This window comes from Mesorhizobium sp. B2-4-14, from assembly GCF_006442155.1.
Lineage (GTDB): Bacteria > Pseudomonadota > Alphaproteobacteria > Rhizobiales > Rhizobiaceae > Mesorhizobium.
In genome coordinates this window covers 1-54,373 of the sequence record NZ_VFVA01000032.1, presented here as the reverse complement: position 1 = coordinate 54,373, position 54,373 = coordinate 1, and the positions used below count along the sequence as shown (strand labels likewise).

Sequence of the window (54,373 nt, the reverse complement as noted above, 5' to 3'; positions counted from 1 at the left end):
CTGCCAGATCTTCTGATCTGGCAGCTGACCGCAAAGTGGAATCCGGTCTTCGGATCGTTCCGAAGACAGAGACCTGAAACAAGAGAAGTGACGAGGACAACAAAATGTCTCGTATTGGAAAGAAACCCGTTTCGCTGCCGCAGGGCGTGACCGCGACCGTCAACGGCCAGACCGTGACGGCGAAGGGCCCCAAGGGCGAGCTGAAGTTCGTGGTGAACGACGAAGTCCTGGTCAAGATGGAAGGCAGCGAGATCGCTGTCCAGCCGCGCGACCAGACCAAGACGGCCCGCTCCAAGTGGGGCATGTCGCGCACGCAGATCGTCAACATCCTGCATGGCGTCAAGGACGGCTTCGAAAAGAAGCTCGAGATCACCGGCGTCGGCTATCGCGCCGCCATGCAGGGCAAGAACCTGCAACTCGCCCTTGGCTTCAGCCACGACGTCGTCTATGAGACGCCGGCTGGTGTCACGATCGCCGTGCCGAAGCCGACGGAAATCACCGTGACCGGCATCGACAAGCAGCAGGTCGGCCAGGTCGCCGCGGAGATCCGCGAGTACCGTGGTCCCGAGCCTTACAAGGGCAAGGGTGTCCGCTACGCTGGCGAGAAGATCGTCCGCAAGGAAGGCAAGAAGAAGTAGTGGGCTTGGCCCCCGAAAAGTTGCAGACTTTTCGGAAAAGACCAAGCCAAAGAAGTGTAACGCCGCGGGGAGCGGTCGCGGGAGGCGGTTTCGCCTACCGCATATGGCGGCCCCCGATTTTTGAAGGCAAGGAAGACCATTATGGGTAGCAAGGAAGCCACACAGCGCCGCGCACAGCGCGTGCGCCGTCAGATCAGGAAAGTCGCCGGCGAGCGTCCGCGTCTGTCGGTTCACCGCACCTCGAAGAATATCTACGTGCAGGTCATCGACGACGCCAAGGGCCACACCATCGCCGCTGCCTCGACGCTGGAGAAGGATCTCAAGGGTTCGCTCAAGACCGGGGCCGATACCGCTGCCGCCGCCGCGATCGGCAAGCTGATCGCCGAGCGCGCCACCAAGGCCGGCGTCAAGGAAGTCGTCTTCGACCGTGGCCCGTATATCTATCACGGTCGCGTCAAGGCGCTGGCCGAAGCTGCTCGCGAAGGGGGCCTGAGCTTCTGAGAATGACTTTCACCGTCGGCGACCCAAAGCGGCACCGGCAATCAGCAACCCGTGCTTCCGGAAAAGAACAAGGAACAGGATATGGCACAGGAACGTAGGGAAGGCGGCCGCGGCCGCGAGCGTGAGCGCGAAGAGCGTGACGACGGCATGGTGGACAAGCTGGTCCACATCAACCGCGTCGCCAAGGTCGTCAAGGGTGGCCGCCGCTTCGGCTTCGCCGCACTCGTCGTCGTCGGCGACCAGAAGGGCCGCGTCGGCTTCGGTCATGGCAAGGCGCGCGAAGTGCCGGAAGCGATCCGCAAGGCAACCGAGTCGGCAAAGCGCGACATGATCTTCGTGCCGCTGCGCTCGGGCCGCACGCTGCACCACGACGTCGAGGGACGTTGGGGCGCCGGACGCGTGCTGTTGCGCGCCGCCAAGCAGGGTACCGGCATCATCGCCGGCGGCCCGATGCGCGCCGTCTTTGAGACGCTCGGCATGCATGACGTGGTCGCCAAGTCGATGGGTTCGTCGAACCCGTACAACATGGTTCGCGCCACCTTCGACGCGCTGAAGAGCCAGATGCATCCCAAGGATGTGGCTGCCGCGCGCGGCATCAAGTATTCGACCCTTCAGGCCCGCCGCGGCACCGCCGTCGCGGCTGAAGAATAGTCGATCTGACCAGGGATTTTGACCATGGCCAAGAAAGCAACCAAGACCATCACCGTTGAGCAGATCGGTTCGCCGATCCGCCGTCCGAAGGAACAGCGCGCGACGCTGGTCGGCCTCGGCCTCAACAAGATGCACAAGCAGCGCACGCTGGAAGATACGCCTTCCGTGCGCGGCATGATCGCTGCCGTTCATCATCTCGTCCGCGTTGTGGACGAGGGCTGACCCAAAGCGCAGGAGAAGTAAGATGAAACTCAACGATCTGCGTGACAAGGACGGCGCGACGCATTCCAAGAAGCGTCTCGGCCGGGGCATCGGTTCCGGCTCGGGTAAGACCGCCGGTCGCGGCGTCAAGGGCCAGAAGGCGCGCTCCGGCGTCGCCGTCAACGGCTTCGAGGGTGGCCAGATGCCGCTCTATCGGCGCCTGCCGAAGCGTGGCTTCAACAACATCTTCGCCAAGAGCTTCGTTGTCGTTTCGCTGGCCCGCATCCAGGAAGCCGTCGATGCCAAGAAGCTTGATGCCAAGGCAACCGTGACGGCCGAGGCGCTTGTCGCCGCCGGTGTCATCCGCCGCGTCAAGGACGGCGTGCGCGTGCTGTCGGATGGCGAACTCAAAGCCAAGCTGACCTTCGACGTCGCCGGTGCCTCCAAGGCCGCGATCGAGAAGATCGAGAGGGCCGGCGGTTCGGTCAAGTTGCCCGAAAAGGCAGCTGCCGAGTAACGGCAATTTGAAGCGCGATCGGCAAGAGTGGGATTTGTTTTTACTCACGATTGCGCTTTGATCTGCTCAATTAGGCGGCCGCGTCAACGCGGCCGCTTGCATGTTTACAGCCCGGAGCTTATCTCGTGAGCTTCGGTGAAACGCGCCGCCTGACCTCACGGGCCATCAAGCGTTACCAAGCGGAGAATCAGGTATGGCTTCGGCTGCTGAACAACTAGCCTCGAATCTGAATTTCTCGGCCTTCGCCAAGGCGGAGGACCTGAAGAAACGCATCTGGTTCACCATCGGCGCGTTGCTCGTCTATCGCCTCGGCACCTACATTCCGCTTCCCGGTATCAATCCAGACGCTTTCGCCCATGCCTTCTCCTCGCAGAGCAAGGGCGTGCTTGGCATGTTCAACATGTTCGCCGGCGGTGCCGTGCAGCGCATGGCGATCTTTGCGCTCGGCATCATGCCCTACATCTCCGCCTCCATCATCATGCAGCTGATGACGTCGGTCATCCCGTCGCTGGAAGCGCTGAAAAAAGAAGGCGAACAGGGCCGCAAGGTCATCAACCAGTACACGCGCTACGGCACCGTGCTGCTCGCGCTGGTGCAGGCCTACGGCATTTCGGTGGGGCTTGAGAACGGCAACGGCATCGTCAGCGATCCCGGCATGTTCTTCCGCATCTCGACCGTCGTCACGCTGGTCGGCGGCACCATGTTCCTGATGTGGCTTGGTGAGCAGATCACCGCGCGCGGCATCGGCAACGGCATTTCGCTGATCATCTTCTCAGGCATCGTCGCCGGCCTGCCACATGCCATTTCCGGCACGCTGGAACTCGGCCGCACCGGCGCCCTGTCAACCGGCCTGATCCTGGCGATCATCGTTCTGGCCATCGTCGTCATCGCGCTCATCGTGTTCTTCGAGCGCGCCCAGCGCCGCCTGCTGATCCAATACCCGAAGCGTCAGGTCGGCAATCGCATGTTCCAGGGCGACACCTCGCATTTGCCGCTCAAGCTCAATACGTCGGGCGTCATTCCGCCAATCTTCGCTTCGTCGCTGCTCTTGCTGCCGGCCACCATCGCCGGCTTCTCGCAGACGACCAATATGCCGGCCTGGGCGAGCACCATCCTGGCCTCGCTTGGCCACGGCCAGCCGCTCTACATGGCATTCTATGCGGCGATGATCGTGTTCTTCGCCTTCTTCTACACTGCGATTGTCTTCAACCCGAAGGACACCGCCGACCAGCTCAAGAAGCATTCGGGCTTCATCCCGGGCTATCGTCCGGGCGAGCGCACCGCCGATTATATCGATTACGTTCTCACCCGCATCACCGTCGTCGGCGCCATCTATCTGGTGCTGGTGTGTCTGCTGCCGGAGTTCCTGATCTCGGCGACTGGCGTACCATTCTACCTTGGTGGCACATCGCTTCTGATCGTGGTCAGTGTCACGCTCGATACGGTTGCGCAGATTCAGGGTCACCTGATCGCGCACCAGTATGAAGGCCTGATCAAGAAGTCGAAGCTGCGCGGGGGGAAGAAAGCCAGATGAGGTTGATTTTGCTTGGGCCGCCGGGGGCGGGCAAGGGGACACAAGCACAAAGACTGGTAGAGAAACACGGCATACCCCAGCTTTCGACGGGAGACATGCTGCGTGCCGCCGTGCAGGCCGGTACCGAAGTCGGTAAGCGTGCCAAGGCGGTGATGGATGCCGGTGAACTGGTGTCCGACGCCATCGTCAACGCCATCGTTGCCGAGCGAATCGACCAGGCAGACTGCGCCAAGGGATTCATCCTCGACGGCTACCCGCGCACGCTGGTGCAAGCCGATGCGGTTGAATCGATGCTTTCGGAGCGTGGTATCGGCCTGGATACGGTCATCGAGCTGGTTGTCGACGACAGGGCCCTGGTCGGCCGCATCGTCAAGCGCGCCGAAGATGCAAAGGCCGCCGGCCAGCCGGTGCGCAAGGATGACAACCCCGCGGTGTTCGAAGAGCGTCTGCGGGAGTACTACAAGAAGACCGCCCCGCTGACGGGCTACTACTACGCCAAGGGCAAGCTCAAGACTGTCGATGGCATGGCCAGCATGGACGCGGTAACCGCCGAGATAGAAACCGTGCTCGCGGCCGCCGCGAAGGCGCGGTAAGGGAATTCAAAGATTAAGCTTGACGGGAGCGGCCCGCTGCGGTATGGCGGCCCGTCTTCCTATCAGGCGTGAACTTTGCTTGTCCGCAAGGGCAAGGCGGTTGCTTTGAACTGGAAACACCCGCAAGGGCCGGCCTCCACCGGACGCGGGGCAATTTGGACAGCGTCGGGCCTGCCTTGTTTTTGAAGGTTGGCCGGCCCATATGGAGAAGAGAAGAATATGGCTCGTATAGCCGGCGTCAACATTCCGACCAACAAGCGCGTCGTCATCGCGCTTCAGTACATTCATGGCATTGGCAAGAAGTTCGCCCAGGAGATCGTCGACAAGGTCGGCATCCCGGCCGAGCGCCGCGTCAATCAGCTGACCGACGCGGAAGTGCTGCAGATCCGCGAAACCATCGACCGCGACTATCAGGTCGAAGGCGACCTGCGCCGCGAAGTGTCGATGAACATCAAGCGGCTGATGGACCTCGGCTGCTACCGCGGCCTGCGTCACCGCCGCTCGCTGCCGGTTCGCGGCCAGCGCACGCACACCAATGCGCGTACCCGCAAGGGCCCGGCCAAGTCGATCGCCGGCAAGAAGAAGTAATCAGGGGAAGGGAATAGGGCAGTAAGGCAGTAGGGAATGGTCCGCGGATCGGGCAATCAATTTCCCTACTGCCTTACTGCCCTATTCCCCTACTCCCTTACGAAGGTGGAGCCGCTGGCATTACGGCGGTGTAGAGATCAACTGAAAGGACTATCATGGCCAAGGAAGCCGCTCGTGTTCGCCGTCGCGAACGAAAGAATATCTCGTCGGGCGTTGCCCACGTCAATTCGACCTTCAACAACACGATGATCACCATCACCGACGCGCAGGGCAATTCGATTGCCTGGTCGTCGGCCGGTGCCCAGGGCTTCAAGGGTTCGCGCAAGTCGACCCCGTTCGCGGCCCAGATGGCCGCCGAGGACGTCGCCAAGAAGGCCCAGGAGCACGGCATGCGCATGCTCGAAGTCGAGGTCTGCGGACCTGGCTCCGGTCGTGAATCGGCGCTGCGCGCCCTGCAGGCGGCCGGCTTCACCATCACGTCGATCCGTGATGTGACGCCGATCCCGCACAATGGCTGCCGCCCGCGCAAGAAGCGCCGCGTCTAACAGTATCGAACGCCGCGCGAACGCCCACAAAGCGTTCCTCCGCGGCATTCCAGGTCGCCCGCCACGATTGGATGGTGGCGGGTCAACGGAAGGAAAGCATCATGATCCAGAAAAATTGGCAGGAACTGATCAAGCCGAACAAGATCGAGTTCTCGTCGAAGAAGAAGACGCTGACCACGCTGGTCGCCGAGCCGCTCGAGCGGGGCTTCGGCCTCACCCTCGGCAACGCGCTGCGCCGCGTGCTCCTGTCTTCGCTGCGCGGTGCGGCTGTCACCGCCGTGCAGATCGACGGCGTTCTGCATGAATTCTCGTCCATCGCCGGCGTGCGCGAGGACGTGACCGACATCGTTCTCAACATCAAGGAAATCGCCATCCGCATGGAAGGCGATGGCCCCAAGCGCATGGTCGTGCGCAAGCAGGGACCGGGTGCGGTTCTCGCCGGCGACATCCAGACGGTTGGCGATGTCGAGATCCTCAACCCCGATCACGTCATCTGCACGCTGGACGAAGGCGCTGAGATCCGCATGGAGTTCACCGTCGACACCGGCAAGGGCTACGTGCCGGCCGAGCGCAACCGCGCCGAGGACGCGCCGATCGGCCTGATCCCGGTCGACAGCCTCTATTCGCCGGTCAAGAAGGTCTCCTACAAGGTCGAGAACACCCGCGAGGGCCAGGTTCTCGATTATGACAAGCTGACCATGACCATCGAGACCGACGGTTCGATCTCGGGCGAGGATGCGGTGGCCTTCGCCGCCCGCATCCTGCAGGACCAGTTGGGCCTGTTCGTCAACTTCGACGAGCCGCAGAAGGAAGTCGCGGCGGAAGCCGTCACCGAACTCGCTTTCAACCCGGCGCTGCTCAAGAAGGTCGACGAACTCGAGCTTTCGGTGCGTTCGGCCAACTGCCTGAAGAACGACAACATCGTCTACATCGGCGATCTGATCCAGAAGACCGAAGCCGAGATGCTGCGCACCCCGAACTTCGGCCGCAAGTCGCTGAACGAGATCAAGGAAGTCTTGGCGGCGATGGGCCTGCACCTCGGCATGGAAGTGCCGGACTGGCCGCCGGAAAACATAGAAGACCTCGCCAAGCGTTACGAAGATCAATATTGAGCATGAATTCCAAGGATCGGCGGCGTAAGCCGCTCGATCCGACGGTCATGCGGAAAACCATCAGAGGCCGTGGCCTCTTGAACAACTGAAGAAGGAAAAGAGCTATGCGCCACGGTTTCAAAGGCCGCCGCTTCGCCCGCAGCATCAGCCACCGCAAGTCGATGTTTGCCAATCTCGCCGTGTCGCTGCTCGAACACGAGCAGATCGTCACCACCCTGCCGAAGGCGAAGGACCTGCGTCCGATCGTCGAGAAGCTGGTGACGCTCGGCAAGCGCGGCGACTTGCACGCCCGCCGCCAGGTGATCGCCCAGATCGGTAATGAAGGCGTCGTCAAGCGCCTGTTCGACATCATCGCCCCGCGCTACGCCACCCGCAACGGCGGCTACCTGCGCATCATGAAGGCGGGCTTCCGTCACGGCGACAATGCCGCGATGGCCGTCATCGAATTCGTCGATCGCGACACCTCGGCCAAGGGCGCCGGCGACCGCGCCCGCATCGAGGCCGAAGGCACCAATGAGGAAGCCGCGGCCGCATAAGGCTTCGGATTTTCTGAAAACAGCTTAGGGGCCTGCGGGCCCCTTTTTGTTGTCGACGTGGTTATCTGTTGCCAACCAGATCGAGGTAGTTGCGGTCGTCTATCGGTCTCCAATCGATCGCGCCCGATATCTGCTCAAGTGCAGGATGCGGGTAGGAGTAGATGCTGTCGATCTTTGTTCGATGATCGATATCGCCTACCAATTTGGACATTGTTACGCTGTCCAGATATTTTTCGGCGTCCCGGTCTTCGATGAAATCCGCATCAACGCGGAAGTGGATTTGGATGGCACCGGCGCAGATGTTCAGTTCGATATCGCGCAGCGACGCCGTGTAGAAGAGCGTAGCGTTTTCAGGCGCCCACAGGCCCGCCCGCAGGAAGTCCGATGGCTTCGTGTATCCATTGAAATTATCAAGTAAAAGCACAAGCCGATCGGTGAAGACCTCGAAATCACCTGCGAGGTAACCAGCTTCTTCGATCTGAAGCCACTTCATCTTATGGGGCGCCTCTTCGTCGAACGAGATTTCGAGCTTTCCGAAAGTCCAATAGTCCGAATCGGCATGTGCCGGAATACCCAGCAATTCGGCAACCTCGTTCATTTTCAGGCTTGGCGAGATCGGACCCAACCTGCCGGTTCTCAAAAAGTCACGGAATGAAGCAAGCTCTTTTTTCATGAAGTAGAGACCGTATCCGATTGCAGGCGGAGCTGTAGCCAGTTATTGCCGAAAATAATTCGATTTCATCGCCTTAGCCTTTCATTCTGCACAATCGTCGAGACAATGGCAGGCGACCTGGAGGATTCTGAATGCACCTCAAACGATTGTTCCTTGTGATGCTCTGCGCCTTCATGGTGTTCGCAGCCGCACCGGCAGTCCGGCAGGCTCTCGCTGAAGACGCCGCGAAGCCCGCCGATCCGGGCCTGTCGGACGTGCTGACCGATCTGCTGCACGGCGTTGAAGGTGAGAATGCCACCTCAGGACCGGACAAGCGCGTGCCTTTCGGCCGCGACGAGGTGCAACTTTCGTTCGCGCCGCTGGTCAAGCAGACGGCGCCGGCCGTAGTCAATGTCTATGCCTCGCAGACGGCCAAGGTGACATCGCCCTTCGAAGGCGATCCGTTCTTCGAGGAGTTTTTCGGCCGCGCGCAGCCGCGTGCGCAGTCCTCGCTGGGTTCGGGCGTACTGGTCGATCCGAGCGGTGTCATCGTCACCAATTTTCATGTCATCAAGGATGCCGACGAGGTCAAGGTGGCGACCGCCGACGGGCGCGAATTCACCAGCAAGGTGATGCTAAAGGACGAGACGCTCGATCTCGCCGTGCTCAAGATCGAAGCTGACAAGCCGTTCCCGGTCATCGCCATCGGCGATTCCGACGCGCTCGAAGTCGGCGATCTGGTGCTGGCCATCGGCAATCCCTTCGGTGTCGGCCAGACGACCACCAGCGGCATCGTTTCCGCGCTTGCCCGCAGCCATATCGGCGTCTCGGATTCGGGCTATTTCATTCAGACCGACGCCGCCATCAATCCCGGCAATTCCGGTGGCGCGCTGATCAACATGGGCGGCCAGTTGGTCGGCATCAACACCGCCATTTACAGCCGCAGCGGCGGCTCGATCGGCATCGGCTTTGCCATCCCCGCCAATATGGTGCGGGCTTTCGCCGACGCCGCGAAGGCAGGGCTCGACTTCTTCGAACGTCCTTATATCGGCGCCGAGTTCGAAGCGGTGACGCCGCAGATCGCCGAATCGCTCGGTATGGAGAAGCCGACCGGGGCGTTGGTGTCTTCGGTCGACGCTACGGGCCCGGCGGGCAAGGCGGGGTTGAAGCCGGGCGATGTCGTGCTGCAGGTCAATGGCAAGCCGGTCGAGAGCATCGAAGCCCTCGACTACCGCATGGCGACGCTGTCGATCGGCACCAAGGCGAATTTCGCGATCCTGACCAAGGGCAAGCAGGCGGCAATGGACATCGCCTTGGAGCGCGCACGGGAAGGGGCGAAAGCATCCGAAGTGACGCTGCACGGCCGCAGCCCGTTCTCGGGCGCCAAGGTCGCGGAACTGTCGCCGCGGCTGGCCCAGAAGCTTGGCCTGCGCACGGATCTCAAGGGCGTGACGGTGATCGACATCAACCGCGATTCGCCGGCCGCGGATTTCGGCTTCCAGCCGGGCGATATCGTGCGCGAGGTCAATGGCACCACAATCGACACCGCCGCGACGCTGGCGCAGGCTGCCCAGCAGGATACGCGCTGGTGGCGCTTTACCGTCGAGCGCGGCGGGCAGATACTGCGCCAGGTGTTACGCTACTGAGTTCGGCCCGCGAGGGTCATGCTGCAACTTGAAGACATGCCCCAACCTGAAGATATAGATGGCCGATCTGTTCAGCGTTGACGAACCGGAAAAGGCGCCGCCCGGTCGGCCGCTGGCCGACAGGCTGCGGCCGAGAAACCTTGGCGAGGTCGTCGGCCAGGAGCATCTGACCGGCCCCGATGGCGCACTGACCCGGCTGATCGGCTCCGGTTCGCTCGGCTCGATGATCTTCTGGGGGCCGCCTGGCACCGGCAAGACCACGGTGGCAAGGTTGCTCGCCGGTGAGACCAGCCTTGCCTTCGAGCAGATATCGGCGGTCTTCTCAGGCGTCGCCGACCTCAAGAAAGTGTTCGAGGCGGCCAAGCTGCGGCGCGCCAACGGCCGCCAGACCCTGCTTTTCGTCGATGAGATCCATCGTTTCAACCGCGCCCAGCAGGATTCCTTTCTCCCCGTCATGGAGGATGGGACGGTCGTCCTGGTGGGCGCCACGACCGAAAACCCCTCTTTTGAACTCAACGCGGCCCTCTTATCCCGCGCGCGGGTCATGGTCTTCCATTCGCTCGGCGAGGAGAGCATCGCCAAGCTGATGACGCGGGCGGAAGAGACGGAGGGCAGGGCGCTTCCGCTCGATGACGAGGCGCGGGCGATGCTGATCCGGATGAGCGATGGCGACGGACGCGCATCGCTGACCCTCGCCGAGGAAGTCTGGCGTGCCGCCAAGCCTGGCGAGGTGTTCGATCCCGAAGGGTTGCAGCGCATCGTCCAGCGCCGCGCGCCGATCTACGACAAGGGCCAGGACGGCCACTACAATCTGATCTCGGCGCTGCACAAGTCGGTGCGCGGTTCGGATCCGGATGCCGCGCTCTACTATCTCGCCCGCATGTTCGATGCCGGCGAGGATCCGCTCTATCTCGGCCGCCGTCTGGTCCGCATGGCGATGGAGGACATTGGCCTTGCCGATCCGCAGGCGCTGGTCGTCGCCAACGCTGCCAAGGACGCGTATGATTATCTTGGCTCCCCGGAGGGCGAACTCGCCTTTGCCGAGGCCACCGTCTATCTCGCCACCGCACCGAAATCCAACGCCGTCTACACCGCCTTCAAGGCGGCCACGCAGGCAGCCAAGCAGCATGGCTCGCTGCTGCCGCCGAAGCACATCCTCAACGCGCCGACCAAGCTGATGAAAGAGGAAGATTACGGCGCGGGCTATCGCTACGACCATGACGAGCCGGACGCCTTTTCGGGGCAGGACTATTTTCCGGAGAAGATGGGCCGCCAGACCTTCTATGATCCGCCGGAGCGTGGTTTCGAGCGCGATATCCGGAAGCGGCTCGACTACTGGGCGAAGCTGCGCAAGGAACGGGAATAGCCGTCTTGCGTGGCCCGGTGGTCGTCACGCTTCGGGACGAAGCTTCGCCCTGGGGCGTTTCAACTTCGGTCGTTCTTCATGCTCTCTTTGCCGCGACAGTGGCATTGATGCCGCTGCCGAAGCGGCCGAACCGGCTGGAGGAAGAGCGGGTGTCGGTCGACATCCTGACGCCTGAACAATTCGAGACATCGACCAGACCGCCGCCCGTACCAGCTGTTCCGGCGACGCCGAAGCCGCGGACAGCAGCGCCACCGCCTGCTTCGAACCCGTCCAAACCTCAACCGCCCAGCGCGCCGGCCATGATCCGGCCAACAGAAATGCTGTCGGGCAAGACGCTCGCCGATCCGCGCAGCCGGCAGGCGCGCGCCGATCTTGCGACCTTCGCTTCCGACGAGCGCATGGTGCAATTGTGCGATATCGAGGCCATGGACCAGATTCGCCGATGGCGAGCGGACTTTCAGCCAGACCGTGTGGTGCCCTATGCGACGGCGGAGGAAAAGATCACAGACACCACGATCGCCGCGAATGGCGCGGCTTTCCGCAGCCGCAAAAACTGGTACAACCTGAAATTCAAATGCCAGCTCGCACAAGACGGTGAAAGCGTCATTGACTTTGAGTTTCTGGTCGGCGATCCCGTGGCCAGGGACAAATGGGACGAGCTCGGTTTGCCGGCGGTGCATTGACCTGATTCCAGCAAGCTCCACAAGGCAGCCACCAGGCCACGATGCCGTGACCGTTGTGTGGTCACCCAAAAAACCTTATCAAGGCGCACGACCGGGCGGTGGTCGTTGCCAAGATTTTGGCATCTCGCAACAGGATCGCGCTTCGCGCGTGGAAAAATGACAAAAACCCTTCGCAAGTCCCTTCGCAAATTCGCCATCGCCATTCCGCTTCTCGCCCTTGGCTTCTATTTCATTCCCATCCTCACGACGATCTTCATCGTTTGTGGCCTGATCGACGTGCTGCGCAACGACAGGAAGGATCTTTCGCTGTTCAGCGGTTACTTCCTTGGCAACGGCCTGTTCACCTGGCTGCTCTCGCCATTCAACCTGCTGGTGGACCTGCTCTGCTACAAAAATCCGGGCGTGTGGAAGCTGGAGCAGTTTCCGGAAGACTATCAGCGCGAGGTCAATGAGGTTCTTGATATTTTCAAGGCGCGCAAGGGCGAGATCATCGCCGACATCGACGCCAATTTCGGCGCCGGCCGGCGCGGCATGTACGTCTATCAGTGGTACGGCAAGCACAGGATAGACAACGTCGCCGAGTTCAACAGGGATTTCAAATACATCAAGACCATCGCCGTTTCCGTTTTCAGCAAGCGCGAATCGACTTCCTGGCATTTCGGCCCGCTGCGGCTCAGCCTGCGCATCCTCTATAATTTGATCCCGGTGAAGTCGGAGATCTTCGTCGAATGCGGCAACGTCAAGAATTACTGGTACGACAATCCGCTGTTCATTTTCGACGACACGCTGCTGCATCGATCGGTCAATGAATATGACGGCCGCCGCTACTGTGTGTTCATGGACATCATCAGGCCGTCCCCGGTTCCCCGACTGATAGCCGGCATGCTCGCCGTCGTCTCGGTCAGCGTCGAACGCATCAATTCGATGTTCTACAAGAACTGGAAGATGATTGGCTCGACCAAGCCGAAGAAGGTCGAAACAACCTGAACTGAAAAATCCACTAGCGCAGCCGGACCGGTGCTGTTTCACCAGTCCGGTGGCTGCTGCGACGGCTCATCGCCGATGTGCTATCCCCGCGGTGAGTTCATTGTCGGCGACAACACGTCATGCTGGGCGAGATCGGCGGAACGCCGGTCCATATCAGCGCCTCGCAATATGAGGTGTGGAAACACACCGACCTCATCATCGACGTGGTAGCGGGCAGGGGTGGCATGTTCTCCCTCGACAACGGGCGCGAAAAGCGGTTTCTGACGCGCTCAACCGTCTGTGCCATTCCCGGAACGCCCTCGCGGGCCTGAAGGGATTGACGCCGCCGCCCTCGCAGGGGCAGTAGACGGCCATGTTCAATCTGCTTCTCGTTGTCATCGGCGGCGGCATCGGCGCCGGCATCCGCCATCTGACCAGTATGGGCGCGCTGCGCCTTGTGGGCCCCAACTATCCCTGGGGCACGATGGCCATCAACATCGTCGGCTCCTTCGCCATGGGCCTGTTCATCGCTATCCTGGCGCGCCGCGGCGGATCGAACGAAGTCAGGCTCTTTGTCGCCACCGGCGTCTTCGGCGGCTTCACCACCTTTTCGGCTTTCTCGCTCGATTTCGCGACGCTTTGGGAGCGGGGCGCCACGCTGCCCGCGTTTGGATATGCGCTGGCCAGCGTCATTGGCGCCATCATCGCCTTGTTTTTGGGTCTTTGGCTCGCAAGAAGCCTGCCTTAATGCTATTGGCGCGCCGAGAGCAGGCCAGGCCCCGCTCGGAAAACAGGTAAGAAAATATGGCAGGCGTTGAACAGATCACGGTGGAAGCCGGCGAGGCGGGCATGCGGATCGATCGCTGGTTCAAGACCCATTTCCCGGGCCTTGGCTTTGGCCATCTGCAGAAACTGCTGCGCTCCGGCCAGATCCGCGTCGATGGCGGCCGCGTCAAGGCGGACACCCGCGTCGAGCCTGGTCAGTTGGTGCGCGTTCCGCCGCTCGAGGTGGATAAGAAAGGCGACAGCCCGCTCACCGGCCACTCGATCCGCAACCAGGGCGATGCCGACGTGCTCGCCAAGATGCTGCTGCATGAGGACCCGAAGGTCTTTGTCTTCAACAAGCCTGCGGGTCTGGCGGTGCAGGGCGGTTCGGGCGTCACCCGCAATGTCGACGACATGCTGGAAGCCTGGCGCAACCAGAAGGGCGAGAAGCCACGGCTGGTGCACCGGCTCGACCGCGACACGTCGGGTGTGCTGGTCGTTGCCCGCACGAGACTGGCCGCGATGAAGCTCTCCGAGGCATTCCGCGCCCGTGAGACCAAGAAAACCTATTGGGCGCTGGTCAAGGGTGTGCCGCCCAAGCGCGAGGACAAGATCTCGACCTGGCTGATCAAGGAGGCGACGCCAGACGGCGACCGCGTGCGCATCGCAGCACACGGCGAAAAGGGCGCCGACCACGCCGTCTCCCACTACCGCATCATCGAGCAGGCGGCGCAGACGATGACCTGGCTGGAGATGGAACCCTATACCGGCCGTACGCATCAGCTGCGCGTCCACGCGGCCTATATCGGTTGTCCGATCATCGGCGATCCCAAATATTTCGAGGCCGACACCAATTGGGATTTTCCCGGTGGCATTCAGAACCGCCTGCACCTGCATGCGCGCCGGATTATCATTCCTCATCCGGACAAGGGTGTCATCGACGTCACCGCCCCGATGCCACCACACATGCGCCAGAGCTGGAACCTGATCGGTTTCGACGAGCAGAGCGCGGAGGATTGATTGTGAGTGGCGCTACCGACGTGCTGGACCGCCGCGACACGGTCGATCTAGCAGCCGCTGCCATCATGGTCGGCCTGACCTTTTCCTGGGGCCTGAACTACGTCGCCGCCAAGATCTCCTATGCCGGCTACGATCCCGTCTTCCTGGCGATCGCGCGCTCGGTCATTGGCGGCTTCTTCGTCTTTCTCTGGTGCCGCTGGCGCGGCATCGCGCTTTTCACCCGGGATGGCACGTTGCTCGCCGGTATCGCTGTCGGCGTGCTTTTCGGCATCGAATTCCTCTGCCTCTATGTGGGACTGGAGCACACGACCGTGGCCCGTAACACGCTGCTGGTCAATTCAATGCCGTTCTGGATGCTGGTGGGTGGGCACTTCCTGCTTGGCGAGCAGATCACCTGGCGCAAATTCCTCGGCCTGTTATTGGCCTTCGCCGGCCTTGCCACGGTCTTCTCCGATAAGCTCGGCGGCGGCGACATGCTGTTCGGTGATCTCCTGAGCCTTGGCTCCGGGTTCTTCTGGGCCTTGACCAATATCCTCATCAAACGGTCGAAACTGGTTGAAGCGAGCGCCGAGAAGCTGTTGCTCTATCAACTCGCCGGCGCGGCGATAGTCGGCATTTTGGTATTGCCTCTCGCCGGTCCGCCGGTGCGCGATCCCTCATTGTTGCCGACATTGGCGCTGCTTTTCCAGGCGATCTACATCGTCGCTTTCACCTATGTCCTATGGTTCTGGCTGCTGCGCCGCTATCCGGCCTCCGGCCTGTCCAGCTTCACTTTCCTGTCGCCGGTTTTTGGTGTCTTGTGCGGTGCCTTGATCTTGAACGAGCCGCTGACCATTCGCATTTTTCTGGCACTTGGCTTGATTGTAGCGGGCCTGATCATCGTCAACCGGCCGGCACGCAAGCTGACACCGGTGTAAGAGAGAGATTTCATGCGTGATATCCTCAACGACCTCGAAGCGGGCAAATATCTTTCCGATCCGGATCCGGTGCGTCGCGCCCAGATTCAAATGAAGACACCGCTGCCCAAGCGCTTCTACAAGACCGTTTCGGTTGCGCCGATAGAGGGAGGGTTTGCCGTCTATCTCGACGGCAAGCCGGTGCGTACGCCCGGCAAGGCGCTGTTGGTGCTGCCGACGCAGGCGGCGGCAGCGCTTGTGGCCGACGAGTTCGCCGCGCAGGACGAGACCATCAATCCGGTGACGATGCCGGTGATGCGCCTCGTCAACACCGCTTTGGACGGGGTCGCCAGTGATCCGCAGGCAGTGGTGGAAGACATACTGCGCTTTGCCTCGTCGGATCTGCTCTGCTACCGCGCCGACGCGCCGCAAGGGCTGGTCGAGCGGCAGAACGAGCAGTGGGATCCGGTCATTGACTGGGCCCGTGCGGCGCTCGGCGCCCGCTTCAACCTTGCCGAAGGAATCATCCATGTCGAGCAGCCGCGCGAGACGATCGCCGTTCTGGGCAGTCATCTTGCCCAGCGCGCGCAGCCGCTGCGGCTGGCCGCCATCCACGTCATGACCTCGCTGACCGGTTCGGCGCTGCTGGCGCTCGCCGTCGATTTCGGCGAGCTCGACGGTGAGGCGGCCTGGGCCGCCGGCCATGTCGATGAGGACTGGCAGATCGCGCATTGGGGGCAGGACGCCGAAGCGGTCGCGCGCCGCGCCGCCCGCAAACGGGACATGATGGCTGCCGTTAATCTTCTCGAAGCGCTCAAGGTCTGACCGGCCGGTTTATTGCCGCAGCGCACCTAATACCAAAGTCATAATCCCAAAGGCGCTCTGCCTTAGACCCCGGCTTTCTGTCATTTTTTCCGTGATGGCTGTCGTGAGTCCGCGTTCGCAGGAGAACCCGGACGCTGCCGCGCGGCATCGAGGACAAGGGTCTCACGGGAGGATAACTCAATGGCAATGGCATCAACCGCCGGCGGAACGAGCCGCGGCATGACACGGGAGGAGAAGAAAGTCATCTTTGCCTCTTCGCTCGGTACCGTTTTCGAATGGTATGATTTCTACCTCTATGGCTCGTTGGCGGCCTTCATCGGCTCGACCTTTTTCAGCCCGACCATTCCCGAGGCGACCCGCAACATCTTCGCGCTGCTGGCCTTTGCCGCCGGCTTCCTCGTGCGCCCGTTCGGCGCGCTCGTGTTCGGCCGCATCGGCGACCTTGTCGGCCGCAAATACACCTTCCTCGTCACCATGACGATCATGGGTCTGTCGACCTTCCTGGTTGGCCTGCTACCCGGTTATGCGACTTTGGGCATCGCGGCTCCGGTGATCCTGATCGTCCTGCGCATGCTGCAGGGCCTGGCGCTGGGCGGCGAATATGGCGGTGCGGCGACCTATGTCGCCGAGCATGCGCCCGATGATCGCCGTGGCTTTTATACGTCCTGGATCCAGACGACGGCGACGCTCGGTCTGTTCCTGTCGCTGATCGTCATCCTGATCGTGCAGGGATCACTGAGCAAGGAAAGCTATGCCGCCTGGGGCTGGCGCGTTCCCTTCATCGTCTCCTTCGTTCTGCTTGCCGTTTCGATCTGGATTCGGCTGTCTCTCTCCGAATCTCCAACCTTCCAGAAGATGAAGGACGAAGGGAAGGGCTCCAAGGCGCCGCTATCGGAAGCCTTCGGCCAGTGGAAGAACGCCAAGATCGCCCTGCTGGCGCTGCTCGGCCTTACCGCAGGCCAGGCCGTGGTCTGGTATAATGGGCAGTTCTATGCACTGTTCTTCCTGCAGAACGTGCTGAAGGTCGACGCGCAGTCGGTCAACATCATGATCGCCATTGCACTGGCGCTCGGCTCGATCTTCTTCGTCGTCTTCGGGTGGCTGTCCGACAAGATCGGCCGCAAGCCGATCATCATGGCCGGCCTCGCGCTTGCCATCGTCTGCACCTTCCCCCTGTTCAAGGCGCTGACCTGGGCCGCCAATCCGGCGCTCGCCAAAGCGCAGCAAAATACGCGGGCGACGGTGACGGCAGCACCCGGCGACTGCAAGTTCCAGTTCAATCCGGTCGGTACCGCGAAGTTCACGACGTCCTGCGACATCGCGACTTCGTTCCTGACCAAGAACTCGGTTCCCTACGACGTGGTGCCGACGGCCGCGGCCGGAACGGCTGCGTCGGTCAAGATCGGCAACGAGACGGTGACGTCCTACGATGCGGTCGCCGCCGGCGATCAGGCCAAGGCCAAGGACGCTGCCTTCGTCAAGGCCGTCAACATGTCGTTGCAGGATGGCGGCTATCCGCTGAAGCGCGCGGCAATCAAGGTTGCGGACCAGAAACTCGACGCATTCATCGCGGCCAATCCCGAGTTGAAGCTCGATGCCGCGACCATCCGAGGCGGTGAGAAGGCGACTGTTCCGACGGACAAGGCAGTCACCGACAAGCTGTTGACCAAGGACGAGGCGGCCGGCGCGCCAGAAGTCACCGTCTACAACATTCCGGGCGGCGGTGCCTTCGCCATGGTCGCTGATCCGGCGGCCGTGAACTGGCCAATGACGATCGGCATCCTGTTCATCCTGGTGGTATTCGTGACCATGGTGTACGGACCGATCGCCGCGATCCTGGTCGAGATGTTCCCGACCCGTATCCGCTACACCGGTATGTCGTTGCCCTATCATATCGGCAACGGCTGGTTCGGCGGCCTGCTGCCGGCGACCGTGTTCGCGCTCAGCGCCTACAAGGGCGACATCTACTATGGCCTCTGGTACCCCGTGGTGATCGCGGCGATGTCGCTGGTCATCGGCATGATCTTCGTCAGGGATACGCTCGGCACGGATTTGGACGCCAAGCAATAGCCGACTGGTTGAGCTTAAAAAAAGCCCGGCGCGAGCAATCGCGCCGGGCTTTTCATGTCCTAGCTAGGCCTGAAGAAAGCGAATCAGCTCTTGCGCTGGTTTTCGTCTTCAATCGCCGCTTCGTGGTACCAGCCGTCAAAATCGACGTGCGTGCCGCGCAGGGATGCGAGCTCTGCCGCGAATTTGGCCTTCGCGCCTAAATTTAAAGCAGATTTGCGTGCTGCCAGAGGGAACATCAGAATTTGTGCCGACGGACGGGAGGTAGCGACTTCCACGGGCATTCTCCTTCTTCCGCAGGAGCTTGTCGATTCAGCTTTGCTGCAAGATAGGTTCTGCGAGTCCTTTAGGCAATATGCCTATGAAAAGATCAGTATTTGCCTGCTATTTATGCATTCAAGGCCTTTGATCGATCTCGGTCCATTTGCTGAGGCGGCTCAGCAAATTCAACGCGATCTCGCAGCCATTTTGCCGCACTCGCCGACGCCCGAGTGGCACACGAATTGCTTTTTAGTGATCCGGCAGGGCCGGCTGCTGAGGGCAGGCGCAAGTCGACGCCGTTCAGTGTTCGGTTATCAAGCAAAGAGAGGCTAAAATGACGAAATACAAGCTCGAGTACATTTGGCTCGATGGTTACACCCCAGTCGCCAACCTTCGCGGCAAGACGCAGGTCAAGGAATTCGCCGAATTCCCGACGCTCGAACAGCTGCCGCTGTGGGGCTTCGATGGATCCTCGACGATGCAGGCCGAGGGCCGCAGTTCCGACTGCGTGCTGAAGCCAGTGGCGCTCTATCCGGATCCGGCTCGCACCAATGGCATTTTGGTCATGTGCGAAGTCATGATGCCCGATGGGGTGACGCCACACGAGTCCAACAGCCGTGCGACCATTCTCGACGACGATGGGGCCTGGTTCGGTTTCGAGCAGGAATATTTCTTCTACAAGGACGGCCGTCCGCTCGGCTTCCCCGACAGCGGCTATCCCGCGCCGCAGGGCCCGTACTACACCGGCGTCGGCTACAAGAACGTCGGCGACGTCGCGCGCCAGATCGTCGAGGAGCATCTCGACCTTTGCCTCGCCGCCGGCATCAACCATGAAGGCATCAACGCCGAGGTGGCCAAGGGCCAGTGGGAATTCCAGATTTTCGGCAAGGGTTCCAAGAAGGCTGCCGACCAGATCTGGATGGCTCGCTACCTGCTGCTGCGGCTGACCGAAAAGTACGGTATCGACATCGAGTTCCACTGCAAGCCGCTCGGCGATACCGACTGGAACGGCTCGGGCATGCACTGCAACTTCTCGACCAAGTACATGCGCGAAGTCGGCGGCAAGGCCTATTTCGAGGCGCTGATGGCGCAGTTCGACAAGAACCTGATGGACCACATCGCCGTCTATGGTCCCGACAACGACAAGCGCCTGACCGGCAAGCACGAGACCGCGCCGTGGAACAAGTTCAGCTATGGCGTCGCCGACCGTGGCGCCTCGATCCGCGTGCCGCACTCCTTCATCAAGAATGACTACAAGGGCTATCTGGAAGACCGTCGTCCGAACTCCCAGGGCGACCCCTACCAGATCGCCTCGCAGGTCCTGAAGACGATTTCGCAGGTTTCGACCGACGCGTCGGTTTCGGCCGCTGCCTGAATTGTTTTCGCGACGCGGGCCGTAAACGTGCCGCCTCGATAAATCGACGATAAAAAGCCTCGGTGGAACGCCGAGGCTTTTTGTCGTGGCTGCGGTTGCCGTCGCGTGGGATCATGTCGCCATTGGCGACCAGTGCGTTCAGCACGCCCTCCTCGTCGCTTGCACTACGGCCATATAAAAATCGTCCATCCCTGCCCAAGGGATGAAATCCATATGCCCATGGCTCCGCTCGGTGGCGGGCCTTGCGGAAAGCGGTGTTGGGCGCGGCATCGACAAGGCGAGGAAGATGTCGCCCGGAAAGTGTGAGCCGGTGATGCGGCCCGCGCCAGGCCGAGCGACTGCTTGACGAGAGCCGGTTTGCTCTCCCAAAACCCTCGTGACAGCAAGCCCCGCACTTTCTCGGCTCTGGCGGAACCCTCCCCCTTTTGCGACGTTCCCGACGCGAAAGGAGACTTGAGATGGCTAAGAAAAATAGAATTCCCAAGAAGGTGGCAGGCTTCAGGGTGCCGAAGGCGATGCGCAAGTCTAAAATGCTGCGGTCGCTGCTTTCGAGTCCGCTCGGCCGAGACCTCCTTGCGAACGCTATCACCGCCGGCGCGGGCGCCGCGGCGGCCGTGCTGGTGCAGGAACGGGGTGAGTTGGCAGCCGCCGGCAAGCAACTGGCGAGAAAGACCGCCGGCGCCGCCGGTATCGCCACCGAGATGGTGCAGAGCGCGGGCTCGGCGGTCATGGGGGTGCTGTCCGACGCGGCTGACGCCGTGCTGCCGAAGAACCAGCAGAGGGGCGGCCAGAAGAAGGCTGCCAGACATTAGTGCAACATGAACTCCCAGATGCCCGTTCCGGCCTGCCGAAGCCGCTGGAACGGCGGGTGCTGAGGGCCTATGCGGATACGGCCCTTCATCGTATGGGTGCCGCGGCGGTACTGCGCGCGCTCGGCGTCCTGGTGCGCAAACATCCAGGTGCGGCCTTCGATGCCGCGCGCGCGGCAATCGCCCAGGCCGGGCGCGTCGGCTACGGCGAGTTGAAGCACGCATTGTTGGGCAGGCGCGAGCAACCGTCTCCCGAGTCTCCTCGGCTGGGCAAACGCAAACTGCGCCGCTTGCGCAAGATGCTCGATGGAGAAGCTGCGGCACCGCCGCAGCGGTCGGCAGACGGGAGCGAAAAGCCGGCCGTGAACCTCGATCGCTGAATCTGCACGGCCCCGACGAACTTGCCGGATAGGCGCCACCCTCCGACGTTCTGTCCGTGCGAGAACCCCGGCCTTTACCGGGGTTCTTTTTTCTGCGCCGGCCTTGCGGAGCGAATACACCCAAAAAAAGTCAGGTTGAAAAGGGCGGCTCAAAACCGTCGTGTCGGCCCACCCTGGCTGACATGCGGTTACCGTGGCTCCGATCGGCAAGCTTGTAAATCGCTCAAAAAGCCCGCAAAACCGCGGTTATGCGGCGCCTGCCCACTGAAGGGCTCTTATATAAGCCGTTGTTCATACACCGAAATCGGCGGTTATGCCTCCGGTTGGCGGCGTTGACAGATTGCGCCGCGGCATGCGTATTCGTGGCCTTGGGGTTACGCCAAAGTGATGCTGTTCGGACGGGGCGGGGTTTCTTGAACGACGGCATTGGCGGGGGCGCCGGACGAGCGGGCATTGCAGCCTGAGGCAGTGCGCCGCTCGCTCCTGGCGTTTTCATGACGTTCAGAGCCGTTTGCGAACGCAGCTGCATCAGCTTCGTCCCGATCCTGATTTTCATCCTCCGCCGCCAGCTGTTGCCTGGGCAAGAGCAATCCATCCCTGGACCGAAAGCAGTCGAGCGCTGGCGCATGGCTGGTCCTTTCGCATTGGCGAAACCAGCAGCAAAAAGCCCTTGAAGGAGGACGTCCTTCAAGGGCTTTGTAATGCTATCCCAAGAGATCTCAGACCGAGTAGTACATGTCGTACTCGACCGGATGCGGGGTCATTTCGAAGCGCATCACTTCGGCCATCTTCAGCTCGATGTAGCTGTCGATCTGGTCGTCGTCGAAGACGCCGCCGGCCTTCAGGAAGCCGCGGTCCTTGTCGAGGCTCTGCAGGGCTTCACGCAGCGAACCGCAGACGGTCGGGATCTTCTTCAATTCCTTCGGCGGCAGGTCGTAAAGATCCTTGTCCATCGGCTGGCCAGGATGGATCTTGTTCTTGATGCCGTCGAGGCCGGCCATCAGCATGGCGGCGAAAGCGAGGTAAGGGTTCGCGCCCGGATCGGGGAAGCGGACCTCGACGCGCTTCGACTTCGGCGACGAGCCGAACGGGATGCGGCAGGAGGCCGAGCGGTTGCGCGCGGAATAAGCGAGCAGGACGGGCGCTTCATAGCCCGGCACCAGGCGCTTGTAGGAGTTGGTCAGCGGGTTGGTGAATGCGTTGATCGCCTTGGCGTGCTTGATGATGCCGCCGATGTAGAACAGGCAACTTTCCGACAGGCCGGCATACTCATTGCCGGCGAAGGTCGGCTTGCCGCCCTTCCAGATCGACTGGTGCACATGCATGCCCGAGCCGTTGTCGCCGAAAATCGGCTTCGGCATGAAGGTGGCCGTCTTGCCGTAGGCGTTGGCGACCTGGTGCACGACGTATTTGTAGATCAGCATCTTGTCGGCGTTGCGGACAAGCGTGTCGAACTTGATGCCGAGTTCGTGCTGCGCGGCGGCCACCTCATGGTGATGCTTTTCGACACGCACGCCCATTTCGGCGAGCACGGTCAACATCTCGGAGCGCATGTCTTGCGCCGAATCGATCGGCGGCACCGGGAAATAGCCGCCCTTGATGCGCGGGCGGTGGCCGAGATTTCCGGTTTCGTAGTCGGTGTCGTCATTCGACGGCAGTTCGGTGGAATCGAGCCTGAAGCCGGTATTGTAGGGGTCGGCCTTGTACTTGACGTCATCGAACACGAAGAACTCGGCTTCCGGGCCGACATAGATGGTGTCGCCGATGCCTTCCGACTTCATGTAGGCTTCGGCCTTCTTGGCCGTGCCGCGCGGATCGCGGTTGTAGGACTCGCCCGAAACCGGATCGAGGATGTCGCACAGGATGACCATGGTCGACTGCGCGAAGAACGGATCCATGTGCACCGTCTCCGGATCGGGCATCAGCACCATGTCGGACTCGTTGATGGCCTTCCAGCCGGCAATCGAGGAGCCGTCGAACATGACGCCGTCGGCGAACATGTCTTCCTCGACCTCGATGACATCCATCGTTACGTGTTGCAGCTTGCCCTTCGGGTCTGTGAAGCGCAGGTCGACGAATTTCACGTCGTTATCCTTGATCTGCTTCATGATGTCTTTGGCTGTCGTCATGTCGTGTATCCCTGTGTGATGACGTTTTTCGATGATGACGTTTTGGGGAGAATGGCCGCCTCAGACGGCGTCCATGCCGGTTTCGCCGGTGCGGATGCGCACGACTTCCTCGATGTTGGAGACGAAGATCTTGCCGTCGCCGATGCGGCCGGTCTGGGCCGCCCTGCGGATGGCCTCGATGGCGCCTTCGACGGCGTCGTCGCCGAGGACGACCTCGATCTTCACCTTGGGCAGGAAGTCGACGACATATTCGGCGCCGCGATAGAGTTCGGTGTGGCCTTTCTGGCGACCGAAACCCTTGGCCTCGGTCACGGTGATGCCTTGCAGTCCGGCCTCCTGAAGCGCTTCCTTCACTTCGTCCAGCTTGAATGGCTTGATGATCGCTTCGATCTTTTTCATGTAGAAAGTGGCCTCCACTGCCAAAAAAACGGGTTGTGAGCCCCCGCTTGCGCTCCCATCAAGCACGAACTGTGCCAGATAGCTGGATTCGCAGCGGTCTCATACGATTTCGAAGCCATGCCGCGCCGGGATGCAATTTCGCGTCATACGATGCACGGAATACGGCATGGGCTGCCGAAGCCTACACAGTGCCAGCGCCCGCGTCCGCACAAAACTTAGGCAGATCGCCCATCCCGCGTGCAGTTTTGCGCCTTGATGCTCGTCCAGCGACTTAGCCGCAGCTGATAAAGACTCCCCTCTTCGTTTGCTTCGGCTCGAAAACTGGACAATGCTTGATCGAATGCGGATCGGCAATCCATGAGCGATGAACTTCTTACTTCCGCCGAGATGGGCGAGGCGGACCGGCTGACGATTGCCGCAGGTCCAGTCGACGGCATCGGCCTGATGCGCCGTTCCGGCGAAGCCGTCGCGGCCGAGGTCTTCAGCCGCTATCCCCAGGCGGCGCACATCCATGTGCTTTGCGGGCCCGGCAACAATGGCGGCGACGGCTACGTCGTCGCCGGTATCCTGGCTGGCAGCGGCCTCGCCACGACAGTCTGGGCATCCGGTGCGCCGAGGCCGCGAAGCGACGCGGCGCTGGCCGCGGCCGAGTGCCCGGTCGCGCGCCGGCCGCTGTCCGGCTTTGAAGCCCAGCCCGGCTCGATCGTGGTCGACGCGCTTTACGGGGCAGGGCTGTCCAAGCCGCTGTCCGGTGATGCCGCCAGGGCGGTCGATATTGCTACTAACAGGCATTTGCCGGTTGTCGCGGTCGATCTGCCTTCGGGCGTTTCGGGCGACAGCGGCAAAGTGTTGGGCGTGGCATTTACCGCCGCCGTGACCGTGACGTTCGCGCGCAAGAAGCCCGGCCATTTGTTGCTGCCGGGACGCGGACGTTGCGGCGAGATCGTGCTCGCCGATATCGGCATCGGCGACGATATCATTTCACGCCTACAACCCCGCACCTTGGAGAACACGCCAGCACATTGGTTGGACGATTTCCCGGTGCCGGCTGTCGACGCCCACAAATACAAGCGCGGCCATGCCGGTGTCTTTTCCGGCGGCCCGAACGCTACTGGGGCGGCGCGGCTGTCGGCGCTTGCCGCGGCCCGAAGCGGAGCAGGGGCGGTGACCGTGCTGTCGCCTGGCAATGCCATGCAGGTCAATGCCGCCCATCTGACTTCGATCATGCTGCGCAAGGCCGATGAGGCCGCCGATATCAAGGCGTTTGTCGCGGAGCGCCGGCCGTCGGCCTTCGTCCTCGGGCCCGGTTTTGGCGTCGGCGAAAAGACACGGACCTTTGGGCTCACGCTCCTCGCCCCCGGCCAGGCAAAGGATGCTTCCGCACAGATCGATGGTCTCGTGTTCGATGCCGACGCGATCACCTCGTTTCGCGAGGCGCCCGACGTCCTGTTCGAAGCCGCTCGCCAACCAAACGCGCCGCACCTTGTCATGACACCGCACGAAGGGGAGTTCGCAAGGCTGTTTCCGGACATCGCCAGTGACGATACCTCATCCAAATTGGACAAGGCGCGTGCGGCGGCCGCGCGGGCCAATGCCGTTATTGTCTACAAGGGCGCCGACACAGTGATCGCCGCGCCCGATGGCAGGGCGGCGATCAATGCCAACGGCGCGGCCTGGCTTGCCACCGCCGGATCAGGCGACGTGCTGTCGGGCATCATCGCCGGGCTGCTGGCGCAAGGCATGCCGGCGTTCGAAGCGGCCTGCGCGGCGGTGTGGATTCACGCCGAGGCCGGCAGCCGGTTCGGGCCGGGCCTGATCGCCGAGGACTTGCCACAGGCAATGGTATCGGTGCTAGGTGAACTGGTCGCCGCCCGAGGCGTGCTCTGATCAATGGCGCTTATGGGGCGCCGGCAACATTCAGCTCACAACGGAATATTGTCATGCTTCTTCCAGGGGTTCTGCATGTCCTTGTTGCGCAGCATGCGCAGTGCCCGTGCGACACGACGACGGGTCGAATGCGGCATGATCACCTCGTCGACATAGCCGCGCTCGGCAGCGACGAAGGGCGACAGGAAACGATCCTCGTAAGTCTTTGTATGGGCCGCGATCTTTTCGGGGTCGCCAATGTCCTTGCGGTAGATGATCTCGACCGCGCCTCTTGCGCCCATCACGGCGATCTGCGCCGTCGGCCAGGCATAGTTCATGTCGCCGCGCAGGTGTTTTGACGCCATCACGTCATACGCGCCGCCATAGGCCTTGCGGGTGATGACGGTGATCTTCGGCACGGTCGCCTCTGCATAGGCGAACAGCAGTTTGGCGCCATGCTTGATCAGCCCGCCATATTCCTGCGCGGTGCCCGGCAGGAAACCCGGAACATCGACGAAGGTGACGATCGGAATGGAAAAACAATCGCAAAAGCGCACGAAGCGCGCTGCCTTGCGGCTGGCATCGGAATCGAGCACGCCGGCCAGCACCATCGGCTGGTTGGCGACGAAGCCGACAGTGCGGCCCTCGATCCGTCCGAATCCGGTGACGATGTTCTTCGCGAAACTCTGCTGGATCTCGAAGAAATCACCCTCGTCGGCGACCTTCAGGATCAACTCCTTGATGTCATAGGGTTTGTTGGCATTGTCGGGGATTAGCCGGTCGAGCGACAGATCATGGTCGGTGACCGACTGGTAGCATTCGATCTCGGGGAGTTCCGATGTGTTGGAAGCCGGCAGCAGGTCGACCAGCCGGCGCATCTGCAGCAGCGCCTCGACATCATTGTCATAGGCGCCGTCGGCGATCGAGGATTTCGTCGTGTGCACCGAGGCGCCACCGAGACTCTCGGCCGTCACCGTCTCGTTGGTCACGGTCTTCACCACATCCGGACCGGTGACGAACATGTAGGAGGTGTCGCGCACCATGAAGATGAAGTCGGTCATGGCGGGCGAATAGACGTCGCCGCCGGCGCACGGACCCATGATCACGGAAATCTGGGGGATGACGCCCGACGCGAGCACATTGCGCTGGAAGATCTCTGCATAACCGCCAAGGGCCGCGACGCCTTCCTGGATGCGGGCGCCGCCGGCATCATAGAGACCGATGATCGGCGCGCGGTTGCGCAGCGCCATCTCCTGCACCTTGATGACCTTCTCGGCATGCGCTTCCGACAGCGAGCCGCCGAATACGGTGAAATCCTTGGCGAAGAGGTAGATCGGACGGCCGTTGACCGTGCCCCAGCCGGTGACGACGCCGTCGCCGGCGATCTTGGTCTTTTCCATCCCGAAATCGGTCGAGCGATGCTCGACATACATATCGAACTCCTCGAACGAGCCCTCGTCCAGAAACACCTCGATCCGTTCGCGCGCGGTGAGCTTCCCCTTCTTGTGCTGGGCGTCGATGCGCGCCTGGCCGCCGCCCATGCGGGCAATGTCGCGCCGCCGCTCGAGTTCCTTCAGCACGTCCTTCATCGCGTAGTCCCCAAAATCGAAGCTGCGTTTGTGGTAATCATGCCCGCCGGGCAGCGCAAGCGCCCGTTTTCGGCTGTTTTTGCTGCGTTGCAACATGCCGCCCTTGCATTTCGAGGCGAACTCAGCCATATGCACGGCATAGGCGCTTGGGCCGGGAACGAATCCGGCCTTCTCGACGAATGAGACTGGTTGCGTCTGTTTTCCCTCTTTTCGGCTGATCGACCTGATTGGTTGGCAAGGTGGTGAAAAAGCCCCGTGGCATGATGCATGCGGGCACGACAGCGCAGCCGCGCGGACGGTTACGTCCGCCGCCTTGTCGTTCCATGACAATGTTGTCCGACGGCAGGTTGCGCCCTGCCGCCATTGATGTTTGCGGCCAGAGGCCGCGTGAAAGAAGATTATTTTGACCAACGAAAACACTTTGCCCGGCAATGACACCGCGGAACTCTCCGGTTTTGCGGCGCTGGGAATCACGGGTGCGCTGCTCAAGGCCACCCATGCCGCCGGCTTCGCCGATCCGAAGCCGATCCAGGTGCAGGCCATCCCGCCGCAGCTGGAAGGCCGCGACATTTTCGGCATCGCCCAGACCGGCTCCGGCAAGACCGCGGCCTTCGCGCTGCCGATCCTGTCGAAGATCATAGGGCTCGGCACCAAGCGCCGCGCCAAGACGACGCGTGCGCTCATCCTGGCGCCGACCCGCGAACTCGCCGTGCAGATCGAGGAGACCATCAAGATCCTCGCCAAGGGCGCGCATGTCTCGACAGCGCTCGTGCTGGGCGGCGTCTCGCGCTTCAGCCAGGTGAAGAAGGTCGCTCCCGGCGTCGACATCCTGATTGCCACGCCCGGCCGGCTGACCGATCTGGTGCGCGAAGGCGACCTTATCCTTTCCGACACCAAATGGCTGGTGCTGGACGAGGGCGACCGCATGCTCGACATGGGCTTCATCAACGACGTCAAGCGCATCGCCAAGGCGACCGCGCCTGATCGCCAGACGGCGCTGTTTTCGGCCACCATGCCGGACGAAATCGCGGAACTCGCCAAGGGCCTTTTGAAGCACCCGGTCCGTATCGAGGTCTCGCCGCAAAGCACTGCGGCCACCGAGATCGTGCAGGGCGTCGTTTTTGCCCGCACCAAGCAGAAGCGTCAGGTTCTGTCGACGATGCTCGCCGACGAAGCGATGAAGTCCGTCATCATCTTTTCGCGCACCAAGCATGGTGCCGACCGGGTGACCAAGGATCTCGAGCGCGATGGCTTCAAGGCCGCCGTCATTCACGGCAACAAATCGCAGAATGCCCGTCAGAAGGCGCTCAACGATTTTCGTGATGGATCGGTGCGCATTCTGGTCGCGACCGATATCGCCGCGCGCGGCATCGACGTGCCCGGCATCAGTCATGTCGTGAATTTCGACCTGCCGGACGAGGCTGAAAGCTATGTCCACCGCATCGGCCGCACCGGCCGCAACGGCAAGGACGGCATCGCGATCACGCTTTGCGATCCTTCGGAAAACAGTAAGCTGCGTCAGGTCGAGCGCATCATCCGCACCAAGCTGCCTGTTGTTGGCGACCATCTGGGCAGCCCCGATCCGGTTCGCAATCCGGCGGAAAAGAACGAGCGCCGCGAGCCGGCCAATGACCGTGCCGATCACAATGGCCGTCGCGACGGCAGACGGCCCGGCGGCGAGAAGAAGCAGAACAACGGCTTCGGCAAGAAGCGTTTCGGCGACAAGCCGGTCTTTGCCGGCGAACGCAAGCCGGAAGGCGCCAAGCCCTTCAAGGGCAACAACAAGCGCCGCTTTGGCGGCAGGCGGCCCGCCGCGCGGGCTGCTTGATCATCATCCGCGTCGAGCCAGATCAATTGGCCTGGCTCGACTGCTGGTGATCAAAGGCCGGCTGAGGCATTGCCTCGGCCGGTCTTTTCATATCCGGGGGCCCCCCATTGGCGCCGCTATTTGGCGACAGCTTCGACCCAGACCGCGATCCGTTGCACGAGGAAAGCCGTGGTCGACGGCGACAGCGCGTCTCCGGCAAGGACATGGTTGTCGGGATCGCCCGTACTTTCCATGGGGACCAGCTCATGCGCGCCGCCCCAACGCGCCGCAATCTCGCGCGTGCGGTCGGGCCGCACCACTTTGTCCATATCCGAGAAGATGAACAGGGCAGGAATGGTCGTCTTTTCCACCGGCGCGCCATAGGCAAGTTCCGTCAGCGCTTGCATCGGCATCGTCGCGGCGATCGGATAGCTGGTGGTCCAGAATTTTTCGTGGAGCGCGTTGTGCGGCACAAAGCTGCGTTCCTTGCCGGCAACGAGTTCGGCGATCTGTTTGCCCCATGGCATGGTCAGGATCTCGGCGCCGGATGCCTTCACGCCGAAATTGGGCGAGATGAACGCTATGGCCGCCACCCCCTCCGATGCGCCGGGCTGCGTTGCCGCCCATGCCGCCAGCGAGCCGCCGGTCGAGGTTGAGATGACGATCACCTTGTCGCCGATCGCCCGGCCGATGGCGAGTGCCTCCTCATAATCGTTGATCCAGGCATTGACGCTTCCCTGCGTCATGGCCGCGCCGCCCTCGCCGTGCCCGGTAAGACGGGTATAGAAGAGGTTGGCGTCGAGTTGCTCGGCGACCTCGTCGGGCAGGGGGCGGACCTCGCCCTTTGAAGCCGAGAAGCCGTGGATATAGACGATCGACAGCGGCGTCTTGGCATGCACCATCGGGTTGGCCCAGATGATCTCCTTCTCCAGCCCATCGCGGATGCCGGGCACGCCGGCTTCCGCCTTGGCCACATAGGCCTGCGGATCGTCACCGATCACGGAAGGATTGAAGTGGACCGTGGTATCGACGGGAACTCGGGGACCAAATACCAAGATCAGTGCAAGGACGGCGATCAGGCCCAGCACAGCAAGCACGATCCGTCGCCCCATCCCAGACTCCACGTAACAACAACAAACCTATGGTGGTGGCCGTGAACAGGCAACGGTCGTTCAGGCCGCCAAACCACCAATCCTGTAGGCATTCTATTCGGCGGGCCGTTTGCGCTCGTAATGCAGCGGCCGGGCCTTCCAGCTGGTCGTGAGGCTGATCACCCATCGGGACCATGGCCTCGGCAGCAGGGCGAGAAATTTCAGCGGCCAGCTCGTGCGATACGGAAAGGTGACTTCAAAGCCGCCGGATTTGATGCCCCGCACCATGCGGCGCGTCGCACGGCTGACTGGCATCAGCCCCGGCATCGGCAGCATGTTCTTTTCGGTCAGCGGTGTGTCGACGAAACCGGGGTTTATTACCTGGACGCGGATGTTCATCTTGTCGAAATCGTACTTCAGGGACTCGGCCAGGATGTTGATCGCCGCCTTGGTGCCGCCATAGGCGGCCGTGGTCGGCCAGCCGAAATAGGCGGTGACCGAGCCGACCAGAACGACATGGCCGCGCGCCCGCACGCGCATATGTTCCACGAGCGGCACCAACCCGTTGATGATGCCGAAATAGTTGACCTCGAAGGAATGACGAAAATCGCTGACGACGAGAGCCTCTCCAGGCGTGGAGATGTAGTTTCCCGCATTGAAGACGGCGAGCACGATCGGGCCGAGCTCCTTCTCGATCGCGGCGACCGTTCTTGCCATGCGCGGCTCGTCTGTGACATCGCAGGGAAAGGCCGTGACGCTGCCCGGCATCTGCGCCGTCTCGACGATGAGCGTGTCGATCGGATCGTCGTCGAGCGCTGTCACCGCCACCGCATAGCCCTGGGAGGCCAGATCCCTGGCCAGCGAGCGCCCAATGCCGCTGCTGCCGCCGGTGACCCAGGCGACGCCGTGTTTCGGATCGGCCCGATAGAGTGTCATGCTGCGCCCCGCCGAGTTGTTGGTGCTTTGCTCTAGCGGCGAAGAAATCGAATGAAAAGAGTGCTTTTCGGCCGTGAGCGCAAATGAACTGTGCGACATCGGCCCAGTCTCGAGAATGCCGATGCGTCGCAGCGCCGGAAATGCGACTGGACCAGACAATTCTTGCCTTGAAACCGAAGCGCCGGGTTTCTAGGGTTTCGGCGCACGCACACAAGGAATCCTGAATGCCCCGTTCTGTGATCGACGCGATCGGCAACACGCCTCTGATCCGCCTCAACAAAGCTTCCGAAGAAACCGGCTGCGAGATCCTGGGCAAGGCCGAGTTCATGAATCCTGGACAGTCGGTCAAGGATCGCGCCGGCCTGTTCATCATCCGCGACGCTGAGCAGCGTGGCCTGCTGCAGCCGGGTGGCGTCATCGTCGAGGGGACGGCCGGCAACACGGGCATCGGCTTGACGCTTGTCGCCAAGGCGCTTGGTTACCGCACCGTCATCGTCATTCCGGACACGCAGAGCCAAGAAAAGAAGGACACGATCAGGGTGCTCGGCGCCGAGCTGATCGAAGTGCCGGCCGTGCCTTACAAGAACCCCAACAATTACGTGAAACTGTCGGGACGGCTGGCCGAGCAGATGGCGAGAACCGAGCCGAATGGCGCTATCTGGGCCAACCAGTTCGACAATGTCGCCAACCGCGATGGCCACATCCGTTCCACTGCGGAAGAAATCTGGGCCCAGACCGGCGGGAAGGTCGATGGTTTCGTCTCCGCGGTGGGTTCCGGCGGAACGCTGGCCGGCGTCGCCATGGGGCTGAAGGCCAAGAGGAAGGACGTGAAGATCGCGCTCGCCGACCCATTGGGGGCCGCGCTCTACAGTTTCTACACCAGCGGCGAGTTGAAGTCCGAGGGCAGTTCGATCACCGAAGGCATCGGGCAGGGACGCATCACCGCCAATCTCGAAGGGTTCACGCCGGACTTTTCCTTCCAGATCAGGGACGAGGATGCGCTGCCGGTCGTCTTCGACCTGATCCAGGAAGAAGGTTTGTGCGTCGGCGGCTCGACCGGCATCAATATCGCCGGCGCGATCCGGCTGGCCAGGGAATTAGGCCCCGGCCACACCATCGTGACCATTCTTTGCGACTACGGCACGCGCTACCAGTCAAAATTGTTCAACCCGCAGTTCCTGCGCGAGAAGAACCTTCCGGTGCCGGGCTGGATGGAGTTGCAGAGCAAGATTTCGGTGCCTTTCGAGAAGGTCGCGTGATGGCGCACAAGACACAGGCGCTGTTTCGTGACGACGCCTATCTCAGCACGGCGGACGCGACGGTCGTTGATGTCAACGACCGTGGCGGCATCATTCTCGACCGGACGATCTTCTACGCCACGTCGGGCGGCCAGCCGGGAGACACCGGCTATCTCGAACGCGCCGATGGCAGCCGGATCGCCGTCGCGGCCACCATCACAGGTGAGACCAAGGACGAGATCATTCTTGTGCCGGCGCCCGAGCAGGCGGCCTTGGCCGTCGGCGAGAAGGTGAAACTCGCCATCGACTGGGAACGTCGGCACCTGTTGATGCGCATGCACGCGGCTTGCCATCTGCTCACAGTCGTGTGCCCGTTCCCGATCACGGGCGCGGCGGTTTCCGAGGACGACAGCCGTGTCGATTTCGACATTCCGGACGCGAGCTTCACCAGGGAAGAGGTGACGGCGGGCCTGATGGATCTGGTGCGGGCTGATCATCCGATTTTCACCAGGCTGATCAGCGACGAGGAACTTGCCGCGAACCCTGGCCTGGTGAAATCCAAGAACGTCCGGCCGCCGGTCGGTACCGGCAAGATCCGCCTGGTCTGCATCGGTGAGAACGCCTCGGTGGACAGCCAGCCCTGCGGTGGCACGCATGTGAAAAGCACTGGGGAAATAGGCGAAATCCATATCGGCAAGATCGAAAAGAAGGGCCGCGAAAACAGGCGCTTCCGCATCCGCTTCGGCCCGATGCCGGCGGCTTGACACGCAACGCTTTGTTTTACCCGGGATAGGGAGAACGAGAATGGCCGAAGACAGTCCTTTCACCGTCGATGCGGACTGGTTGCAGGGGCGCCTGGGCGAGCCTGGTGTGACCATTGTAGACGCGTCCTGGTACCTGCCGGCCCAAAAGCGCGACGCGCGCGCCGAATATGATGCAGCCCACATTCCCGGTGCCCGATTCCTGGATCAGGATGCGGTTTCGGATCCCGACGCCGCTTTACCGCATACGCTGCCGTCGCCTCAGCATTTTGCGCAATATGTCGGTGCGATGGGCGTCTCGGCCGACGACACGATTGTCGTCTATGACGGTCCGGGATTCTTCTCGGCACCGCGGGCGTGGTGGATGTTTCGCATTATGGGCGTTTTCCAGACCTACATTCTGGACGGCGGCTTCGACGGCTGGAAGGCAACTGGCCGGCCAATAACGGCTGAACCGACGAAGATCGCGCCAAGCATCTTCCATGCCGATTTCGACGCCGGTCGCGTCGCCGGTCTGGCCGACATGCGCCGGATCGTCGAGACCGGGACAAGCCAGATCGCCGATGCCCGGGGACCGGGCCGCTTCACAGGCGCCGAGCCCGAGCCTCGCGCCGGCGTCCGCTCCGGCCATATGCCTGGCGCGCGCAATGTGCCGTATTCCGCGCTATCGGAGAACGGCTTTCTGCTTTCGAAGAATCGTTTGCGCAAGGTGATCGAGGACGCCGGCATTGACCTGTCGAAGCCCGTGGTCACATCTTGTGGCTCCGGGGTCACCGCGGCCGTGGTCACTCTGGCACTGGAGACGCTTGGCCACACCGACAACAGGCTTTATGACGGCTCGTGGACCGAGTGGGGCGGGCTTTCGAACACGCCTGTCGTGACCGGCCCCGCGACGACCGGCAAGGAATGAGCACGATGGAAAACGGCGCGTTGCAAGACATTGAAGTCACGGTGACTTTTCTCGAAATGCATGCGCCTCCTGCCGTCTCGCCACCGATGCCCTACAACCGCCAGGTCGCGTTGCTGAAGACGAGAGACATTCCCTTGCATTTTTACCGCTACCTAATGGACCGGGTGGGGCGCAAATGGCACTGGGTGAATGTTCTGCGGCTGGATGACGACGAGCTTTCGGCCGGCATCCACCGCGAGGACCGCGACATCAGGGTGCTCTACCTCGACGGCTCGCCGGCAGGCTTCTTCGATCTCAAGCCGCATTTGCCGGAGGAAGTGGAACTCGCCTATTTCGGCATGATGGAACATGCGACCGGGCAAGGCATCGGCCGCTGGTTCCTGGGCTCGGCGATCGCCGCGGCATGGTCGTATGGGCCGAAACGGGTGACGGTGCAGACCTGCACGCTTGACCATCCGGCGGCTCTGCCGCTCTACCAGAAGCTCGGCTTCACGCCCGTCGCGCAGAAGAAAGAGGTGGTGCATCCGCTGCCTTTTGCCGAGCGTTCGGCCAGCGTCATGCGGCCGTGACACCAGCCGGAATCTGAACCACCCGTTCATCGGCGCTTCAGGCAGCCTTTTCGGCCGCGTCAAGCGCCGGCCGGATCTGCGCCGCATGGCGCGCTCGATCGACATTCAGTCGATCAATTTCGCCTTCGGCTCGGCGGCCATTTCCATTTCGCAATACGACAAGATCGAGAACATCGCCGACGCGCTTCAGCGCATCCTGCGTCGCAATCCAGGTGCGCACGTGCTGATCGAAGGCCACACCGATGTGTATCGGGTATGTCTTGGAAACCGGTGGCTACGGAGAAGAGTTCCTGCTCGTCGCAGGGTAACGTTGCGGCGCTTTGACGATTTCATCCGCTGATTTCCGAGTGAATCAACGCGGTAATTAGCCGGCTTATTCGGCTCCGCGCCCCCAACCTATTCCAAGAGTGGCTGATCGCCGAAATGAGATCAGCCCCTCGATCCTTGGCATGAATCGGGTGGGAACCATCGGTCCAAAGCCATAATTTCCGGGTAACAGCACCGGAGATTTTCATCATGACCATCCAGTTCAAAGCTCTGCCGACAGAGGATGTCAGGCTCCTCCAACGCGGCGGACCCGATGCCTATGGCCGCACGCCCGAGCGGAAGACCTCCGACGGCGATGGCATGCCTTGCCGGCACTGTCTCAGGAACATCGCGGCCGGCGATGCCTACCTTATCCTTGCCTATCGGCCATTCCCGGAGCTGCAGCCCTACGCCGAAACCGGGCCGGTCTTCTTGCATGCGCAAGAGTGCGAGCGCGCCGCCGAGACGGAGGCGCTCCCCGCGATTCTCGAAGGCCCGGACTACATCGTGCGCGGCTATGGCAGGGATGATCGTATCGTCTACGGCAGCGGCGGTGTCATCCCGACCGGGGCTATCGCTGCTCGAGCCGAGACGCTTTTCGAGCGTGACGACATTGCCTATGTGCATGTCCGCTCGGCGCGCAACAATTGCTACCAGTGCCGGATTGAGCGGGCCTGAAGCAAAAAACGCGAGCAGGAAACACTGTCTTACTCCCGTCGCATAGATGCGATAGAAAGCGGTTGTCGATCGATTGGCCGACCGCGGATGAACCGGCGGTGATCTCGACATCGAGGAAGCGGGGCTTTGGCTCCGCTTTTTTGTTGTCCGCGCTTCGCGCAAATCCTCCCGCGCAACAAAAAAAGCCCGCCGGCAAGGCCGACGGGCTTAGACTATTTGCCTGGAGGGCTTAGTTGAACTTGTACTTGGCGCCGATGCGCACGGTCTGGAACGAAGCCTTGTCGGTCAGCGTACCATCCGGTGCCCCAAATTCAGATGAGAGATCCTTCTTGGCGAATTGCGAATAGCGATATTCCAGACCGACAGTCATGTTGCTGGAGACTGCCGTTTCGAGGCCGCCACCCACCGTGAAACCACTCTTGTTCCAATCGATGATGTCGCCGATCGGATCCGAACCGTGCAAGTCGAAATGTTGATAGCTGTAGCCGCCGATCACATAGGCCAGGGTCGATTCGTTGACCTTGGCGCCGACACGGCCTAACGCGTCGAAGCCATAGTCGGAATCGAGTTCGACGGAAGCGCCCAAAAAGTCGAGTTTCGATCGAATTCCGGAATAGCGGCCATCGATCTGCACGCCGGCAACCCAGGTGCCGAAATCGTAGTCGTAGCCGGCGTTCAACTCGCCAAACACGCCTTCGCTGCCAATGCCATTGGCATCGAGAGCGCCGCCACCAAAGTCGATGCCCAGCTTGTGAACCGCCGTTCCGGCGCCAAGCGCGCCGCCAACGTAGAAGCCGGTCCAGTTGTAGACCGGAGCAGCGAATGAAGCCCCGCCGCCGTTCTGCGCGCCGAAGCGATAGTTGGCGGCGATGTGGAAGGTGTGTGTGGACGGTTCCCCGTTCAACGAAGCGCCACCAAAATCGATCAGCGACTTGTCGCCAAAGTTCGCGTAACGATATTCGGTCTTCAGGGTCCAGTTGCCGCGCAGCACGGTTTCCATGCCGACACCCAGCACATAGCCGCTGCGGTTTTCAGTGAAGTTCAACCCTTCAGCACCGCCCGAACCATCAAGCTTGAAATGCTGCCAGCTGTAACCGCCGAGCACGTAACCGAGCGTGCTGGGGTTGAGAACATAACCGGCTCGCAGACCGACATCGAAACCGTAAGAATCGGTCAGGTCGATGTCGGCGCCTGGGACGCTGATCGCTGGGCCGATATTCCCGAAATTGGCATCGATAAAGCCGCCCAGCAGGAAGCGCTCGGACACCATGTAGTCGTAGCCGGCAGTCAGTTCGCCGAATACGCCATTGCCGCCGACGCCGTTCAAGTCGAAGCCCGGCACGCTGAACTTGTGCACGCTGGCGCCGAAACCGCCACCTATGCCGACATAAGCTCCGCTCCAGTTAAAAACGCTCGCTTCCACCGGCTGCACGACATCTGCCGCATGGGCCGCCGACATCAAGGCCACAGCAGAAACAGCGCCGAGGAGAATAGATTTCGCAGAAACGCGAATAAACATAGCCCGCACCCCTAATAATAAACCCAGCATGTCTCTATCAGAGAGTCGGCCAGCTTAGGTATGACAAAAATGCAACAATAGCGTGCAAAGCACCTTACGGCATGCACGGATGCCGTCAGCCGGCAGACGCGGTTGATTGCCCCGCATCACAAAGAAAAACCCGCCGGCATAGGACCGGCGGGGGACACTGGAAAATCTTGAGGGAAATCAGGCGGCCAGAACGGCTTTCGGCTCGACGAGTTCGTAGCCAAGCGCTTCGGCGACCGCGCGGTTGGTAATCTTGCCCTTGTGGACATTGAGACCGTTGCGCAGGTGATGGTCGTCAATAAGAGCCTTCAGGCCCTTGTCGGCGAGTTGCAGGCCATAATGCAGCGTTGCGTTGTTCAGCGCGTGAGCCGAGGTGACCGGTACCGCGCCAGGCATGTTGGCGACGCAATAGTGGATGACGCCGTCGACCTCGTAGGTGGGTTCTGCATGGGTAGTCGCGTGCGAGGTCTCGAAGCAGCCGCCCTGGTCGATGGCCACGTCGACCAGCACCGAGCCTTTTTTCATACCAGACAGCATTTCGCGGGTGACGAGCTTGGGTGCAGCGGCGCCCGGGATCAGCACGGCGCCGACGACGATGTCGGCCGAGAAGCATTCTTCCTCCAGCGCCTCGACGGTCGAGTAACGTGTGTGGACACGGCCCGCGAAGAGGTCGTCGAGCTGGCGCAGCCGCGGGATCGAGCGGTCGATGATGGTTACGTCAGCGCCAAGGCCGGCGGCCATGCGGGCCGCGTGCAGGCCGACGACGCCGCCGCCGAGCACAGTCACCTTGCCGGGCAGCACGCCAGGGACGCCGCCGAGCAGCACGCCGCGGCCGCCATTGGCCTTTTGCAGCGCCGTGGCTCCGGCCTGGATCGACAGGCGGCCGGCGACTTCCGACATCGGCGCGAGCAGCGGCAGGCCGCCACGGTCGTCGGTCACGGTTTCATAGGCGATCGCTGTGACACCCGAAGCGAGCAGGCCCTTGGTCTGCTCCGGGTCCGGAGCCAGGTGAAGATAGGTGTACAGGATCTGGCCGTCGCGCAGTTGAACCCATTCATTGGGCTGCGGCTCCTTGACCTTGACGATCATGTCCGACTTGGCGAACACGTCGGCGGCTGTCTTGGCGATGGTGGCGCCGGCGGCGCGATAGGCGTTGTCATCGGCACCGATGCCGGCGCCGGCTCCGGCCTCGACCAGCACTTCGTGTCCATGGGCGACATATTCGCGGACCGAGCCAGGCGTGAGGCCGACACGGTATTCGTGATTCTTGATTTCCTTTGGGCAACCGACACGCATTTTTCTTCTCCCTGATCCGGCCCTTCCGGGCTCACTCCCTGAATGAACGGAGTGAACCATGAATCGGCCTGCAAGTGTTTGCGAATGCGCTTGCGCGGACAGTCGCGTTTCGATAATCGTTGCGCCGAATGGGATGATTTTCGTAGGAATCACGAAAAATGCCGCTCAACAGGATTGATATCGCCATTCTGGAGACATTGCAGAAGGATGGGCGGATGCCGAACGCGGCGCTTGCCGAAAAGGTCGGCTTGTCCCAGTCGGCCTGCTCGCGCCGGCTCGACAATCTGGAGAAGTCGGGAACCATCCGCGGTTATCACGCCCGCCTTTCCAACGCAGCCCTTGGCCATCAGATGACGGCGATCGTCCACATATCCCTGTCCGGACAGTTCGAGAAGACGCTGTCGGATTTCGAGGCGGCGATCAAGCGTTGCCCCAACGTGCTGTCGTGCCACCTGATGTCGGGCGAATACGACTACATCCTTCGCATCGCGGCAAAAGATCTGGTCGATTATGAGCGCATCCACAAGGAGTGGCTGTCGGCGATGCCGCATGTGACAAAGATCAATTCGTCCTTTGCCTTGCGCGAAATCGTCGACCGGACGGCGATGGGGCTGAAGCCGGAAATGGCTTAAGCCTCCGTCACGATCCGATCCATCGGAATGTCGTGCGGCTGCGGATAGATGGTCGCGATGCGCTGCAGGTTGTAGCCGACGCCAATGACCAATGGCTTGAACGTCATTGCGGCCAGCGTCCGGTCGAAGAAACCGCCGCCATAACCCAGGCGATAATTGGTGGGATCGATACCGACGATCGGCGAGATGACGATGTCGGGCAGCACCGGATCACCCTCGGCAGGGATCGGGATGTTCCAGACCCCCTTTTCCAATCGGTCGCCCGGTTTGTAGGCGCGAAACATCAATGGCCGCCCCTTTTCGACTACGATAGGCAGTGCGGTACGGCCACCTCGTTCGTTTATGGCGGCCATCCAAGGCCGCAGATCCGGCTCGCCGCGAAACGGCCAGTAAAGGCTGACCATGCGGCCCGCTATGTCGCCAATGATCGCGTCAAGACCATCCGCAATGCGTTGCGACATTGCTGTTCGCGCGTCGGCCGAAACCGCGAGCCGGGCGGCGATCAGCCGTTCGCGTTCAGCTTTGCGCCATCGCCTTACGTCGGTCCAGTCGCTCAGAGGCGCCCGGAACTCGGGATCGAGTTCGTGCATAAAGCAGGGCGGCGAGGAATACTGCGCCGGACCTTGGTCGTCACGATCATTGGCCATGCCTCACCTCATCGCGTGTTCGATGACGCTATACCTCGCGACACGATACAACATGTGCATTCACGACACGGAACGGCGAGTCTCAGGCACTGTCCTTCTGTTGCTGCATTGCACAAAAACACCTACATCCAAAGCAGGCAATCTTGGCCCATCGGGGTGAATCGAGATGAACGAAGCCAGACATCAAGTTGTGGTAGTTGGCGCGGGTTTCGGCGGCCTCGAATTTACCCGCGCGCTTGCCGGCGCACCGGTTCGCATCACCATGATCGACAAGCGCAACCATCATCTGTTCCAGCCGCTGCTCTACCAGGTGGCGACGACGGCACTGGCGACCTCCGAGGTTGCCTGGCCGGTCCGCCACCTTCTGCGCAAACGCAAGGATGTCACCACGCTGCTCGCCAATGTCGTCGGCGTCGACCGGGCCGGCAAGCGCGTGCTGCTCGATGACGGCAGTGCCGTCGCCTACGACACACTGGTGCTGGCCACCGGCGCGCGCCACGCCTATTTCGGCCATGACGAATGGGAGCCTTTCGCGCCCGGCCTGAAGACGTTGGAGGACGCCACCACCGTTCGGCGCCGCATCCTGCTGGCCTTCGAACAGGCGGAGCGGGAGACTGATCCCGCCAAACGCCAGGCGCTGCTGACCATTGCCATTGTCGGTGGCGGCCCGACCGGTGTGGAACTCGCCGGCACCATCGCCGAGCTGGCGCATGACACGTTGCGCGGTGAGTTCCGCAACATCGATACGCGCGAAACGCGCGTCGTGCTGATCGAAGCTGGCGACCGGATCCTGGCCAATTTCGCGCCAAAACTTTCCGAATACGCCAGAAAGGCGCTCGAGCGGCTCGGCGTCACACTTGAACTCGGACAGGCCGTTACGTGCTGTGACGCGGAAGGTGTCGTCTTCGGCGACACGCATCTGCCGGCCCGAACGATCCTTTGGGCAGCCGGCGTTGCCGCTTCGCCCGCCGCCGAATGGCTGGGAGCGAAAGCGGACCGAGCGGGCAGGGTGCTCGTCGAGCCCGACCTCAGCGTGCCCGGCAGCCCGGAGATTTTTGTTATCGGCGACGCCGCCCTTGTCTTGCGGCCCGACGGACGGCCAGTACCCGGTGTGGCACCTTCCGCCAAGCAGGAGGGTCGACATGTCGCGGCCACTATCAAGGCCAGGCTGGATGGTGATGCCACCACGCGACCCTTCCACTACAAGCATGCGGGCGACCTGGCGACGATCGGCAAGCGCGCCGCCGCGATCGATTTCGGCTGGATTAAGCTTACGGGCTGGCCGGCCTGGTGGCTGTGGGGCATCGCACACATCTATTTCCTGATCGGGTTCCGTAACCGGCTCGCGGTTTCGTTAAGCTGGCTATGGATCTACGTCACAGGCCAGCGTAGCGCCCGGCTGATCACGCAGGGCGACGACGACAAGACCTGAGTTTCGTCACCGTCCCATTCATGCGCGCGTCATCTGTTGCTGATGGGATGCGGATGCACGCAGCTTCACGAGTGGACTTGAGCCGATTTCGGCGCGAAGTTCGCTTGGGGCAGGGCGTGTCACGTCGTCTAACAAGGAGAGAACATGTCACAACTGCCCCATTCCGTTTCCCGCCGTGGTTTCCTTGCGGGGGCCGCCGCCACAGGGGCGTTGATCGTGCTTCATCCCTTCTCCGCCCGGGCGCAAGCCAATCAGGCGCACCTTCGGATCATGGAAACCACCGATATCCATGTGAACGTACTGCCCTATGATTACTACGCCGACAAAGCCAACGACACGATGGGCCTGTCCCGCACGGCGTCGCTCATCGACGCGGTGCGCAAGGAGGCCGTGAATTCGATGCTGATCGACAATGGCGACCTTCTGCAGGGCAATCCGATGGGCGATTACATCGCCTATGAAAAAGGCCTGAAGGACGGCGATCTGCATCCGATCATGAAAGGCATGAACCTGCTGGGTTACGAGTGCTCGACGCTCGGCAACCACGAATTCAACTACGGCCTGTCCTTCCTGGACAAGGTGCTGGCCGGCGCCAATTTCCCGTTCGTATGCGCGAATCTGATCCGGGGCACCAAGCTTGCCGCCAACCCGCGCGACGACAAGCTCTACCTCAAGCCCTACATAATCCTCGACAAGAAAATCAAGGATGGGTCGGGCGCCGAGCAGCCGATCAGGATCGGCATCATCGGTTTCGTGCCGCCGCAGATCATGGTCTGGGATCTCAAGAACCTCGAAGGCAACGTCAAGACCCGCGACATCGTCGAGTCGGCCAGGGCCTGGGTGCCGCAGATGAAGGAAGAGGGTGCCGACATCGTCATCGCGCTCTCGCATTCCGGCATCGACGTGAAGCAGGGCGACATGATGGAGAACGCTTCGTTCTTTGTTGCCGGCGTCGATGGCATCGATGCGGTGTTCACGGGTCACCAGCATCTGGTGTTTCCCGGCAAGAAGGATTTCCAGTCGATCGAGGGCGTCGACACGCAAAAGGGTACGCTGCAGGGCAAGCCCGCCGTGATGGGCGGTTTCTGGGGCTCGCATATGGGGCTTATCGATCTGATGCTGGAGCGCGACGGATCGAAATGGAAGGTCGTTTCCGCAACATCGGAGGCGCGGCCGATCTTCGAGCGCGTCGACAACAAGAACAAGCCGACCGTCGCCGACGACAAGCGCATCATCGCGGCACTTGAACAGGACCATCAGGCGACGCTCGCCTATGTGCGCCGCCCAGTCGGCAAGACCTCCGCGCCGCTCTATTCCTATTTCGCGCTGGTAGCCGACGATCCATCGGTGCAGGTCGTCAGCCAGGCGCAGACCTGGTACCTCAAGGATATCCTCAAGAGCACGCAATGGAAGGATCTGCCGCTGCTGTCTGCCGCCGCTCCCTTCAAGGCTGGCGGACGCAGCGGCGCCGACTACTATACTGACGTCCCGGCGGGCGACATCGCGATCAAGAACGTCGCCGACCTCTACCTCTATCCGAATACGGTACGGGCAGTCGAAATCACTGGGGCGCAAGTGAAGGAATGGCTGGAAATGTCGGCCGGCATCTTTAACAGAATAGAAGTTGGCAAGGCCGACCAGGCGCTGATCAACACTGAATTTCCGTCCTATAATTTTGACGTCATCGACGGCGTTTCATACAAAATCGATCTGTCCCAGCCGCCGAAATATGACGCCAAGGGTGGGGTGGCGAATGCCGGCTCCAATCGCATCGTCGAACTGAAATTCGATGGAAAACCGATTGATCCGGCGGCGAAATTCGTCGTCGCAACCAACAATTACCGGGCCGGCGGCGGCGGCAATTTCCCCGACATCAATGCCTCGAAGATCATCTACGAGGCACCGGACACCAACCGCGACGTCATCGTTCGCTACATCGTAAGCCAGGGCACGATCAACCCGTCGGCGGACGGCAACTGGTCGTTCGCGCCGCTGCCAGGAACCAGCGTCATGTTCGAGACAGGCATCAAGGCAAAGGACTTCATTGCCGATCTGAAGTCGCTGAAGATCGAACCGGCGGGCGAGGGTGAAGCCGGTTTTGCTAGATATCGCATCCTGCTCTGATCCAGCGGCCGGACCTGTCTTTGCCCGCGTCCCCCGCGCGGGAGCCGCTTGTGCGATGGCATCATCGCATCTCCCGGTAGCTCCCGTTGGGACTGCCGGGGTATGGCATTCTGTTTGAAGGCTGATCGCGGCCTGCCGCTGGCAATGCAAAGCCGCGTCTGTGACGGGAGTGTTGTGAGTGCGTCCTGTGGGGTAACTGCTGGTACACTGACACGGACACTATAAATAGGACCCGCATCGCGGCAGGGATGCGGGCCTGTTCCCTGGCCGCACGGCGTCTGCAGGCCCTGGCGACGAGTGCGGACTTACGCCTTGTAGACTACCTGGCGCACATCGATGTAGCTGGCGCGAAAACCGGCTTCGCAATAATGCAGATAGAACTCCCAGAGTTTCTTGAAGCGGTCGTCGAAGCCGAGCGGCACGATCTTCTCCCATGACGCCCGGAAGCGATGCCGCCATTCGGCCAACGTGCGCGCATAGTCGTCGGGAAACACGCGTTCGCGCAGATGCGCAAGGCCATGGTCCTTGCCGAGCGCCTTCAGGATCGACGGCGTCGGCAACATGCCGCCTGGAAATACGTAGCGCTGGATGAAATCCGGCCTGGCACGGTAGGTGTCGTAGGCGGCTTCGTTGATGGTGATGATCTGCAGGCCCGCAGTGCCGCCTGGTTTCAGGCAGGCCTTCATCTTGGAGAAGAACACGGGCCAATATTTCTCACCGACCGCCTCGAACATCTCGATCGATGTAATGCGGTCGTAAGTGCCTGTTTCGTCGCGGTAATCCTGCAGTTTGATATCGACCTTGTCGGCAAGCCCGGCCTTGGCGATACGCGCCTTGGCGAAGTCGTGTTGCTCCCGGCTGATCGTCAGCCCGGTAACGCGGCAGCCGATTTCGCGTGCGGCGAATTCGGCAAAGCCGCCCCAACCGCAGCCGATCTCCAGCACATGATCCTTCCCACCTATACCCGAATCCCTGGCCAGCGCCCGATATTTGGCAGCCTGGGCGCTTTCGAGGTCATTGGCGCCGTTCGCATAAAGTGCGGAGGAATAGGTCATGCTCGGGTCGAGCCATTCCCCGTAGAAGGCGTTGCCGAGATCGTAATGCGCGGAGATGTTGCGTTTCGACCCCGAACGCGTGTTTTCGTTGAACCAGTGGCGGATGCGCTGAACCGTGTTGATCAGCCAGTTGGCTCCGCCGGCAACCTTCTCGCCGACGACCGAGTTGACCACGAACAATTCGAGGAAACTGGTTACGTCGGGGCTCTCCCAATCACCGTCCATATAGGATTCGGCAACGCCTATCGTACCACCGGAAAAGGCGCGGCCCGGCAGGCGCCAGTTCTTGAGTACAAGTTCGGCGTGGGGGCCTGGCGCCTTGCCGCCGACCAGAACGGCGCGGCCGTCCGGCATCCTGACCTTCAGCGAACCGCGCGGCAGGTTCATCGCCGCCGACAGCACCATGCGTGCCTTGGCCGGGAGGCCCTTGACGATCTCGGCGAAATTAAACTCGTCGAGCTTGACCGCTTCGTCCGACCCCATGCCAGGATGCTTCTTGTGAGCCATGTCCCCACCCTTTCGCGGCGCCTGTTGACGATCGCCGGCTCCGTCTCTCGCAGTTCATTCGCCAGGTTCGAATGCCGTGCCTGATCCTGGCAGCTCATCGGATCGGTCACATGCGGGTCCAAACAAAAGCGCATGCCCTTTTTTGACCAGAGCTTCAGCGCTTCCAGCGAATTCCCGCGACAATCTTCCATGCCATGAAGGGGAACTTCAAGAGGCAGGCCGCGAGCTGGGCTGTGCCACGTGGCGTCTGGCATCTGTTCGCCGTGCATCGACTTGTTGTTGCCAGGCCGCAGACACCGTCAGGGCGTGCTGAACGGCTCCTATCCGCAGCCTGTTTGGAGTGCAGGATTGGCGCCGGCGGCGATTGGATAGATCAAAAAAGTCTATGTCCGCCGCAGTGCCTTTGCGATAGCTTTAGCCATGCGTTACGTAATCGTCATTGCGGCAATCGCGTTTTTCCTGATCTGGGACGGTCTCTACAATCAAGGCCGGTATCTCGACATCACGGTCAGGGAGATTTCCCATGTGACGCGCTACGTCACCGGCAAGGCCTAGTATTCCCTCCAAGGATAGCAGCCAGGTGCTTCACCCGAGGTGTCCGTCGCCGTGAGATGATGTTCTCGGCCTGTCCGGGGCGCGTCGCAAGGACGCGTGGCGCCACGAACGGTTGACGCGAAGAGACCGCCGTCACAAAAGACCCCGGCATTCAGATCGAGGAGGCGGGATTGATCCGGCATATCGTTTTCTTCAGCGCGAGGCGCAAGGAAGATGTGGAGGCAGTGCGTACCGGGCTGTTGGCCCTCGGCAATATTCCGCACTCCAGTCTCTTCGAGGTCACTTTGAACACCAAGGTCGATCCGTTGTCGGATGAAGTCGACGTCGTCGTCTATGCCGAGTTCGCCGACGACGCAGCGCTCGCCGCCTACAAGGCGCATCCGCTTTATGCGCAGACCACCAGCAAGGTGAAACCATTGCGCGAACTGCGCTATTCCGCGGATGTCGTAGCCGGCGGCTGATCGAGCGTATGCCTCGACAGATGCCGTTTGCGGCGCTCATGGGGCATCCTGGACGTCAATCCCCAGGGGCGGCAGAGGAGAGGCTACGTCTGGCGCCGCCATGGCGGGGATTGCAATCACGTCTTGAACCGTTTTGCGGAATGATGCACATCGCGCCTGCATGACCCGAACAACAGCAGCCGGCATTCATCCGCTCGATCATCTGGTGCTGCCGACGCAGAGCCTCGATGTGGCCCGAGCCCGGCTCAGTTCACTTGGCTTCGTCGTCGCTCCGAACGGCATTCATCCCTTTGGCACGGAAAACTGTTGCGTTTTCCTGGCCGACGGCACCTATCTGGAGCCGCTGGCGATTGGCAGTGAACTGGCAGCAATTGATGCGGTTGCCGCGGGCAATGTCTTCGTCGCGCGCGACCGCCTCTATCGCGACAGCCGCGGCGATGAGGGATTTTCTGCTGTGGTTCTGGGTACCGACAGTGCCGATGCCGATCATGCGCGCTATGTCGAGGCCGGACTGTCGGCGGGGGACACGCTGAGCTTTTCACGCGCTTTTACCGACACGGCGGGCCGAAGCGATACCGCATCGTTCAAGCTTGCCTTTGCCGCGGCCCAAGGCCAAACGGACGCCTTTCTTTTTGCCTGCCAGCGGATCAATGCGCCTGATGTGGACCGCAGCGCTTTGCAGGCCCACGCCAATGGTGCCATTGGCATTGTGGAAGTGGTGGCGATCAGCGACCAACCGGCCGAACAGAATCGGCTGATTTCCGTGGCGGTGGGGAGTCCCGCCGCCAGTGAGCAGGGCCGTACGTATCACTTGCCGAATGCAATCCTGAGCGTAGTCGATCCCGCGTCCTTCATCGCGCGCTTTGGTGTTTCGGCCGGTTCACCCACCAAGCTTCGCTTTGCCGCGGTCGTCTTTGCTGTCCGCAGCGCGGGTGCCATGTCGAGGCTGCTTGCAGCCGGTGCCATCCAGCACGATATAGCAGGCACTGACATTGTCGTGCAGCCGGCGTCCGGGCAGGGCGCCGCTTTCGTTTTCCGGGAGATCCAATGAGCAACCCCCTGGCGCCCAATTCGTCGGTAACCGTCGGCAATGTCGTGTTCGACAACAAGGCAGCCCTGGCGCTGATCGCCGGCCCGTGCCAGTTCGAATCGCGCCAGCATGCCTTCGACATGGCCGGCGCGCTGAAGGAGCTGACCGGCAGGCTCGGCATCGGCCTCGTCTACAAGACCAGCTACGACAAGGCCAACCGCACGTCGCTGTCGGCGACGCGCGGCGCCGGTATCGACGCCGCACTTCCCGTCTTCGACGAGCTGCGCAAGGAATTTTCGCTTCCGGTGCTGACCGATGTCCACACCGAGGAGCAGTGCGCGATCGTCGCGCCGCATGTCGATGTGCTGCAGATACCGGCTTTCCTGTCGCGTCAGACCGACATGCTGGTCGCCGCCGCCAGGACGGGCAAGGTGATCAATGTGAAGAAGGGGCAGTTCCTTGCTCCCTGGGACATGAAGAACGTGGTCGGCAAGATCACCGGTTCCGGCAACCCCAATGTCTTGACCACTGAACGCGGCGCGTCCTTTGGCTATAACACGCTGGTGTCGGACATGCGCGCTTTGCCGATCATGGCCGAGATCGGCGCTCCGGTGATCTTCGACGCCACGCATTCGGTCCAGCAGCCGGGCGGGCAGGGCGGATCGTCTGGCGGAGAGCGCCGCTTCGTCGAGACGCTGGCCCGCGCGGCCGTCGCCGTCGGCGTTGCCGGTGTCTTCATCGAGACCCACCAGGATCCCGACAATTCGACCTCTTCCGATGGGCCGAACATGGTGCCGCTCAAGGACATGCCGGCGCTTCTGGAAAGGCTGATCGCATTCGACCGGGTGGCGAAGGGCCGCTGAGCCGGCGCTTCCTGGCGGTGCTTGTGGTTGAAAGGGGCCGGTTGTACGCTTGGCCGGCAAATGAGCGTCCTGGCAGGAGGAAAGCCATGTCCGTCGCCCGTGTCACCGAAATCACCTCATCGTCGAAGAAGAGTTTTCAAGACGCCATCGAGAAGGGAATCGCCCGCGCCTCGAAAACCCTGAAGAACGTCGAGGGCGCCTGGATTCAGGATCAAAAGATCGTCGTCGCGGGCGGCAACATTTCGGCCTATCGCGTCAACATGAAGGTGACTTTCATCCTGGCGGAGTGACCGGGCCGCAGCCGAAAAAAGTCGGGAACTTTCGCTCTCGCCCCTCATTGTCAAGCAGAAATCAACGACAACGAGGAGCATGATAATGACGACCCAGACAGGCCATACCGAAGCCATCGCGGCTTCACGAGTCATCGGCACATCGGTTTACAATACCGAGGGCAAGAGCATCGGCAGCATCGAGGACATCATGCTCGACAAGACGTCGAATGGCATCATGTTCGCGGTGATCGGGTTCGGCGGCTTTCTCGGCATTAGCGAGAAGTATCACGCGATCCCCTGGGCGAGTCTCGACTACGACGAGGACATGGGCGGCTATGTGGTGCCCTTCTCCAAGGAGCAGCTGAAGGCGGCGCCTGCCTATTCGATCAACGAACTCGCCGGCGCTGATGGGGAACGTGCACGCGACGCATCCTATGAGTATTACAAGGTCGCGCCCTATTGGCATTGATCGCACAAATAGGGAAGGGCTCCGTTTCGACGGAGCCCTTCCTTGTTTCAACGCAACGCCTATTCGCTAATGTGCAAGGCCGGCAAAGCACCGGCCTTCGGCTGTGACGGCTGATTGTCGCACGACGTCAGGAATGCAGCCGCGATCAGAAACAGACTGACAATACCGCTCAACTCAGACATGGCGAAACTCCTCCTGTTTCGCCCCGCGCGACAACAGCCATAGCCCGGAATGCGCGTCTGACGGCATGACTTATGATGACAGAGATTTGCGCTTCGTGAATCGGACGGGCGGCACTATTTGGCCATGGCCCGATTGCCTTTTGCGTCGCTTTGGCTAAGACGGGCGCGACCTTTCGTCAGATCAATCGGGGACATCGCAATGACCGCCATCATCGATATTGTCGGGCGTGAAATCCTGGACAGCCGTGGAAACCCGACCGTCGAGGTCGATGTCGTGCTCGAAGACGGTTCGATGGGCCGTGCGGCGGTGCCGTCGGGCGCCTCGACCGGGGCGCATGAAGCCGTCGAGCTTCGCGATGGCGGCGCCCGTTATCTCGGCAAGGGCGTGCTCAAGGCCGTGGAGGCGGTCAATGGCGAGCTGTTCGAGGCGATCGGCGGCATGGAAGCCGAAAACCAGATCCATATCGACCAGACCATGATCGAGCTCGACGGCACGCCCAACAAGAGCCGGCTCGGCGCCAACGCGATCCTCGGTGTTTCACTGGCGGTTGCCAAGGCCGCGGCCGATGCGGCAGGCCTGCCGCTCTACCGCTATGTCGGCGGCACCAAGGCGCACATCCTGCCGGTGCCGATGATGAACATCATCAATGGCGGCGCGCATGCCGACAATCCGATCGACTTCCAGGAGTTCATGATCCTGCCGGTCGGCGCGCCGACTTTGCGCGAAGGCGTGCGCTGGGGTTCGGAAGTCTTCCACACGCTGAGGAAGAAGCTGAAGGATGCCGGCCACAACACCAATGTCGGCGACGAGGGCGGCTTTGCCCCGAACCTGAAGAGTGCGCCGGTAGCGCTCGATTTCATCATGGAGTCGATCGAGAAGGCCGGCTTCAAGCCGGGCGAGGAGATCTCGCTCGGCCTCGATTGCGCAGCGACCGAGTTCTTCAAGGACGGCAACTACGTCTATGAGGGTGAGAAGAAGACGCGTGATCCAAAGGCGCAAGCCAAGTACCTTGCCAAGCTCGCCGCCGATTATCCGATCATCTCCATCGAGGATGGCCTGGCCGAGGACGACTGGGAAGGCTGGAAATACCTGACCGACCTGATCGGCAACAAGACGCAGCTGGTCGGCGACGACCTGTTCGTGACCAACACGGCGCGCCTGCGCGACGGCATCCGCATGGGGGTCGCCAATTCGATCCTGGTCAAGGTCAACCAGATCGGCTCGTTGACCGAAACGCTCGACGCCGTCGAAACCGCGCACAAGGCCGGCTACACCGCCGTCATGTCGCACCGCTCCGGCGAGACCGAGGATTCGACGATCGCCGATCTCGCCGTCGCCACCAATTGCGGACAGATCAAGACGGGTTCGCTGTCGCGCTCCGACCGCATGGCCAAGTACAACCAGCTTATCCGTATCGAGGAAGAGCTCGGCAAGCAGGCGCGTTATGCCGGCAAGTCGGTCATTAAGGGCTGAGCCGCGGCAAGCGAGTTCGAACAGCGGATGTAAAGGGCGGGGTCATTCCCGCCCTTTTTCATTTCAGTGTCGCTGGCTGGGCATCCGTAACCGTCCGTTAAGCACAATCGGGCGAAAAAGATCGCGAGCCGCTTGAGTTCGCGGCCGCGAGGGAACGGGCGATGTGGACGCGTCAGCACAAGCAGAGAAATACCGGCCGGCTCATCATCCCCTCGCTTTGTGTGGTGTTCCTGGCCTATTTCGGCTTTCATGCCTACCATGGTGAATTCGGCATCAACTCGAAATATCAGCTCGAAGCGCAAACAGTTGCGCTGCAAGCCCAGCTCGACGCCATCAAGGCGCGCCGGATGGAACTCGAACGGCGCGTTCGGCTCATGCATGACGGCACCCTGGAGAAGGACATGCTTGACGAGCAGGCGCGCAAGGCGCTCAATCTGTCCCAGGCTGATGAAATCACCATCATGTTGCCGGCTTCGGCGAAGTAACTGAATTTCAGTTAATCGCCGATATTTTCAATGATTTTAGCCGCTTAGCTGCATGCCAGCCATGCAATTTCGACATGGCGGAACGCCTTCTCACGTGTTAGCCTTGCGTAAATCGGTGGGGAGAGCTGATCTTCCCGGGGGCGGATTTCATCCTGCCCTGATGTCCGCAAAGAGACGCCAACAGGGAGTGATGCATGGCCACCGCCGCCAAAAAAGCGCCTGCCAAATCGAAATCCGACGGTAAATCGGGGCTTTCAGCGCCCAAGCCGGTTGAATTCACCAAGGACGAAGAGCTTGCCGCTTACCGGCACATGCTGCTCATCCGCCGCTTCGAGGAAAAGGCCGGCCAGCTCTACGGCATGGGCTTCATCGGCGGCTTCTGTCATCTCTATATCGGTCAGGAAGCTGTCGTCACCGGCATGAAGATGGCGCTGATCGAGGGCGATCAGATGATCACCGCCTATCGCGATCACGGCCATATGCTGGCTATGGAGCTGTCGCCGCGTGGCGTCATGGCCGAGCTGACTGGGCGCCGCGGTGGCTTGTCGAAAGGCAAGGGCGGCTCCATGCACATGTTCTCCAAGGACAAGCATTTCTATGGCGGCCACGGCATTGTCGGCGCGCAGGTTTCGCTCGGCACCGGTCTCGCTTTCGCGAACCGCTACCGCGACAACAAGAACGTGTCGTTGACCTATTTCGGCGACGGCGCCGCCAACCAGGGCCAGGTCTATGAGAGTTTCAACATGGCCTCGCTGTGGAAGCTGCCGGTGATCTACATCATCGAGAACAACCGCTACGCCATGGGCACCTCGGTTTCGCGCTCTTCAGCCGAGACGGATTTTTCGCATCGCGGCGCTTCCTTCAAGATTCCTGGCATCCAGGTCGACGGCATGGATGTGCGCGCCGTCAAGGCCGCCGGCGATCTCGCCGCCGAATGGTGCCGTGCCGGCAACGGTCCGCTGATCCTCGAAATGCAGACCTATCGCTATCGCGGCCACTCCATGTCCGACCCGGCGAAGTATCGCTCGAAGGAAGAAGTGCAGAAGATGCGCTCCGAGCATGACCCGATCGAGCAGGTCAAGGCGCGGCTGATCGAGAAGAAGTGGGCGACCGAGGACGAGTTGAAGACCATCGACAAGGAGGTTCGCGATATCGTCGCCGATGCCGCCGAATTTGCCCAGAACGATGCGGAGCCGGATCCGTCCGAGCTCTGGACCGATATCGTATTGTAAGGGGGCCAGGACATGCCGATCGAAATTCTCATGCCCGCTCTCTCGCCGACCATGGAAGAGGGCAATCTTTCCAAGTGGTTGAAGAACGAGGGCGACAAGGTCGTCGCCGGCGACGTCATCGCCGAGATCGAGACCGACAAGGCGACGATGGAAGTCGAAGCCGTCGACGAAGGCACGCTTGCCAAGATCGTGGTTCCCGCCGGCACCGAAGGCGTCAAGGTCAACGCCGTGATCGCCGTGCTTGCGGTTGATGGCGAAGACGTCGACAAGGCCGGCGAAGGCATCGGTGAAGAGGAAAAGCCAGCCAGGGCTGAAGCAGCCGCGCCCGCGCCGGTTGCCGCCAAGAGTGAGGCCGCGGCCCCTGTCGCCGCGGCGCCCAGGGCTGAAATCGCCGCCGATCCGGATATTCCGGCCGGCACCGAGATGGTCTCGACCACGGTGCGCGAAGCGCTGCGGGACGCCATGGCCGAGGAAATGCGCCGCGACGGCGACGTCTTCGTCATGGGCGAGGAAGTCGCCGAATACCAGGGCGCCTACAAGATCACGCAAGGGTTGCTGCAGGAATTCGGACCCCGGCGCGTCGTCGACACGCCGATAACCGAGCATGGCTTTGCCGGCGTTGGCGTCGGAGCGGCGATGGCCGGGCTGAAGCCGATCGTCGAGTTCATGACCTTCAACTTCGCCATGCAGGCGATCGACCAGATCATCAACTCGGCTGCCAAGACCCTCTATATGTCCGGCGGCCAGATGGGGGCGCCGATCGTATTCCGCGGGCCGAACGGTGCCGCGGCCCGCGTTGCCGCCCAGCATTCGCAGTGCTACGCCGCCTGGTACAGCCACGTTCCCGGCCTGAAAGTGGTGATGCCTTACACCGCCGCCGACGCCAAGGGTCTGCTGAAGGCCGCGATCCGTGACCCCAACCCGGTCATCTTCCTCGAGAACGAAATCCTCTACGGCCAGTCCTTCGACGTGCCGAAGCTGGATGATTTCGTGCTGCCGATCGGCAAGGCGCGCATCCACAAAACGGGCAAGGACGTTACCATCGTCTCGTTCGGCATCGGCATGACCTACGCGGTCAAGGCCGAAGCGGAATTGCGTGGCATGGGCATCGACGCCGAGATCATCGACTTGCGCACCATCCGTCCACTCGATCTCGACACCGTCATCGCCTCGGTCAAGAAGACCAACCGGCTGGTCGTGGTGGAAGAAGGCTTCCCGCAGAACTCCGTCGGCGACCATATCGCCAACCAGGTGTCGCAGCGCGCCTTTGATTTCCTGGACGCGCCCGTGATCACGATTGCCGGCAAGGATGTGCCGATGCCCTATGCGGCGAACCTGGAGAAGCTGGCGTTGCCGAATGTCGGCGAGGTCATCGAGGCCGTCAAAGCCGTTTCATATCGCTGAACCGGGCGGGAGGACAAAATGCCAATCAACATCACCATGCCGGCGCTCTCGCCCACGATGGAAGAGGGCAATCTTTCGAAATGGCTGGTCAAGGAGGGCGACAAGGTTTCGCCCGGCGATGTCATTGCGGAGATCGAGACCGACAAGGCAACGATGGAAGTCGAAGCCGTCGATGAGGGAACGGTTGCAAAGCTCGTCGTCCCCGCCGGCACGGAGGGCGTCAAGGTCAACGCGCTGATCGCTGTGCTCGCCGCCGAGGGCGAAAATGCAAGCGCTGCCGCCAGGACCGGTGGTGGTGCCGCGCCAGTGAAAGCCGAAGCAGCGAAGGCGGATTCTCCCAAGACAGACGCACCAAAGGCCGAGGCCCCGAAGTCTGAACCTGCCGTTACCGCACCAAAGGCGGCTCCGACCGGCAATGGTCATGCGGCCGGCGAGCGCACCTTTGCATCGCCGCTTGCCCGCCGTATCGCCAAGGAGGCTGGCGTCGATGTCTCGGCCGTGACCGGCACCGGCCCGCATGGCCGTGTGGTGAAGGCCGATGTCGACGCCGCGATTGCCGGCGGCGGTGCCAAGGCAGCCCCTGCGGCTAAGGCTCCAGCTGGCGCGCCTGCTGCTGCCTCAGCTGCCCCAGCGCCGAAAGCGATGTCGGACGATCAGGTGCTGAAGCTGTTCGAGGAAGGCTCCTACGATCTCGTCCCGCACGACAATATGCGCAAGACCATCGCGCGGCGGCTGGTGGAGGCCAAGACCACCATCCCGCATTTCTACCTGACGCTCGATTGCGAACTCGACGCGCTGCTGGCGCTGCGCTCGCAGCTCAATGCGGCCGCACCGACAAAGAAGACCGATAAGGGTGAGGCACCCGCCTACAAGCTCTCGGTCAACGACATGGTGATCAAGGCCATGGCCATGGCTCTGAAGGCGGTGCCGGACGCCAATGCCTCGTGGACCGAGAGCGCCATGGTCAAGCACAGGCATGCCGATGTCGGCGTTGCCGTGTCGATCCCGGGCGGGCTGATCACGCCAATCATCCGCAGGGCCGACGAAAAGACGCTGTCCACCATCTCCAACGAGATGAAGGATCTGGCCAGCCGTGCCCGCAGCCGCAAGCTGAAGCCCGAAGAGTATCAGGGCGGCACCACCGCGGTGTCGAACCTCGGCATGTTTGGCATCAAGGACTTCGCCGCAGTGATCAACCCGCCGCATGCGACGATCCTGGCGGTGGGTGCCGGCGAGGAGCGGGCGGTGGTCAGGAATGGCGAGATCAAAATCGCCACGGTGATGTCGGTGACGCTGTCGAC

General features: G+C 61.7%; 57 protein-coding genes and 2 pseudogenes (1 of these 59 cut by a window edge). 47 read left to right on the top strand and 12 right to left on the bottom strand.

Translation table 11 applies throughout. The features are described 5' to 3' along the window. The 12 genes from rpsH to rplQ form a co-directional block, all read left to right on the top strand. On the top strand, positions 1-16 hold the 3' end of the coding sequence (gene rpsH / locus FJ938_RS23355) for a 30S ribosomal protein S8 (protein ID WP_006205453.1). 383 nt of this gene lie to the left of the window's left edge; the window shows 16 of its 399 coding nt (coding positions 384-399); the start codon falls outside the window, past its left edge; it ends in the stop codon at positions 14-16. 88 nt (positions 17-104) lie between these two features. Further along, on the top strand, positions 105-638 hold the full coding sequence (gene rplF / locus FJ938_RS23350) for a 50S ribosomal protein L6 (RefSeq protein WP_010909283.1): 534 nt from the start codon (positions 105-107) through the stop codon (positions 636-638). 141 nt (positions 639-779) lie between these two features. Further along, positions 780-1,139: a 50S ribosomal protein L18 gene (gene rplR, locus FJ938_RS23345; protein WP_140611533.1), complete on the top strand. Its 360-nt coding sequence runs from the start codon at positions 780-782 to the stop codon at positions 1,137-1,139. An 81-nt stretch (positions 1,140-1,220) separates the two neighbouring features. After that, positions 1,221-1,790 carry a 30S ribosomal protein S5 gene (gene rpsE / locus FJ938_RS23340; protein ID WP_027046810.1) on the top strand — a complete coding sequence of 190 codons (570 nt, stop codon included), beginning with the start codon at positions 1,221-1,223 and terminating at the stop codon, positions 1,788-1,790. A gap of 24 nt (positions 1,791-1,814) precedes the next feature. Then, entirely contained in the window at positions 1,815-2,012 is a 198-nt protein-coding gene (gene rpmD / locus FJ938_RS23335) for a 50S ribosomal protein L30 (RefSeq protein ID WP_140697822.1), read from the top strand. A 22-nt stretch (positions 2,013-2,034) separates the two neighbouring features. After that, positions 2,035-2,508, top strand: a complete 474-nt coding sequence (gene rplO, locus FJ938_RS23330; RefSeq protein ID WP_140697819.1) for a 50S ribosomal protein L15 — start codon at positions 2,035-2,037, stop codon at positions 2,506-2,508. Positions 2,509-2,701: 193 nt separating this feature from the next. Next, positions 2,702-4,042, top strand: coding sequence for a preprotein translocase subunit SecY (secY, locus tag FJ938_RS23325; protein ID WP_140611537.1), 1,341 nt, complete (start codon positions 2,702-2,704; stop codon positions 4,040-4,042). Then, a complete protein-coding gene (locus tag FJ938_RS23320) occupies positions 4,039-4,635 on the top strand; it encodes an adenylate kinase (RefSeq protein WP_140611539.1) in 597 nt (198 codons plus the stop codon). Before secY ends, FJ938_RS23320 begins: the two co-directional genes overlap by 4 nt. Before the next feature lie 219 nt (positions 4,636-4,854). Next, positions 4,855-5,223: a 30S ribosomal protein S13 gene (rpsM, locus tag FJ938_RS23315; RefSeq protein WP_006205445.1), complete on the top strand. Its 369-nt coding sequence runs from the start codon at positions 4,855-4,857 to the stop codon at positions 5,221-5,223. A gap of 155 nt (positions 5,224-5,378) precedes the next feature. Beyond that, entirely contained in the window at positions 5,379-5,768 is a 390-nt protein-coding gene (gene rpsK / locus FJ938_RS23310) for a 30S ribosomal protein S11 (protein ID WP_006205444.1), read from the top strand. A 101-nt stretch (positions 5,769-5,869) separates the two neighbouring features. Beyond that, the gene (locus FJ938_RS23305; RefSeq protein ID WP_006205443.1) at positions 5,870-6,880 is read left to right on the top strand and encodes a DNA-directed RNA polymerase subunit alpha; all 1,011 of its coding nucleotides are present in this window, start codon (positions 5,870-5,872) and stop codon (positions 6,878-6,880) included. 104 nt (positions 6,881-6,984) lie between these two features. Further along, the gene (gene rplQ / locus FJ938_RS23300) at positions 6,985-7,416 is read left to right on the top strand and encodes a 50S ribosomal protein L17 (protein WP_140611541.1); all 432 of its coding nucleotides are present in this window, start codon (positions 6,985-6,987) and stop codon (positions 7,414-7,416) included. Between the two features lie 61 nt (positions 7,417-7,477). Here rplQ and FJ938_RS23295 read toward each other — a convergent pair whose 3' ends face one another. Continuing rightward, entirely contained in the window at positions 7,478-8,089 is a 612-nt protein-coding gene (locus FJ938_RS23295) for a hypothetical protein (protein ID WP_140697816.1), read from the bottom strand. Positions 8,090-8,220: 131 nt separating this feature from the next. Here FJ938_RS23295 and FJ938_RS23290 point away from each other — a divergent pair, with 131 nt between their 5' ends. The 10 genes and pseudogenes from FJ938_RS23290 (at position 8,221) to FJ938_RS23245 (ending at position 18,305) form a co-directional block, all read left to right on the top strand. After that, entirely contained in the window at positions 8,221-9,714 is a 1,494-nt protein-coding gene (locus FJ938_RS23290; RefSeq protein WP_140697812.1) for a DegQ family serine endoprotease, read from the top strand. A 58-nt stretch (positions 9,715-9,772) separates the two neighbouring features. Continuing rightward, the gene (locus FJ938_RS23285) at positions 9,773-11,080 is read left to right on the top strand and encodes a replication-associated recombination protein A (protein ID WP_140611547.1); all 1,308 of its coding nucleotides are present in this window, start codon (positions 9,773-9,775) and stop codon (positions 11,078-11,080) included. Between the two features lie 5 nt (positions 11,081-11,085). Next, entirely contained in the window at positions 11,086-11,763 is a 678-nt protein-coding gene (locus FJ938_RS30100) for a DUF930 domain-containing protein (protein ID WP_246673473.1), read from the top strand. A gap of 156 nt (positions 11,764-11,919) precedes the next feature. Then, positions 11,920-12,750: an aspartyl/asparaginyl beta-hydroxylase domain-containing protein gene (locus FJ938_RS23275; RefSeq protein WP_140611549.1), complete on the top strand. Its 831-nt coding sequence runs from the start codon at positions 11,920-11,922 to the stop codon at positions 12,748-12,750. Positions 12,751-12,780: 30 nt separating this feature from the next. Beyond that, positions 12,781-13,061 (top strand): annotated as a pseudogene (locus tag FJ938_RS23270) (DUF779 domain-containing protein). Between the two features lie 41 nt (positions 13,062-13,102). After that, entirely contained in the window at positions 13,103-13,477 is a 375-nt protein-coding gene (gene crcB, locus FJ938_RS23265) for a fluoride efflux transporter CrcB (protein WP_140611553.1), read from the top strand. Between the two features lie 56 nt (positions 13,478-13,533). Next, positions 13,534-14,514 carry an RluA family pseudouridine synthase gene (locus tag FJ938_RS23260; RefSeq protein ID WP_140697809.1) on the top strand — a complete coding sequence of 327 codons (981 nt, stop codon included), beginning with the start codon at positions 13,534-13,536 and terminating at the stop codon, positions 14,512-14,514. A 2-nt stretch (positions 14,515-14,516) separates the two neighbouring features. Further along, a complete protein-coding gene (locus FJ938_RS23255; protein ID WP_140697805.1) occupies positions 14,517-15,431 on the top strand; it encodes a DMT family transporter in 915 nt (304 codons plus the stop codon). A gap of 12 nt (positions 15,432-15,443) precedes the next feature. Next, positions 15,444-16,235 carry an ATP12 family chaperone protein gene (locus tag FJ938_RS23250; RefSeq protein ID WP_140697802.1) on the top strand — a complete coding sequence of 264 codons (792 nt, stop codon included), beginning with the start codon at positions 15,444-15,446 and terminating at the stop codon, positions 16,233-16,235. A 180-nt stretch (positions 16,236-16,415) separates the two neighbouring features. After that, the gene (locus FJ938_RS23245) at positions 16,416-18,305 is read left to right on the top strand and encodes an MFS transporter (RefSeq protein WP_140697799.1); all 1,890 of its coding nucleotides are present in this window, start codon (positions 16,416-16,418) and stop codon (positions 18,303-18,305) included. Positions 18,306-18,388: 83 nt separating this feature from the next. Here the strand turns inward: FJ938_RS23245 and FJ938_RS23240 are convergent, their stop codons facing one another. Beyond that, positions 18,389-18,580 carry a DUF2735 domain-containing protein gene (locus FJ938_RS23240; RefSeq protein WP_140697794.1) on the bottom strand — a complete coding sequence of 64 codons (192 nt, stop codon included), beginning with the start codon at positions 18,578-18,580 and terminating at the stop codon, positions 18,389-18,391. 317 nt (positions 18,581-18,897) lie between these two features. Here FJ938_RS23240 and FJ938_RS23235 point away from each other — a divergent pair, with 317 nt between their 5' ends. From FJ938_RS23235 to FJ938_RS23225, 3 genes are all read left to right on the top strand, one after another. Further along, the gene (locus tag FJ938_RS23235) at positions 18,898-19,938 is read left to right on the top strand and encodes a glutamine synthetase beta-grasp domain-containing protein (RefSeq protein WP_140697792.1); all 1,041 of its coding nucleotides are present in this window, start codon (positions 18,898-18,900) and stop codon (positions 19,936-19,938) included. A 458-nt stretch (positions 19,939-20,396) separates the two neighbouring features. Continuing rightward, the gene (locus FJ938_RS23230; RefSeq protein WP_140697789.1) at positions 20,397-20,750 is read left to right on the top strand and encodes a hypothetical protein; all 354 of its coding nucleotides are present in this window, start codon (positions 20,397-20,399) and stop codon (positions 20,748-20,750) included. Next, positions 20,750-21,127 (top strand): hypothetical protein, encoded by a 378-nt coding sequence (locus tag FJ938_RS23225; protein WP_140697786.1) that lies wholly within the window; start codon positions 20,750-20,752, stop codon positions 21,125-21,127. Before FJ938_RS23230 ends, FJ938_RS23225 begins: the two co-directional genes overlap by 1 nt. A 719-nt stretch (positions 21,128-21,846) precedes the next feature. Here FJ938_RS23225 and glnA read toward each other — a convergent pair. Next, entirely contained in the window at positions 21,847-23,256 is a 1,410-nt protein-coding gene (gene glnA, locus FJ938_RS23215) for a type I glutamate--ammonia ligase (RefSeq protein WP_140515442.1), read from the bottom strand. Between the two features lie 60 nt (positions 23,257-23,316). Beyond that, positions 23,317-23,655 carry a P-II family nitrogen regulator gene (locus FJ938_RS23210; RefSeq protein WP_140611573.1) on the bottom strand — a complete coding sequence of 113 codons (339 nt, stop codon included), beginning with the start codon at positions 23,653-23,655 and terminating at the stop codon, positions 23,317-23,319. A 357-nt stretch (positions 23,656-24,012) separates the two neighbouring features. Here FJ938_RS23210 and FJ938_RS23205 point away from each other — a divergent pair, with 357 nt between their 5' ends. Further along, entirely contained in the window at positions 24,013-25,542 is a 1,530-nt protein-coding gene (locus FJ938_RS23205; protein ID WP_140697782.1) for an NAD(P)H-hydrate dehydratase, read from the top strand. Between the two features lie 35 nt (positions 25,543-25,577). Here the strand turns inward: FJ938_RS23205 and FJ938_RS23200 are convergent, their stop codons facing one another. Beyond that, positions 25,578-27,110, bottom strand: coding sequence for an acyl-CoA carboxylase subunit beta (locus FJ938_RS23200; protein WP_140697841.1), 1,533 nt, complete (start codon positions 27,108-27,110; stop codon positions 25,578-25,580). Positions 27,111-27,513: 403 nt separating this feature from the next. On the opposite strand from FJ938_RS23200, the gene FJ938_RS23195 reads away from it, so the two are divergent. Then, entirely contained in the window at positions 27,514-28,938 is a 1,425-nt protein-coding gene (locus tag FJ938_RS23195; protein ID WP_140697779.1) for a DEAD/DEAH box helicase, read from the top strand. Positions 28,939-29,054: 116 nt separating this feature from the next. Here FJ938_RS23195 and FJ938_RS23190 read toward each other — a convergent pair whose 3' ends face one another. Both FJ938_RS23190 and FJ938_RS23185 read right to left on the bottom strand, forming a co-directional pair. Then, positions 29,055-30,029 carry an alpha/beta fold hydrolase gene (locus FJ938_RS23190; protein ID WP_140697777.1) on the bottom strand — a complete coding sequence of 325 codons (975 nt, stop codon included), beginning with the start codon at positions 30,027-30,029 and terminating at the stop codon, positions 29,055-29,057. A gap of 93 nt (positions 30,030-30,122) precedes the next feature. Beyond that, complete coding sequence (locus FJ938_RS23185) at positions 30,123-30,944, bottom strand: SDR family oxidoreductase (protein ID WP_140697774.1); 822 nt, start codon at positions 30,942-30,944, stop codon at positions 30,123-30,125. Positions 30,945-31,168: 224 nt separating this feature from the next. Here FJ938_RS23185 and FJ938_RS23180 point away from each other — a divergent pair, with 224 nt between their 5' ends. The 6 genes and pseudogenes from FJ938_RS23180 to FJ938_RS23155 all read left to right on the top strand — a co-directional run bounded on the left by FJ938_RS23180 (position 31,169) and on the right by FJ938_RS23155 (position 35,406). Further along, on the top strand, positions 31,169-32,203 hold the full coding sequence (locus FJ938_RS23180) for a cysteine synthase A (protein WP_140697772.1): 1,035 nt from the start codon (positions 31,169-31,171) through the stop codon (positions 32,201-32,203). Then, the gene (locus FJ938_RS23175) at positions 32,203-32,946 is read left to right on the top strand and encodes an alanyl-tRNA editing protein (protein ID WP_140611589.1); all 744 of its coding nucleotides are present in this window, start codon (positions 32,203-32,205) and stop codon (positions 32,944-32,946) included. Before FJ938_RS23180 ends, FJ938_RS23175 begins: the two co-directional genes overlap by 1 nt. Positions 32,947-32,986: 40 nt before the next feature. After that, complete coding sequence (gene sseA, locus FJ938_RS23170; RefSeq protein ID WP_140697769.1) at positions 32,987-33,853, top strand: 3-mercaptopyruvate sulfurtransferase; 867 nt, start codon at positions 32,987-32,989, stop codon at positions 33,851-33,853. Positions 33,854-33,858: 5 nt separating this feature from the next. Further along, entirely contained in the window at positions 33,859-34,422 is a 564-nt protein-coding gene (locus FJ938_RS23165; protein ID WP_140697838.1) for a GNAT family N-acetyltransferase, read from the top strand. A gap of 61 nt (positions 34,423-34,483) precedes the next feature. Further along, positions 34,484-34,762: pseudogene (locus FJ938_RS23160) on the top strand (OmpA family protein); the annotation flags it as partial. Positions 34,763-34,938: 176 nt separating this feature from the next. After that, entirely contained in the window at positions 34,939-35,406 is a 468-nt protein-coding gene (locus FJ938_RS23155) for a DUF1203 domain-containing protein (RefSeq protein WP_140697766.1), read from the top strand. Between the two features lie 229 nt (positions 35,407-35,635). Here the strand turns inward: FJ938_RS23155 and FJ938_RS23150 are convergent, their stop codons facing one another. Together FJ938_RS23150 and ald are read right to left on the bottom strand one after the other, a co-directional pair. Beyond that, on the bottom strand, positions 35,636-36,925 hold the full coding sequence (locus FJ938_RS23150; RefSeq protein WP_181169167.1) for an outer membrane beta-barrel protein: 1,290 nt from the start codon (positions 36,923-36,925) through the stop codon (positions 35,636-35,638). 207 nt (positions 36,926-37,132) lie between these two features. After that, positions 37,133-38,248 carry an alanine dehydrogenase gene (gene ald / locus FJ938_RS23145; RefSeq protein ID WP_115143555.1) on the bottom strand — a complete coding sequence of 372 codons (1,116 nt, stop codon included), beginning with the start codon at positions 38,246-38,248 and terminating at the stop codon, positions 37,133-37,135. Positions 38,249-38,406: 158 nt separating this feature from the next. Between ald and FJ938_RS23140 the strand changes: the two genes are divergently transcribed. Continuing rightward, positions 38,407-38,880, top strand: a complete 474-nt coding sequence (locus FJ938_RS23140; protein WP_140697763.1) for an Lrp/AsnC family transcriptional regulator — start codon at positions 38,407-38,409, stop codon at positions 38,878-38,880. Here the strand turns inward: FJ938_RS23140 and FJ938_RS23135 are convergent. After that, positions 38,877-39,527 carry a 5-formyltetrahydrofolate cyclo-ligase gene (locus FJ938_RS23135; RefSeq protein WP_140697760.1) on the bottom strand — a complete coding sequence of 217 codons (651 nt, stop codon included), beginning with the start codon at positions 39,525-39,527 and terminating at the stop codon, positions 38,877-38,879. The two genes, FJ938_RS23140 and FJ938_RS23135, sit on opposite strands and share 4 nt — an antisense overlap. Positions 39,528-39,693: 166 nt before the next feature. On the opposite strand from FJ938_RS23135, the gene FJ938_RS23130 reads away from it, so the two are divergent. Both FJ938_RS23130 and FJ938_RS23125 read left to right on the top strand, forming a co-directional pair. Continuing rightward, positions 39,694-40,959, top strand: coding sequence for an NAD(P)/FAD-dependent oxidoreductase (locus FJ938_RS23130; protein WP_140697757.1), 1,266 nt, complete (start codon positions 39,694-39,696; stop codon positions 40,957-40,959). A 144-nt stretch (positions 40,960-41,103) separates the two neighbouring features. Next, a complete protein-coding gene (locus FJ938_RS23125) occupies positions 41,104-43,083 on the top strand; it encodes a bifunctional 2',3'-cyclic-nucleotide 2'-phosphodiesterase/3'-nucleotidase (protein ID WP_140611599.1) in 1,980 nt (659 codons plus the stop codon). 305 nt (positions 43,084-43,388) lie between these two features. On the opposite strand, the gene FJ938_RS23120 is transcribed toward FJ938_RS23125, so the two are convergent. Beyond that, positions 43,389-44,645 (bottom strand): cyclopropane-fatty-acyl-phospholipid synthase family protein, encoded by a 1,257-nt coding sequence (locus FJ938_RS23120; protein ID WP_140611601.1) that lies wholly within the window; start codon positions 44,643-44,645, stop codon positions 43,389-43,391. 420 nt (positions 44,646-45,065) lie between these two features. On the opposite strand from FJ938_RS23120, the gene FJ938_RS30330 reads away from it, so the two are divergent. The 6 genes from FJ938_RS30330 to FJ938_RS23095 all read left to right on the top strand — a co-directional run bounded on the left by FJ938_RS30330 (position 45,066) and on the right by FJ938_RS23095 (position 48,295). Beyond that, positions 45,066-45,200 carry a hypothetical protein gene (locus FJ938_RS30330; RefSeq protein WP_264296520.1) on the top strand — a complete coding sequence of 45 codons (135 nt, stop codon included), beginning with the start codon at positions 45,066-45,068 and terminating at the stop codon, positions 45,198-45,200. Between the two features lie 170 nt (positions 45,201-45,370). Beyond that, entirely contained in the window at positions 45,371-45,661 is a 291-nt protein-coding gene (locus FJ938_RS23115; protein ID WP_140697754.1) for a Dabb family protein, read from the top strand. Between the two features lie 160 nt (positions 45,662-45,821). After that, complete coding sequence (locus FJ938_RS23110; RefSeq protein ID WP_140697751.1) at positions 45,822-46,712, top strand: VOC family protein; 891 nt, start codon at positions 45,822-45,824, stop codon at positions 46,710-46,712. Continuing rightward, on the top strand, positions 46,709-47,554 hold the full coding sequence (gene kdsA, locus FJ938_RS23105) for a 3-deoxy-8-phosphooctulonate synthase (protein WP_140697748.1): 846 nt from the start codon (positions 46,709-46,711) through the stop codon (positions 47,552-47,554). Before FJ938_RS23110 ends, kdsA begins: the two co-directional genes overlap by 4 nt. A gap of 86 nt (positions 47,555-47,640) precedes the next feature. After that, positions 47,641-47,844: a dodecin family protein gene (locus FJ938_RS23100; protein ID WP_140611609.1), complete on the top strand. Its 204-nt coding sequence runs from the start codon at positions 47,641-47,643 to the stop codon at positions 47,842-47,844. Between the two features lie 85 nt (positions 47,845-47,929). After that, the gene (locus tag FJ938_RS23095) at positions 47,930-48,295 is read left to right on the top strand and encodes a PRC-barrel domain-containing protein (RefSeq protein WP_140697745.1); all 366 of its coding nucleotides are present in this window, start codon (positions 47,930-47,932) and stop codon (positions 48,293-48,295) included. Between the two features lie 59 nt (positions 48,296-48,354). Here the strand turns inward: FJ938_RS23095 and FJ938_RS30325 are convergent, their stop codons facing one another. Then, on the bottom strand, positions 48,355-48,477 hold the full coding sequence (locus tag FJ938_RS30325; RefSeq protein WP_140697743.1) for a hypothetical protein: 123 nt from the start codon (positions 48,475-48,477) through the stop codon (positions 48,355-48,357). Positions 48,478-48,676: 199 nt separating this feature from the next. Here FJ938_RS30325 and eno point away from each other — a divergent pair, with 199 nt between their 5' ends. From eno to FJ938_RS23065, 5 genes are all read left to right on the top strand, one after another. Continuing rightward, positions 48,677-49,951 carry a phosphopyruvate hydratase gene (eno, locus tag FJ938_RS23085; protein WP_140611615.1) on the top strand — a complete coding sequence of 425 codons (1,275 nt, stop codon included), beginning with the start codon at positions 48,677-48,679 and terminating at the stop codon, positions 49,949-49,951. Positions 49,952-50,112: 161 nt separating this feature from the next. Beyond that, positions 50,113-50,436 (top strand): septum formation initiator family protein, encoded by a 324-nt coding sequence (locus FJ938_RS23080; RefSeq protein ID WP_140611617.1) that lies wholly within the window; start codon positions 50,113-50,115, stop codon positions 50,434-50,436. A gap of 194 nt (positions 50,437-50,630) precedes the next feature. Further along, the gene (gene pdhA / locus FJ938_RS23075; protein ID WP_140611619.1) at positions 50,631-51,668 is read left to right on the top strand and encodes a pyruvate dehydrogenase (acetyl-transferring) E1 component subunit alpha; all 1,038 of its coding nucleotides are present in this window, start codon (positions 50,631-50,633) and stop codon (positions 51,666-51,668) included. 12 nt (positions 51,669-51,680) lie between these two features. After that, on the top strand, positions 51,681-53,072 hold the full coding sequence (locus tag FJ938_RS23070; RefSeq protein ID WP_140611621.1) for a pyruvate dehydrogenase complex E1 component subunit beta: 1,392 nt from the start codon (positions 51,681-51,683) through the stop codon (positions 53,070-53,072). Positions 53,073-53,090: 18 nt separating this feature from the next. Then, positions 53,091-54,373 (top strand): pyruvate dehydrogenase complex dihydrolipoamide acetyltransferase (locus FJ938_RS23065; RefSeq protein ID WP_140697740.1); only part of this gene is annotated, 1,283 nt, incomplete at its 3' end.

Bases quoted from the DNA above. Each gene is read 5' to 3' on its own strand.
- rplF (WP_010909283.1), top strand. From the start codon at position 105: ATGTCTCGTATTGGAAAGAAACCCGTTTCGCTGCCGCAGGGCGTGACC.
- rplR (WP_140611533.1), top strand. From the start codon at position 780: ATGGGTAGCAAGGAAGCCACACAGCGCCGCGCACAGCGCGTGCGCCGT.
- rpsE (WP_027046810.1), top strand. From the start codon at position 1,221: ATGGCACAGGAACGTAGGGAAGGCGGCCGCGGCCGCGAGCGTGAGCGC.
- rpmD (WP_140697822.1), top strand. From the start codon at position 1,815: ATGGCCAAGAAAGCAACCAAGACCATCACCGTTGAGCAGATCGGTTCG.
- rplO (WP_140697819.1), top strand. From the start codon at position 2,035: ATGAAACTCAACGATCTGCGTGACAAGGACGGCGCGACGCATTCCAAG.
- secY (WP_140611537.1), top strand. From the start codon at position 2,702: ATGGCTTCGGCTGCTGAACAACTAGCCTCGAATCTGAATTTCTCGGCC.
- FJ938_RS23320 (WP_140611539.1), top strand. From the start codon at position 4,039: ATGAGGTTGATTTTGCTTGGGCCGCCGGGGGCGGGCAAGGGGACACAA.
- rpsM (WP_006205445.1), top strand. From the start codon at position 4,855: ATGGCTCGTATAGCCGGCGTCAACATTCCGACCAACAAGCGCGTCGTC.
- rpsK (WP_006205444.1), top strand. From the start codon at position 5,379: ATGGCCAAGGAAGCCGCTCGTGTTCGCCGTCGCGAACGAAAGAATATC.
- FJ938_RS23305 (WP_006205443.1), top strand. From the start codon at position 5,870: ATGATCCAGAAAAATTGGCAGGAACTGATCAAGCCGAACAAGATCGAG.
- rplQ (WP_140611541.1), top strand. From the start codon at position 6,985: ATGCGCCACGGTTTCAAAGGCCGCCGCTTCGCCCGCAGCATCAGCCAC.
- FJ938_RS23295 (WP_140697816.1), bottom strand. From the start codon at position 8,089: ATGAAAAAAGAGCTTGCTTCATTCCGTGACTTTTTGAGAACCGGCAGG.
- FJ938_RS23290 (WP_140697812.1), top strand. From the start codon at position 8,221: ATGCACCTCAAACGATTGTTCCTTGTGATGCTCTGCGCCTTCATGGTG.
- FJ938_RS23285 (WP_140611547.1), top strand. From the start codon at position 9,773: ATGGCCGATCTGTTCAGCGTTGACGAACCGGAAAAGGCGCCGCCCGGT.
- FJ938_RS23275 (WP_140611549.1), top strand. From the start codon at position 11,920: ATGACAAAAACCCTTCGCAAGTCCCTTCGCAAATTCGCCATCGCCATT.
- crcB (WP_140611553.1), top strand. From the start codon at position 13,103: ATGTTCAATCTGCTTCTCGTTGTCATCGGCGGCGGCATCGGCGCCGGC.
- FJ938_RS23260 (WP_140697809.1), top strand. From the start codon at position 13,534: ATGGCAGGCGTTGAACAGATCACGGTGGAAGCCGGCGAGGCGGGCATG.
- FJ938_RS23250 (WP_140697802.1), top strand. From the start codon at position 15,444: ATGCGTGATATCCTCAACGACCTCGAAGCGGGCAAATATCTTTCCGAT.
- FJ938_RS23245 (WP_140697799.1), top strand. From the start codon at position 16,416: ATGGCAATGGCATCAACCGCCGGCGGAACGAGCCGCGGCATGACACGG.
- FJ938_RS23235 (WP_140697792.1), top strand. From the start codon at position 18,898: ATGACGAAATACAAGCTCGAGTACATTTGGCTCGATGGTTACACCCCA.
- FJ938_RS23230 (WP_140697789.1), top strand. From the start codon at position 20,397: ATGGCTAAGAAAAATAGAATTCCCAAGAAGGTGGCAGGCTTCAGGGTG.
- glnA (WP_140515442.1), bottom strand. From the start codon at position 23,256: ATGACGACAGCCAAAGACATCATGAAGCAGATCAAGGATAACGACGTG.
- FJ938_RS23210 (WP_140611573.1), bottom strand. From the start codon at position 23,655: ATGAAAAAGATCGAAGCGATCATCAAGCCATTCAAGCTGGACGAAGTG.
- FJ938_RS23205 (WP_140697782.1), top strand. From the start codon at position 24,013: ATGAGCGATGAACTTCTTACTTCCGCCGAGATGGGCGAGGCGGACCGG.
- FJ938_RS23200 (WP_140697841.1), bottom strand. From the start codon at position 27,110: ATGAAGGACGTGCTGAAGGAACTCGAGCGGCGGCGCGACATTGCCCGC.
- FJ938_RS23190 (WP_140697777.1), bottom strand. From the start codon at position 30,029: ATGGGGCGACGGATCGTGCTTGCTGTGCTGGGCCTGATCGCCGTCCTT.
- FJ938_RS23185 (WP_140697774.1), bottom strand. From the start codon at position 30,944: ATGACACTCTATCGGGCCGATCCGAAACACGGCGTCGCCTGGGTCACC.
- FJ938_RS23180 (WP_140697772.1), top strand. From the start codon at position 31,169: ATGCCCCGTTCTGTGATCGACGCGATCGGCAACACGCCTCTGATCCGC.
- FJ938_RS23175 (WP_140611589.1), top strand. From the start codon at position 32,203: ATGGCGCACAAGACACAGGCGCTGTTTCGTGACGACGCCTATCTCAGC.
- sseA (WP_140697769.1), top strand. From the start codon at position 32,987: ATGGCCGAAGACAGTCCTTTCACCGTCGATGCGGACTGGTTGCAGGGG.
- FJ938_RS23165 (WP_140697838.1), top strand. From the start codon at position 33,859: ATGGAAAACGGCGCGTTGCAAGACATTGAAGTCACGGTGACTTTTCTC.
- FJ938_RS23155 (WP_140697766.1), top strand. From the start codon at position 34,939: ATGACCATCCAGTTCAAAGCTCTGCCGACAGAGGATGTCAGGCTCCTC.
- FJ938_RS23150 (WP_181169167.1), bottom strand. From the start codon at position 36,925: ATGTTTATTCGCGTTTCTGCGAAATCTATTCTCCTCGGCGCTGTTTCT.
- ald (WP_115143555.1), bottom strand. From the start codon at position 38,248: ATGCGTGTCGGTTGCCCAAAGGAAATCAAGAATCACGAATACCGTGTC.
- FJ938_RS23140 (WP_140697763.1), top strand. From the start codon at position 38,407: ATGCCGCTCAACAGGATTGATATCGCCATTCTGGAGACATTGCAGAAG.
- FJ938_RS23135 (WP_140697760.1), bottom strand. From the start codon at position 39,527: ATGGCCAATGATCGTGACGACCAAGGTCCGGCGCAGTATTCCTCGCCG.
- FJ938_RS23130 (WP_140697757.1), top strand. From the start codon at position 39,694: ATGAACGAAGCCAGACATCAAGTTGTGGTAGTTGGCGCGGGTTTCGGC.
- FJ938_RS23125 (WP_140611599.1), top strand. From the start codon at position 41,104: ATGTCACAACTGCCCCATTCCGTTTCCCGCCGTGGTTTCCTTGCGGGG.
- FJ938_RS23120 (WP_140611601.1), bottom strand. From the start codon at position 44,645: ATGGCTCACAAGAAGCATCCTGGCATGGGGTCGGACGAAGCGGTCAAG.
- FJ938_RS30330 (WP_264296520.1), top strand. From the start codon at position 45,066: ATGCGTTACGTAATCGTCATTGCGGCAATCGCGTTTTTCCTGATCTGG.
- FJ938_RS23110 (WP_140697751.1), top strand. From the start codon at position 45,822: ATGACCCGAACAACAGCAGCCGGCATTCATCCGCTCGATCATCTGGTG.
- kdsA (WP_140697748.1), top strand. From the start codon at position 46,709: ATGAGCAACCCCCTGGCGCCCAATTCGTCGGTAACCGTCGGCAATGTC.
- FJ938_RS23100 (WP_140611609.1), top strand. From the start codon at position 47,641: ATGTCCGTCGCCCGTGTCACCGAAATCACCTCATCGTCGAAGAAGAGT.
- FJ938_RS23095 (WP_140697745.1), top strand. From the start codon at position 47,930: ATGACGACCCAGACAGGCCATACCGAAGCCATCGCGGCTTCACGAGTC.
- FJ938_RS30325 (WP_140697743.1), bottom strand. From the start codon at position 48,477: ATGTCTGAGTTGAGCGGTATTGTCAGTCTGTTTCTGATCGCGGCTGCA.
- eno (WP_140611615.1), top strand. From the start codon at position 48,677: ATGACCGCCATCATCGATATTGTCGGGCGTGAAATCCTGGACAGCCGT.
- FJ938_RS23080 (WP_140611617.1), top strand. From the start codon at position 50,113: ATGTGGACGCGTCAGCACAAGCAGAGAAATACCGGCCGGCTCATCATC.
- pdhA (WP_140611619.1), top strand. From the start codon at position 50,631: ATGGCCACCGCCGCCAAAAAAGCGCCTGCCAAATCGAAATCCGACGGT.
- FJ938_RS23070 (WP_140611621.1), top strand. From the start codon at position 51,681: ATGCCGATCGAAATTCTCATGCCCGCTCTCTCGCCGACCATGGAAGAG.